The following is a 56,290-nucleotide window of genomic DNA, read 5'->3' on the forward strand; positions in this document are numbered from 1 at the left end:
TTATAGGTTCTTTGCTTCACACACTGGAAAGTCAGAACAGAACAACAGGAACCGATTCATGGACGTTCTACGACTCTACGTGTGGAGCAGGAAGCCTCCAGCTACCAAGAGTCGCTATCGAAGCGGGCAAAGGTCGCGAGAAAACCAGACTCATCAATCTCGAAATGAACGACATAGATCCATCAATGTGTTGTGCAGCAGCCCTGCAGTTCGTCGCAAGCATAGTGATTCATGAACAAGACCTTCATCAATTGCGAGTCACTTGCTCCAATGCGCTCACAGAAACGAAGCCTTACAGCAAATCCGTTATCGTCATCAAAACGCCAGAGAAGCTTTTTGAAAGAGTTCGATTAGCTCATGCGAATATTATATTCGAGAGCCAAAACCGAATCAGATGCTTTAATTCGCTAACAGCAAAGTTATTGTGTAAATAAGTGATTAATTTAGGCTAATCACTTGCAAAAAAAATAAAAATGTTAAGATGTTAAAAACTACATTAAATAACCATCATGAATCTATATGAAGAAATAACAAAACAAGGCTACAAAATTGAGGAAATGCGCTCTCATTCTAATAAGAACCGTGTGTACATCATCAATGAGAACAACGAACGAATTGGCTATTACAGCAAAATGGAAGGAACTAAAACAAAGATTATTTTGAAAAAGGATCCTTTATTTGAAGACTATTGCGCCGACACTGGATTACTTGAAAGCCTTCGTTTTCCAAGAAATACAAGCGGCAGTGCATACAAAGCGATAAACAATCTATGCAAGAAATTTGTTGATTGGAAAAAAACAGAAGAGGTGAATAAGGCTTTTGATGAAGCTCTAAAAGAATTAACAAGCAACGCAAAATATGTTTAAAATAAATGTGATTTTCTTTTGCTTATCACTTGTATTTTAAAAATAAATGGTATTATGTATATATGAGAAGCAATTAAACAACTCAAACAATAATAAGGGGCAACAACCATGAAAATAAAAATCGAACATTCAACTCAAGAAGACAAAGCAGTAGTCAAAGTTTATTGCCCTTACGACGATCAATTTATCAAAGGCGCTGGTAATTCAAGTGGAAAATTCAGCCATTCAGAAAACTGCTGGATATTTCCTGCTAGATCAGAAGCGAAAGCAAGAGCTTTATTAATCGATATATTTGGCACTGACGACACAGCAACAAGCCCTAAAGTTGACGTTCGTGTGACATTCCCACGCATGTATTACGCTAACAAAAATGCTATCAGATTAGCTGGTAGAATGGTTGCTAGAGCTACAAGCAGAGACAGCAAAGCGGTTCTTGGTGATGACGTTGAATTGGTAAATGGTTGGGTAGGTGGTGATGGAAGCGCGAAAAACTGGGAAACCAGAACAAGCGAAGGTTCTGTATACGAGATATTCGACTTTGAAGCGTCCAAGCTTGAAGAGTTACGCGCTTTGAGTTTCATTGAAGTAGAAGTGATTGGCGGCGAACCAGTGGCGCAAGAAATCACATTGAAAGAAATAGCTAATGAGACTCCAACAGTAAGCTCTACAGATTCAATCACTGTCTTGAAATTCTCAACGTTGACAGCGACATTGAACAGCGAAACTAAAACAGTGGATTTCACAGGTGCTGAATTATTATTAAGCAAAAGGGATTGGGAATCGGCATACGAAATATTCAACAAGTACACTCTTTCACAAGCAGCTTAACCCGTAAAAATTAAAACAGCCCAATAAGGGCTTTTTTTGCTTCCAAAAATAAATTATAAATAAATGTGATTTTCTTTTGCTTATCACTTTTATTTAAAAAATAAATGGCATTATGTATTTATGGAAAGCAATTAAACAACTCAAATAATAAAAATCGGAGAAATAGAATGAATACACCAACAAGAATTTATTTAAAGACCTTTCGACTTTAAAATATACTTATAATACACAAATTGAAGACTGGTCCATCTGGAATGATGAAGCAGGCGAATACGAAAACGAAACTTGGAATGAACAAAATTACGCAGGCGGATATGTTGAATTTATACACGGGTCAAGAAGAGACAATATTTACTTCACTATCAGATTTCAATGGATAGCGCACCGCGATGAAGAGACAGGTGAAATATTCGTCGCACCTGAAAATGGTACTTTAATGCACACAACATTTGAATACGACAGAGAGAAATTAGAAATATATAATGAAGAATTCAAATTAGACATAAGCGATTGCCTCGAAAACGTAGTTCTCTTTCTTAATACTACTCAGGTATCATCAATCCAAGAATTATTAAGCTTATCGTATTGGGAAGATGAAATAAAATCAGAATTGAAAGGACATGCTTGATCGTCCAAAATCTTGCATACAATAAAGATTTACCTAAATAGCCCATCAGGGCTTTTTTTGTGTCTTTTTAACGTCAAAAGACTCCTTAAGCTTTGCCCACCAACCTGACTTAGTTTTTTCCAATTTGGCTTTCAAGCTATCAACTTCATGGACCTTATTCGTGTATGCCTTTTTGCAGCTTCCAAGCTCGACTTTTAAATCCGCTACGATTTGAGTCAGCTCAGTGGTTGCAGCCTCAAGACCAGCCTTGTCTTTTTCTACCAGACTTTTCGCTTCGGCAAAGACATCTCGTTCCTTACCAAGATTCGCAGCAAGAGATTCAGCCTCACGAAGCTTATTAAAAAGAAATTTGGTTTCGCGCTTATTCTTCTCTACAAGCCCTTCTTTTTCCTTGTCAGCCTGCCGAACGTATTCCTCATGGAATTGGACGCTTACCGGGTCAGAGAGGACTTTGCAAAACAATTGGTTTGAAGCGATATCAGTGATTTTCTGATAGCCCCGCTCAATACTCCCTTCAATGTCATTTTTATCAATATATGTCTCAATATTGATGCTTCTGGCAATCTTGATTTCGATGATGGGGATTCCGTGGTCACGAAAATCGACAATCTTTTGCATACTGCATGGATTCGAATAGCAGACCTCAATTGCCAGCTTACCGCCCCACTTCTTGTAGTAAGGATTGTCGGATGTGAACTCGCCATACAGATCAGGGACGTAGCCTTTTCCATTACCGAATCGCAGTCGGGTTTCCTCAGCGACAAGGCGCGTGAACGTGAAGGGCACGACCTCATCACCGATCCTGAATTTGATCGTTTGAAGCTGTGAGAGGATGGCAATCAGGTAGGCGTGGGGAAGTGTCTCGCCGTCACTATCACCAGAGCGTGAAACCGGTTCGGCGCTTTTGTAGCGAAAATATCCGTTCTTCACAGCAAACATTTCCCGGCGCTTCTCTATGCGAGGGTGGGTACTGAAAAAGGTCAGAGCGCTGAACTCAGTGGGGTTTTCGCGCTTCATCTTGAGAATTTGCCAGATGAAGTACAGCTTGTACCTACCATCCTCCCTGTTGATGAAGCCGTTTACCCCTTTCGCACACGCCCAAATCTTCATGCCACTTCCTATTTAAAACCAAACCAACCTAAATATCTTTTGAAAGCTTTTTTTCTTCTCAATTCAATATGCGCGTCGAGCATACCGAGAATTTGAGCTAACAACTCTGGATCTTCACAACCGAATCGCTCTTCTACGAAACCTATATCGTAGTAAAAGAACAATTCATCAACCGAGTAATCCCCCTGAGCATGCTTACGAAGATATGATTTAATATCACTTCGTAATCCACAGACTTCGTAGTAAGACTTCTTGCCAGTCCAAAATTTAAGAAACTCTGTAAGCGACATAGGGCTGGTACGCTGATCTTCAGGAAGATAATCCTGAATAGCTGTACCAAGCTCAAGCAAAAATTTGATAAGGCTGTTATATTGTCTCATTTAGCCTCACGGAATGGGAAACGCAGTGACAATATAAGCAGGCATAAAGTTATATTCGCCGTATTGAATAACAACCCTCACCTTGCTCATGCTGACTAATTTGTCTGGAGCTGAACGCAGAACACCGCTGCCAATTGTTTTGTTTAGATCCATTACCAAAACAAGGCGCTGTTCTTTCAGTAAAAATTTTGCTTTTGACAACATTATAATCTTTAGTCTATTAGCTTTTAAGACCTGACTAACTGCCCATTCAGCGGATTCTATACTAGAAAATGAGGTCATTGCTTGAGCAGAGCGAAATCGCTTTAATCGCTTCTGTAGTGCCGGAAGATCCTTGTTTAAATGTTTACTTATCGTATGACCACCGGGGCTATCATTAGGGGCATGCATCCTTCTTTCGCTCGTCAGTACCGTCATCCTACCGGCACGTATTGATGAAACCCGAAATGCATTGTAAAGAGATGCAGTGGTCAAAGGGACCACAAACTCTGTAGCTAACCCTATTACCTGTCCAGTGCTGCGAGACGCCCCCAGCGCCTCTGCAGCACTAGCACCTGCTTTGAATGCGTAGGAGTTAGTCTCCTGACCAGTCACGATTTGGTTTGAAGCAGCCGCCAACTGGTCAGATGCGTGGACGCCCATAGCTACGCAACCGACTTTAGAAATCATCGTAGGCTCAGGCAAGGCACACAGCACGCCAGAGCCAGCCAGTTCGATAATTCCTCCTACCAGCCTCAAGCTACCAAATATACGATTTGACATGATCTCTGCAGGCGTAAGAGATTCATGCGTTAGCACCGCCGCCATTTGGGCAGTATTGAGGATAACGCGAAAGCTTCCATCATCAGACATAATGCGCTTCCTTACGCAAATGGCTTGTTAGCAGTCCTGTCCCAGCCACCAGATACGATTCCAGCGCTCCCACCATCGGCACGTCGCTGTTGAGAGTATTCGAATTTGATTCGACCGTAATTCAATGTCACTACTTCAACAGGAAAGCCAGATTGTTCTGCGCCCTGCCCGCTTACCAATGCAATCAATACCTCTTCAAGCACAATATCCAAATATTTGAATTTTTCAGCACCTGCACGATGGATTCGTATGGTCACGTTTTTGATATGTGATCCCCTGCAGCAAAGCTCGAATATCTTAGGTGTAGCTCTATCCACATATTTGCTGATCTGGAAATCACCAAGGGTGACGCCTCCAGCGCTAGCTCCACCACTGGAGCTTGCAGTTTGACTGATGGATTGCGCGGCGTCGTAATGATAGGACAGAAGCTCGATCCAGCCTTTGTGACCGTCGTCCAGCGACTCGCCCTCAACACCATCAACCTTCATGAACGCATCAAAAGACATAGAAGCTCCCTGCTTTTCAGTAAAATAAAAGAGAAAACAGTAACTGAAATTGCCCTCAAATTACCAGCCCAGCGTGTCCTTGGTCTGCTTGCAAGTCGCTAAGCGACCTCGAACCTGACCAGTGAGCATACGAGTCTGCATCGACTGGTAGGCTTGGGTAGTGCCGTACTGCTGCTTCACAGCTTCGAGCTTGTTCTTCGCCTCAGTCATCTGTGTCACGCAGTCATTGATATCCTGCTTGGACAAGGTTCTCGTACCGGCATCATTGGGCGTGCCCTGTGGACGAATCTCATACATCTTCTGGACTTCTGTGAGGCTTGCCAGCGCAGCGGCTTCATCCTCATTGCTTGCAGCCAGTACAGACCCGCACATCACCAATCCAACCATTCCTGCTACACACTGCTTGATCACTGGAACCGCCCTTGGTAATCGATGAGACTTTCTATCCTACCGGCAGTAGCCAGCTAAGTGCTACTAAAGCCTACCTCACGTAATGCAAGCCTTAAGCTACCATCAACGAACGCTGCGCCTGAAGGCACTCAACCCAACCCCGTTCAGCTTAAATACAAGGAATGTGTAATGAGCAAGGTTTACCCCATAGAAGCTTGCCAAGCCAACCACATCAGATAACAGGCGCCTGTCCACCGCAGCAAGTCGAACGCCGGTGCCCAACTCATTACCAGCGTGCCTAGACCTGCGCTAACCAAGACAGTCATCAGCATATCGGCGAGGGTTATTCCAAGTGCTGCCGCGAGGCCGGCTCGCCAGCCGTGAGCGACTGCGTGGCCGGTAACGATTGCCATGTTAGGGCCTGGCACAATAAGCAGCAGCAAAGAAGCAACAATGAATAGATGGAGATGAGCAGCGTCTGGCATAGCGCAATACTTCCTTGGATGAGGAGTAATGCTAACCGCCAATGGTCAGGCAGAAGCAGGTACAGCGGGGGAGTGTTTAGCCGCAACAGTCGGTTGGAGAGTGAATCGGTCCTGAATTCGTAAGCACCCTATTTTTGCTCCCTGGCCGGTAGCGATTCTGAGGGGAGCTGTGGGGACGTGATGTCTATCACACTAGCTGCCCCGGACGCTCTATATCAGATCCACACATCGTTTTTTGCCGTGCGTTCTCCACCCTCGTGTCCTGTATTCAAGACTCCACGGGGTTCGATCAGCAGTAGCTTTGCTTCGCCTTCAGCTGCTGTCCTGTGTTCGACGCCGCGAGGTACTACGTAAAGTTCACCGGGGCCCACGTACAGGCTGCCATGGCGAAAGTCGATGCGCAGGTTCCCTTCGATGACCAGAAAAGCCTCATCGGTTTCCAAGTGTGAATGCCAGATAAACTCCCCCTCGATGCGTACCACTTTGAATTGGTACTCGTTCATTTCTGCGACTACCCGTGGGCTCCACCGCTGATCGATGAGTGAAGCCTTCTGGGCGAGATTGATCGATTGCCGACTCGTTGGCGATTGGGCTTGAGGCATGAGGCATACTCCATAGGTAGGGGAGCCGCCACACTAACCAACAGGCGGTGGTATCAGCTTGTACGATCCTGCAACCTGACGTTCGCCTCGTATTCGCTCGAGCCAGCGCAGGGGGGAGACGCCGTAACAGCCCGTGAAGTGTCGAGTCATATGGCTTTGGTCGTGAAAGCCGGCGGCCAGCGCCGCGTCGACCAGGGTGAATCGAGCAAGGATCAGCACGCGGAAGAAGTCCAGGCGGCGCAAGGTCACGAAACGGTAAGGGCTGGTGCCGAACAAGGCGCGGAAGTCTCGCGACAGGCTCCAGCGTTCGCGGCCGCTAGCCTGCTCAAGCATTTCAAGCGTGATGCCGACCTGAAGGTTGGCCATGATGAATTCTCGGGCACGCAGGGCCGCCGGGTAGTCCACCTGCTTGCGCCCGCGAGGTTTGCCGGCGACGGCGCGCAGCGCCATGGCGAGGTCGAACAAGGCATCCTGCTCCTCCAACGCGTCGAGCGGATGCTCCATCGCCTGCACGAACGGCTGGGCTGCCCGGTATAAGCGTGGATCGTTGGACACTCCACCCGCCACATAGGGCAATGGTTCGCCACTCAATACTCGCTGAATGAGGGCAGGGTCCACATACGCCATCCGGTAACGGAAACCCGCCTGGGTGCCTGCCATGCCATCGTGCAGCTCGTCCGGATGCAACACCAGGGTATGCCCCGGTATCCCGTGACGCAGTGTGCCTCGGTAATGGAAGCTCTGCACGCCAGCCAAGGTGCGGCCAATGGAGTAGGTATCATGGCGGTGCGGATCGTAGCCATGCCCGCCGAACCATGCCTCGATTCGTTCTATTCGCCCCGGTTCGGCGCTGCGCAGTATCCAGTCCTTGGAGGGTGGAGGTTGTTGACGATCCATGAATAGCCTTCCGATGGTCCGGGGGCGCCCATCGCGTCCGGCGCACTGAGGCAGCACTATAGCTAGCGGGGCCCTCTTCTTCGAGTGGCATAGGGGCCGCTTCCATTTTTGATCGCAATGGACCGCCTCTGTCGGAATAGAATATGAAATTGCTCAGATTCTATTAGCCACGCAATAAATATTTAAAATAATATTTTTATAAGAGTTTTTTGACCATTTTATTAAGTCATTCTGCCGATATTTGCAATTATGTTTCTCGCCCATAAAGTATAGTTTTGCGCTCATAAGGCAGGGATTCAGACCGTGCCAGCCGCCTCAAGGAGAGAACCAGGAATGATGCTCAAAGACCCTTCCCGTAAATACCGTCACTTCACCACCGTGGAACTGTCCGATCGGCAATGGCCTTCAACGGTCCAGCGCGTCGCGCCGACGTGGTGCAGTGTGGACAGGCGAGATGGTAATCAGGCGTTAATCCAACCAATGAATGCAGAGCGACCCTCAGGGTATCTGGGACGTGCCCTATCTGCCGATAGATCCCGCTGTCCTCGGGCGGAGCTACGAAGCGGTAATCCGGGTGAACAGCCAGTCGGGCAAGGGTGGCGTGGCTTATTTGCTCGAGCAACACGGCATTGCCCTGCCACGTAGGCTTCAAATGGAGTTCAGTGGCCTGGTCCAGAAAATCGCTGACGAGACCGGCGTGGAAATCACCAGCGAAATGATATTCAGCAGCTTCAACGAGCACTATCTCAAGGCGGCAGCGCCTTTTGTTTTGAACCAAACAAGACGAGGCAGCGAAGGCTGCGACAACTTTTCTGGAAGCGCGTCTGCAAGTGGGAGACACCAACATTAAGCTCAACGGCGAGGGAAATGGGCCGTTGGCTGCGCTGGCCGATAGCCTGACTCAACATGGCGTGGCATTCGATATTGCCGACTACCATGAGCACTCGATTCGTCACGGAGCCCAAGCAGAGGCAATGGCCTATGTCGAGATTCGTGTTGGCGATCACATGCTGTTTGGTGCCGCGCGTGACCACAGCATCCTGGACGCGTCGCTAAAAGGTGTGACCGGCGCGCTCAATCGTGCCACCCAGTTGGGACTGCTGCCGATCATCGACCTGGCTGAGGTTCCTGGTTAGTTTTGGAGAGAGCAGCCATGTATGCATTGAAAGAAGACTATGGCCATGGCGAAGTGGTAGGGAGCCATTGCCACTCCGAAGGACAACTGGTCCACGCGACCTGTGGGGTGATGCAGGTCCGCACCGAACTGGGTGACTGGGTAATTCCCACGGGTCATGCGCTTTGGGTACCGGCCTATGTCGCACATGAGATACACATGAACGGTAGCGTCAACATGCGTACCTTATTAGCTCCACCGGGCTCGCAATTGGCTTTGCCTGACCGATGCCAAGTCATTGAGATAGGGACATTGCTGCGTGAGTTGATCGTGGCGGTTACTCAGACCACTCATGAACAGGATGCCGAGCGGGAACATCTTTTGGTTGCCTTAATCAATATCGAGCTGGGAGCAGCTCGGCAGGTCGATGCACTGATTCCCTTACCAGCCGATTCGCGTTTGCGTGCTTTCTGCGAGCAACAGATCGAAGCACCGGGTGTGGAACTGACTCTTGAAAAATGTGGGTTGCAGTTGCACATGAGCCCAAGAACCTTTGCGCGGCTCTTCCAGCGTGAGATAGGAATGTCCTTCACCGAGTGGCGAACACGCGCGCGAATGATTCTGAGCCAGCAATGTCTGGCCCGAGGTGCGGCAATTTGGGAGGTGGCGCTAGAGCATGGATACCAAAGTCCTAGCGCCTTCGCAGCGACGTTCAAACGCACCCTCGGTTATACACCCCGATATTATCAACTCAATGCGACGGCACCGGATTCAGCGCGTCCTATGGGTGCTTAGCCATTGTTTTTTTGCAACCTGTCCTTCTTGAAGGTCAGGTTGTCCGACGCGCGCGCGAATCGTGGATGTCTCGCGCGTTAGCCTGTTCAGCACCATCCCTCAGCTGAATTTCCCCCGATGCGTGCACCTTCGTTGTTTCTCCGAATACCGGCCGGGTTTGCCATGGCGTTGCTCTATGGCTGCCAAGGTTTGTTACCGCCGTCCGATAGCCTACCCAGCGTGATAGGAGATCCCTTCGGTACCCTGCCCGGTGGGGTGAGTACTGCGCCTGTGCCTACTCACTGGTGGGTGCTTTACCGTGACCCGGTGCTGGACCGGCTGGTAGATCATGCGCTGCATAATAATCAGGACTTAGCCAAGGCCGATGCTCATGTGCAGGCGTTGATTGCCGGTATTAGCGAGCAGCGCGCTGACCTTCGGCCACAAACGCAAGTGGAGCTGTCTGCGCTGTATGGCAAGACTGACGATGATCAGACCCTTGGCAAGGCGACTGACCGCCATACACCCTCTCAGTTGGAGTGGGGGCCAAGTCTTGGACTGGACTATCAACTGGATATAGGGGGGCAAGTGCATGCCGCGATTGCTCAGGCCGAGGCCAGCGCCTCGGCAGTCGAGGCCGCGCGTGACCAAGCGCGTCTAAATGTTGCCGTCCAAACTACCCGAGCTTATATAGATCTTTGTAGCTACGGCGCGCGACTCGATGTCAGTCGCCAGTCGCTAAGGCTTCTGAACGAAAGTCTTGCTCTAAGTGAGCGCCAGCGCGAGGGCGGAGTGGTTACCGAGCTGGATGTTTCGCGCCTTCGCAGTCTGGCATTCCAAACTCAGTCCGAGCTGCCTTGGTTGGAGGCCAGGCAACACATGGCGCGTTACGAATTGGCTTTGCTCATTGGTGAGGGGCCGGACGCTTCGGCTGGGAATATTCAGTGCCGGACTATCCCTCAATTAGCTGCGGATTTGCCCAGCGGCGACGCTTGGCAATTGCTGCATCGACGACCGGATATCCGTCAGGCCGAGCGTGAACTCCAAGCGTCGGAATGGGCAGTCAAGGTCGTGCATGCCGACCTGTACCCGAAAGTAATTCTGGGTGTTTCATTATCCTCTTCCAGCAACACCCTAGGTCATTTGGGCGAAAGTCACGCCGTGATGTTTGGCCTAGGTCCATTAATCAGTTGGCAGTTTCCCAACATGTCTGCCAACCGTGCGCGGATTTCCAAGGCCCAAGCCGATAGTCGTGGCGAGCTGGCCGCTTGGCGCGGCTCGGTTTTGGCGGCCATGAAGGACACGCGCCAAGCCCTCGCTGCGTTGGGCGGAGAGCGGCAACGCCGCCAAAACTTAGATGAGGCCCTAAAGGAAAGCACCAAGGCCTATGAGCTCGCCGAAAAAAACTACCAGGCTGGCGCCCTCGACGGGTTACAGCGTTTGGATGCCGAGCGTGACCTCATCACCGTCCAAGCCCGTCAGATCGAGGCGCGTCAACGCCAGGCCTACAGTGAAACCGCTGTGTTCAGGGCCCTCGGCGGTGGTTGGGAAACCCAGACTGCGGATACCGCGACAAGGAAATCACCATGAACATCGCTGTAGACGAACCATCCCGAGTGGAAGAGTTGCTGGCACTGAAGAACAAGGCCCGGCAACGCTGGGGCATGCTGGCTGCGGCGAGCGCTGCGGTGATCGGGCTGCTTGCCTACGGCAGCTATTGGTACGTGACCGGGCGCTTCATGGAAAGCACCGACGATGCCTATGTACGAGCCGATTGGGTTGGCGTTAGCGCGCGGATTCCAGGCTATGTCGCACAGGTTCTCGTGAGCGACGACGAAGCTGTCAAGGCGGGGCAGGTGCTGATCCGCTTACAAGACCGCGACTATTTGGCTCGCCGCGACCAGTCCCGAGCCGAGCGTGACAAGGCCGAAGCGGCCGTAGCGACCCATCGTGCCAGATTAATAGTGGCAACCAGCCAAGTTGAGCGGCAGCGTATCTCGATCATTGGCGCTAGAGCTGGCCTTGCGGCCGCTCAAGCTGAGCGGAGTCGCAGTAACCTAGATCTGCAACGATACCAAGGGTTAGCCGACGATCACGCGGCCACAACCCAGCGCCTGGAAACTGCCCAGGCCAGCTCACTGCAAGCGGGTGCTAAGGTACAGGCCGCACGTGCTTCACTAGCTGAACAGCAAAGCTTGCTGCAGATATCCAATGCTCAGGTGCAGGTAACAACTGCCCAGCTAGCCGGAGCCAGTGCGGAGCTGAGGGCTGCCGAAGCACGATTGACACTCGCCGACCAAGACCAAGGCGACACGCTGGTCCGCGCTCCGATTGATGGCGTGATCGGCCAGCGCAGGGTTCGCGCCGGCCAATATCTCGTGCCTGGGCAACCACTAATGGCGGTGGTGCCATTGAGGCAGATTTACGTGGTGGCTAATTTTAAGGAAACCCAACTAGGCCGGATGCGACCGGGTCAGCCAGTGGAAGTAGCGTTAGATAGCGATAGCAGCCAACGATTGCAGGGTACGGTGGCGAGCTTCTCGCCAGGGTCCGGGTCGGTGTTTGCTTTGCTGCCATCGGACAATGCCACCGGTAATTTCACCAAGATTGTGCAACGTTTCCCCGTGCGCATCTTGTTGAACCTTCGCGACTCGAACGTACGGATTTTGCCGGGTATGTCAGTCGTCGCTACGGTAGATACGCGAGTCTGCGAGGATCACCATGAACGCTGAAAAAGTCTCTGCACGAGCTTGGGTCGCCGTGCTAGGTGGTTTGTTTGGCTGCTTCATGGCTGGCATGAACGTGCATGTTACAAGTGCCGCTTTACCTGAGATAGAAGGGTCGCTGGGCGCCACCTTCGAAGAGGGCTCCTGGATCTCTACCGCTTATTTGGTAGCGGAAATCATCATGATTCCACTGACGGCCTGGCTTGTGGATATATTCTCCTTGCGTAAAGTGATGAGCGTTGGTTCGTTAATCTTCTTGATTGCCTCGGTGGCATGCTCATGGTCGCCGAACCTGGAAACCCTCATTACCATCCGAGTAATCCAGGGGGCCGCCGGCGCGGTCCTGATTCCCCTCTCATTTCAGCTGATTATTACTGAACTTCCACCCAGCCGTATGGCCATGGGGATGGCCTTATTTAGCCTGGCCAACAGCGTTGCCCAAGCGGTCGGTCCTTCAATTGGCGGTTGGCTCACAGATTCATGGTCCTGGCGATGGATCTTCTATGTGCAGTTGATCCCCGGAGTAGCACTGCTGGCAGCCATCGCTTGGTCGATCAAGCCCCAGCCCATGAACCTGGCCTTATTGCGCCGCGGTGACTGGCCAGGAATTACTGGGATGGTGGTAGGGCTTGGTGGCTTGCAGATAGTGCTTGAGGAGGGCGGCCGAAAAGATTGGTTCAGTTCTCCCTTCATTGTTTGGACGGCTTGGGCCGCCGGAATCGGCTTGCTGGTCTTCACTCTCTCGCAATTGTATGGCGCACGAGCATTCATCAACCTGCGACTACTGGGTCGCTACAACTTTGGTGTGGCGAGTGTGGCAATGTTCATTTTTGGGGGGGGGACCTTTGGGTTAGTGTTTTTGGTACCCAATTACCTGTCACAACTCCAGCATTATAGCGCCCGGCAGATCGGGGTGAGCCTAGTTGCTTACGGGCTAGTGCAACTGGTATTGGCGCCGTTCATGCCGCGTCTGATGAAGTGGAGCAGTCCCAAGATAATGGTCGCCAGCGGCTTTCTCATCATGGCTGCTGGATGCTGGCTAGGTAGCGGGTTGGATGCCGATAGCGCGGCTAACGTAATCATCCCCTCCACAGTAGTTCGCGGCATTGGCCAGCCTTTTGTCATGGTAGCCCTTTCGGTGCTTGCGGTGGCTGGGCTGGACAAGCGGGAGGCAGGGTCGGCATCGGCGGTATTTTCAATGCTGCGGAATCTGGGTGGCGCGGTGGGTACGGCGTTACTCGCGCAAATCGTGGCCAGTCGCGAGCGTTTTCACTCAGCCCGCATCATCGAACCTCTATCGCCATTCGATCCCTCTCTGCAAGAGCGATTGGGAGGGACCTTGCAGACCTGGTTACCCGCCAAACAAGAGCAGCTGGAATTATTGGCCCGTACGGTTCGTCGCGAGGCGTTCCTGATGGCATACAGCGATGCATTTTATCTTGCATGCATAGCGTTGATCGGTTGCGCGCTCGCCGCATTGTTGATGCGTCGGCAGATGGCGGATAAGGCGTAGAACCTAAACGATTGAATGGAATCAATAGCGATGAGTGGTGCAGCAGGGTATCCCAGTGCTGGCGCACGTCGTGGTGATGGAACGCCTCGAAGGCTTGGGCGGCGGATCCGGGCTGTCAGGCCGCACTGGCCATTACGCGGTCTGATCCAGGACATCGGCTGTCGTGACCACCTGCGCATAGTCCATCGCCAGATTACTCAGCGACAACGCGTGTACCTCCTCGGCGCCCCACAACCGGCCGGACAGGTCCTTCTGGTCAAAGGTATAACAGGCGTCCGCGACCACCCTCACCTCGAACCCACGGCAGCCCGCCGCGCGCGCCGTGGCTTCCACCGAGTTGTTGGTGATGACCCCGACCACCACCAACTGCCGGATCGCGCGCGCATGGAGCCAGCACTCCAGGCCGCTGGCAGCAAAGGCATCCGGGACATTTTTTTCCACCACATGCTCGTCAGGGTTCGGCTGCAATGCCGGCTGGAACTCACAGCCCGGCTGTCCTGGCCAGAACACCGACTCCGGCGAGCGCGAGATGTGCCGGACATGCACCACGGGGCGCCCGGTTTGTCGCCAGCCGGCGAGCAGGCTCTGGATATGTACTTCGGCATCCACATTGTTGCGGCGTCCCAGCTTCGGGTGGTTGATCCCTTCTTGCATATCGATGATCAACAAGGCGGCATTGGCATGCAGGCTGTCCATGGTGGGTCCGTTGTAGCCACGAGAGGGAAAGAGGCTACCCCGAAGCACAGCCTGCTGCCACCCTGCGATTTTCAGCAGCATTTGCCGAGCACCCCAGCCATCTCGGCATCCCGCGCCCTGCCCGTCTCCCTAGAATGAAGGCCATGCCCGTTGACCCTCAAGGCTGGACCCATGCTCAAAGATCTCCTGCGCGACCCTGCTCTGCTGGCCCACAAGGCGTACGCCAATGGCCAGTGGATCGACGCCGATGACCGTCAGACCCTGGCCGTCGTCAACCCTGCCACCGGCGAAGAGATCGGAAGGGTGCCGGCGCTGGGCGCCAGCGAAACTCGCCGTGCGGTAGCGGCCGCCCAGGACTGCTGGCATGCCTGGCGCGAGGTGCCGGCCGCCGACCGGGCGAAACTGCTGGAACGCTGGCACGGGCTGATGCTGGAGCATCAGGAAGACCTGGCGCAGATCATGACCGCCGAACAAGGCAAGCCCCTGGCCGAGTCCCGGGGCGAAATCGCCTACGGTGCCAGCTTCGTCAAATGGTTTGCCGAAGAAGGCCGCCGCAGCTACGGCGACACCATCCCTTCGCCGACAGCTGACCGGCGGATCCTGGTACTCAAGCAAGCCATTGGCGTGGTCGCGGCCATCACCCCATGGAACTTCCCCAACGCCATGATCACCCGCAAATGCGCACCGGCCCTCGCGGCCGGTTGCCCGGTGGTGGTCAAGCCCTCGGAGCTGACACCACTGTCGGCCTTGGCGCTGGCGGTGCTGGCCGAGCGCGCAGGTATCCCCGCCGGGGTGTTCAACGTGCTGACCGGATTGCCGGCCGGGATTGGCGGCGAGCTGACTGCCAACCCGCTGGTGCGCAAGCTGTCGTTCACCGGCTCGACCAAGATCGGCCAATTGCTCATGAGTCAGTGCGCGGCCACGGTCAAGCGCGTCAGCCTGGAGCTGGGCGGCAATGCGCCGTTCATCGTGTTCGACGATGCCGATCTTGAGCTGGCCATCACAGGCATTCTCCAGAGCAAATTTCGCAACGCCGGGCAGACCTGCGTCTGCGCCAACCGCATTCTGGTCCAGGACGGCATCTACGACCGCTTCAGCGCCCGCTTGGGTGAAGAAGTGGCCAAGCTCAAGGTCGGTAACGGTGTCGATGCCGGCGTGACCCTCGGCCCGCTGATCAATGCGGCCGCCGTGGCCAAGGTCGGCCGCCACATCCGCGACGCGCTGGACAAGGGCGCGCGTCTGCTGACCGGCGGCGTGCCCAGCGGCGACAGCCTGTTCGTACAGCCGACGGTGATCGACGGCGCCACCCCGGACATGCTCATGGCCAGCGAAGAAACCTTCGGCCCGGTGGCGCCACTGTTTCGCTTTACCGACGAAGCCCAGGCGCTGGAGATGGCCAACGCCACGCCCTATGGCCTGGGCGCCTATTACTTCACCCAGGACATGCGTCGCGCCTGGCGCGTCGGCGAGCGGCTGGAGTTCGGCATGGTCGGCCTCAACACCGGGGTGATCTCCATGGAGGTCGCGCCCTTTGGCGGCATGAAGCAATCAGGCACCGGCCGCGAAGGCTCCAAGTACGGCCTGGACGAATTTCTCGAGATCAAGGCCTGGCACATCGGCGGGCTGGCTTGAACCCCTTTTGGAGACGGACATGAACCAATCGACGCGCAACACTGATCGCCTGCTGGCCTTCCGTGAACAACATGTACCCCGTGGCATTGCCACTGCCCACCCGGTGGTGGCGGCGCGCGCCCTGGGCACCGAGCTGTGGGACGTGGATGGCAAGCGCTACCTGGATTTCGTCGGCGGCATCGGCGTGCTCAACACTGGCCACAGCCACCCGAAAGTGGTCGCCGCCGTGCAACGGCAGATGGGTGAAATTGCCCACGCCAGCTTCCAGGTGGCCGCTTATGAAAGCTACCTGGACGTCGCCGCTCGCCTTAACCGCCTGATTGGCGGCGACCAGCATTACAAAAGCCTGCTGCTGACTTCCGGCGCGGAAGCGGTGGAAAACGCCATCAAGATCGCCCGCGCCCACACCAACCGGCCGGCGGTGATTGCCTTTCGTGGTGGCTTTCATGGCCGCACCCTGCTGGGCGTGACCCTCACCGGCATGAGCCAGCCGTACAAACAGAACTTCGGCCCCTTCCCCGCCGACATCTTTCACAGCCCCTATCCCAACGCCTATCGAGGGGTCAGCAGTGACGACGCCCTGGCGGCGCTGCACGAACTGCTAGCCACCCAAGTGGCGGCGGATCGCGTCGCGGCCATTCTGATCGAGCCGGTGCAAGGCGACGGCGGCTTCCTGCCCGCACCGGTCGAGTTCCTCCAGGCCGTGCGCGCCCTGTGCACCCAGCACGGCATCGTCATGATCCTTGATGAAATCCAGGCCGGCTTTGGCCGCACCGGCAAGATGTTCGGTTTCCAGCACGCCGGCATCCAGCCCGACCTGGTCACCGTGGCCAAGAGCCTGGCCGGCGGCATGCCGCTGTCGGCGGTGACCGGCCGCGCCCACATCATGGACGCACCGACCCCGGGCGGGCTGGGGGGCACCTACGGGGGCAATGCGGTGGCGTGCGCAGCGGCGCTGGCGGTGATGGACCTGTTCGAGGAAGACGACCTGCTGGCCAAAGGCGAAGCCCTCGCCGTGCAATTGCGTGAAGGCCTGCAAGGCCTGGCCGCACGCTATTCGCGCATCGGCGAGGTGCGTGGGCTGGGCTTCATGCTGGCCATGGAGATGGTCAGCAGCACCGGCGCGGCGGATGCCGACCTGACCCAGCGAGTCATCGACCATGCCCGTGAAGCCGGACTGCTGGTGATCAAATGCGGCGTGTACCGCAACGTGGTGCGCTTCCTCGCGCCTCTGACCACTTCCCGCCAACAGATCGACGAAGCCTTGACCATGCTCGACATCGCCTTGGCCAAGGCCGGCGCCTGAGCAGGATAAGGGCACCGCTGTCCACGGCGCCCTGAAAAGACGCAGTGGACGTGGGGGCATACCGCCTGTTCACCCGCCAGCAAGCGCAATGACGGCACTGGCTCGGGAGTTGCAGAGACAAGCTATTCGCAAGCATCTCGAGGGTTTATCGATGGACGCCACCGCCAAACTGGATCGGATCGACATCAACATTCTGGTGCAATTGCAAAAAGACGGGCGCATGACCAACGTCAGCCTTGCCGAAGCCGTTGGCCTGTCCCCCAGCCCCTGCCTGCAACGGGTCAAGCGCCTGGAAGCGGCGGGCTACATCAGCGGCTACGAGGCCCACGTGGACCTGGCCAAGTTTGCCAACTCCGTGACGGTGTTCACCGAGGTCACGCTGTCGGACCACAAGCGCGCCGACTTCGTGAAGTTCGAGAACTACATCCGCGGCATCGACGAGGTGCTCGAATGCCACTTGATCAGCGGCGGCTATGACTACCTGGTGCGCTTTCTGGCCAGCAGCATCCAGCACTATCAGGAGTTGATGGAAAGCATTCTGGACCGCAACATCGGCATCGAAAAATATTTCAGCTACATCGTGATCAAATCGCCGGTGATGAAAAACACCGTGCCGTTGCGCAGCCTGCTCAAGGCTGTCTGACCCTCAAGGAAAGCCGTTCATGACCCTGCTCTACAAGGCCGACACCTCGCGAGGCTTGGCCTGGCAGGCGTTGTTTGCGCAACACGCCCCGGACATCGAAGTGCGCCTGTGGCCCGACGTCGGTGACCCGGCCGACATTCGCTACCTGTTCGCCTGGCAACCGCCAGAGCAACTGCAGGACTATCTGCCCAGCCTCGAAGTGGTGTTTGCCACTTCGGCCGGCATCGACCAATTCGACCTCGCCGCCTTGCCGCCACAGATCCCGGTGGTGCGCATGCTCGACCCCGGCATCCCCCGAGCCATCGTCGAATACACCACGTTTGCCGTACTCGCACTGCACCGGGATATGCCGTTGTTCCTGCATCAACAACAGCGTCGCTTGTGGCAGACCACCCCATCCAGGCCGGCCACCGAGCGCCGGGTGGGCGTAATGGGGTTGGGCAACCTGGGCCGCGCCGTGCTGGAGCATTTGCAACCGTACGACTTTACGCTGCGTGGCTGGGCGCGCTCGGCGCAAACCATCCCCGGCGTCGAATGCTTTGCCGGTGCCGAGCAGTTGCACGAGTTCCTCGGCGGCTGCGACATCCTGATCTGCCTGCTGCCTCTCACCGCCGACACCCGGCATATCCTCGCTGGCGAAGCCTTCGCGGCCTTGCCCGAGGGCGCCGCCTTGATCAACCTGGGCCGTGGTGGCCACGTCAACGAAACCGACCTGCTGTCCGCCCTGGACAGCGGCCACCTGCGCCACGCCGTGCTGGATGTACTGGAACAGGAACCGCCACCGCCAGCGCATCCGTTCTGGCAACACCCGAAGGTCTGGCTGACCCCTCATTGCGGCGCGGTGACGTTGCCGCAGACTGCCTTCACCGTGTTGTTGGAGAATATCCGGCGGTTCCAGCGCGGCGAGGCCATGGTTGGCCTGGTGGATCGAATCCGGGGCTACTGAAGAGCGGCGCTGAAAAAGCATATCCGGCTTTTTTCTCCGGCAATTCAGCATCATTGGCGCAGGCCGCTGTGATCAGATAACAGCTGGATCAGATAGCAGCTACCTGAGCTTCAGTGGACTGACGAGACTCTCGAGCGCCGATGAAAATCAATCAGTATCGAGCCCTGGGCTTTTCCTGCTACGGCACCTTGATGGACCGCCAGCGTGGGGTGCTCTATGAAGACGTGCCGGGCGCCATGCAGTACCTGAGCAAGTTCTACCGACTGGTGGTACTGCTGCCCGCCGATGCCGACAGCAGCGAGGCCCTGACCGCGCAGTTGCCGGTGGCGTTCGACGCCCAGGTCACCTACCACCACGAAGACCGCCGCGCGGCCCTGCGCGACACGCTGGAGGCCGTCGGCCTGCGCCGCGAGGAACTGTTGCCAGTGCGCAGCACCGACATGGATGACCCCTGGGGAGAGCTGGTGGATTTTCCGATTTGCACCTTGCGCCGCGATCAGTCACGGCCCAGGCAACGGCCGGAGCCTCCGAGCAAGGGGGGACGGTGCGAGTATGCGAGCCTGGCGGACCTGGTGTTGGCGCATCAGGATGCATTGCGGGCGGTATGAAACGTTGCGCGGCAATGCCACAGGTTGACCTTGACTGCGCATCACCGCGAAGGACCGTCGAACCGAGTGGCCTGCATCGCTGGCAAGCCCTGCTCCCACGGGGTGCAGGGCCAGCCGAGGCTCTTGCAGGCAACCCTGGAATCGCCCACAAGCCGCAAACGCGTTTACCCCAAGGCCTGCGTCACCACCCCGAACTGCTTGACTCCAACCGTTCCTGCCGGCGCTCGCCCGCGGGCCATCTGCACCGGTTCACCCACATTGACCAGCCCCAACGCAGACAGCCACGGGCTCAAGCCACTGTCCAGGGTCACGTCCAGCCGCACAAAACGTCCGGCGCAGTACCCCAGCAGGCTTTCGATCAAGTCATGGGCGTGGGCAGGGTCCCGGGCAATCACCGGTCCGATCATCATCCCGCGGCCGAAGGAACGCAAAATAGCCAATCCAGTCAGCTCGCCCTCGGCTTCAGTGACATGCACCCGCTCGCTGATCGCCAGTAACTCGGCCAGCACCGCGTCACGCTTGAAGCCACTGGCCGTTTCGGCCAGCGCCACGGCGGCATCGATTTCATCATCGCGCAGCCCACGAACGTACGGGTGAGCCGGCGCCTCATAGTCGCCAGCGAGCACCGCATGATGCTGCACCAACTGCCCGCACGCCACGAACCCCAACTTCTCGTACAGCGGCGCGCCCTCCGCGGTGGCGGTCAAGGTTGCAACGGCGTCGCCACTCAAGGCCAGCGCCGCATTCATCAGCTGACGCCCCAGCCCACGCCCTTGATACTCATCGGCGATGATGACCAGGCCGATGGTGCTCCAACCTCCCTGCACGCAGCAGAACGCGGTGCCGATCACCCGCCCGCCCTCCTCGAAAACCACCCCGTGGGAAAGCCGCAGCATCATCTGCCAGTCCTCCAGCCGGTGCGGCCAGGAAAGCTTTTGCGAGAGCGCATAAGCCTCGGGCAGATCGGCTTCGGTCATGGGTCGCAGCAGCAGCGATTCGGCGGCAATCGGGGTAGCCATTGGGTCGTCTCCGAGAGGATTTGACGCCTACTCTGGCATTCTCGGGCAGGGATCGCCAGCACCGTAGCCAGCCACTTGAGCCGATCAATCCGGCGGCAAACCGGCGTTTTGCACCCTTTCAGCAGATAGCACCGAGGCCACCGCCAAAAGCGAATTTTGTGCCTTGCACAGAGCCCGGACTCAGCAGCACATGCCGCAAAAATATTTCTAGCATGGTGCCTGATATTTTTTCCGGGAGCCTTCCATGACTTCGTTCGACCCCCAGAGCGTGCCGGTGCGTTGCGCGCACTTCATCGGCGGCCAGTACCGCGACGGCGCCCCACGCCTGGACATCACCCGCCCCTCCGACGGCCAGGTCTACGCCGGCCTGCCGGTGGCCGACGCCGACCTGGTGGACGAGATCGTCGAGAACGCCTGGAACGCCTTCAAGACCAGTGACTGGCGCAGCCGCCCACCCCGCGAACGCGCGCGGGTCATGCGCCGCTGGGCCGACCTGATCGAGGCCGACACAGCCATTCTCGCGCCCCTGGAAGCGGTGGGCTCGACCCGCCCCATTGGCGAATGCCTGAGCTTTGACGTGCCCTTCGCTGCCGAGGGCGTGCGCTTTTTCGCCGAGTTCGCCGACAAGGTCGGTGGTGAAGTGGCGAGCACCGCCAGCGATCACCTGGGCATGCAGATCAGCGAACCCTACGGCGTGATCGCCGCCATCGCGCCGTGGAATTTCCCGCTGAACATGGCCTGCTGGAAGATCGCCCCGGCCCTGGCAGCCGGCAATGCGGTGGTGCTCAAACCGTCGGAAATGACCCCGTTTTCCTGCCTGCGCATGGCTGAACTGGCGGTGCAGGCCGGCCTGCCGCCAGGCATCTTCAACGTTGTGCAAGGGGACGGACGCACCACCGGCGACGCCCTGTGCCGCCATCCGAAGGTGGCCAAGGTGACCTTTACCGGCTCCACCGCGACCGGCGCCTCGATCATGTCCGCCTGCGCCCTTACCGGCCCCAAACCGGTGACCCTGGAACTGGGCGGAAAAAGCCCGCAACTGGTGTTCGCCGACGCCCCGGACCTGATCCGCACCGCCCGCAGCATCGCCCGCGCCATCACCGGCAACGCCGGCCAGGTCTGCGTCAGCGGTTCGCGGTTGATCGTCCAGCGCGCGGCCTATGAGCCGCTGGTGGCCGAGATCCAGCGCGCCTTCGCACTGTTGCAGCCAGGTCGCACCTGGGACAGCCACACCAGCCTCGCTCCGATCATCAGCGCCACCCAATTGCAGCGCATCGGCGGCATCGTCGAGCGCGCCCAGGCGGCTGGCGCCGAGGTGCTCTGCGGTGGCGGCACCGACCCTCGGCTGGAGGGCGGCTGCTTCTATCAGCCGACCCTGCTGGGCAACGTCGATGCCCGCAACCCCGCCGTGCTGGAAGAGATCTTCGGCCCGGTGCTGACCGTGCAGGTGTTCGACGACGAGGAAGAAGGCCTGGCCCTGGCCGACCACCCGGTCTACGGCCTGGCCGCCGGTGTGCACACCGCCGACCTGGGCCGTGCCCTGCGTGCCGTGCGCCGGCTGGAAGCCGGCACCGTGTGGGTCAACCGTTACGGGCGCAGCGCCGACTGGATCATCCCCACCGGCGGCTACAAGCGCTCCGGCATCGGCAAGGACCTGGGCCGCGCGGCCTATGAAGCCAATCTGCGCTTCAAGAGCGTGCTGATCGACATCGGCCAGCACTGAACATCATTCGAGGAGTTGAACCATGGCACTGCGCATAGGCGTGGACATCGGCGGGTCGTTCACCGACTTCGCCGTGCTGGACGATGAACGAGGCACGCTGCGCACCCTCAAGGTGTTCTCGCGCCCGGACAGCCCCGGCAGTGAAGTACTACAAGGCATGCAAGGGCTGGCCGAGCGCTACGGCATCGACCCCCGCGAGGTGGTGCACTTCACCCACGGCACCACCGTGGGGGTCAATGCGGTGGTACAGATGAAGGGCGTGCGCCTGGGCCTGATCACCACCCGTCATTTTGAAGACGTGCTGGACATCGCCCGCCTGAAAATGCCCGACATGTACCACCTGATGTCGCGCCGCGCGCCGGCCCTGGTGCCCAGGGACCGGGTGTTCGGCGTTGACGGTCGTCTCGATGCCGAGGGCCAGGAACTGACCGCCATCGACGCCTCCAGCGTGCTCGACGCGGTCGCGGGCCTGCGCGCCAGCGGCTGCGAGGGGGTGGTGATTTCCCTGCTGCACAGCTACCGCAACCCGGCCCACGAGCATCAGGTCAAGGCGCTGATCGAGCACGCCATGCCGGGCTTCTTCGTCTCCTGTTCGGCGGATGTGTGGCCGATCATCCGCGAGTACGAACGCACCCTCACCGCCGTCATCAGCGGCTACGTGCAGCCCAAGGTGGCCCATTACCTGGGCTCCCTGCAAGAGGCGCTGCGCGAAGCCGGGGTGCCGGCCGAGCTCAAGGTGACCAAGTCCAATGGCGGCATCATGAGTGCCGAAGCGGGCAAGTCCGAGTGCGTGCAGATGATCCTCTCCGGCACCGCCTCGGGGGTGATCGGTGCGGCTTACATCGCGCAGCTGTGCAACCTGCGCAACTGCATGAGCCTGGACATCGGCGGCACCACCGCCGACGTCGCCCTGATCGTCGATGGCCAGCCGCAATACGCCACCGGCGAGTACATCGGTGAATACCAGATCCACATCCCTTCGGTGTCGGTGTCCTCCATCGGTGACGGCGGCGGCTCGATCGCCTGGGTGGATGATTTCGGTGTGCTCAAGGTCGGGCCGATGAGCGCCGGCTCCACTCCTGGGCCGGTATGCTATGGCCGCGGTGGCACCCAGCCGACCATCACTGATGCCTTCGCCGCCCTCGGCGTGCTGGGTCAGGCCGAATTGGGCTACAACGCGGTCACCGTGGACGTGGCCGCTGCCTGCGCGGCCATCGAACCCTTGGCCAAGGCCTTGGGCAGCGACGTACTGCGCACTGCCGAAGCCATCATCCATGTCTCGGTTTCCGGCATGTACAGCGGCGTCAGCCGCATCGTCTCGCGTTTTGGCATCGACCCGCGCACCTTTGCCCTGCTGCCCTTCGGCGGTGCCGGCCCCATGCTGGCCTGCCACCTGGCCCGGGCCTTGAACATGCATGAAGTGGTGGTGCCGACCACACCCGGCGTGCTCAGCGCCCTGGGTGGCTTGATCGCCGACACCCGCAATGACTTCGTCAAGACCACCTACTATGACCTTGGCCCGGCCAACCTCAGCCGCCTGGGCGCCGACCTCGAACAGCTGGAAAGCCAGGCGCGCAGCTGGATCATCAACGAGACCGGCGACGCCGACAGCGCCCGGGTGCAGGTGTCCGCCGAAATGCGCTACAAGGGCCAGTCGTTCGAGATCGACACCCCGGTGGACCCCGCGGCCCTGCGGCGCGGCGACCTGGTGGCCTTTGCCGCCGCCTTCCATCAGGAACACACGCGCCTCTACGGCCACAGCGACCCCGCCGCCGCCGTGCAAGTGGTGTCCCTGCGCCTGGTGATCAGTGCCGACACCCCCAAGCCGCGCCTGCAAACCATCGCCGTGGGCGAAGGTGAACCGGCAATCACCCGGCACATCCGCGTCTGGCTCGACGCCGCCTGGCACGACGCACCGCTGTACCGCCGTCAGGACCTGCTGGCCGGCCATCGCTTCCAAGGCCCGGCGGTGATTGCCCAGGACGACACCACCACCTGCGTGCTCCCCGGCTTCAGCGGCCGCGTGGACGAATACGGCACCCTTATCCTCAGCCACTTGCCCCAGGAGGCCTGAGCCATGGCCATCGACAAGACCACCTTGCAGATCTTCGCCAATTATTGCAGCGCCGCCGCCGAAAGCATGGCCTACACCCTGGTGCGCACTGCCCATTCGACCTTCGTCAAGGAGACTGAAGATTTCTCCTGCGCCATCCTCACCCCGGACGGCCAGACCTTCGCCTCGCCCAAGACCCTGGGTGCGACCTGGTACACGGGGCTGGACTACAAAGGCGTGCTGGAGCTGATCGACGACTATCAGCCCGGCGACATCTGCATGACCAACGATCCCTACAGCGGTTACGTGGCCACTCACTCGCCGGACATCGTCATGTGGATGCCGCTGTTCGAGGACGGCCGGCTGATCTGTTTCGTCGCCGGGCACATCCACAACACCGACATGGGCGGCGCCGTACCGGCCTCGCTGTCGCGCACCCTGACCGAGATCCATCAGGAAGGCATCCGCTTCCCGCCGTGCAAGCTGGTCAGCCAGGGCACGCTCGACGAAAGCCTGCTGCACCTGATGGCCATCAACGTCCGTGCCCCCGAGCAGAACCGTGGCGACATCCAGGCGCAGATCGGCATGCTGATGACCGGCGAGCGGCGGGTGCGAGAGATGATCGCGCATTTCGGTTTGGCCACCTTCGAATCGGGCATGCATGCCCTGCTCGACTACGCTGAGCAACAGGCACGCACGCTGGTCCGGGCCATGCCCGACGGCGAGTATTTCTTTGCCGAATACGCCGATGAAGACAGCGTCAACGGCAAGCCCCTGAGGGTGGCGCTGAACCTGTGCATCCAGGGTGATTCGCTGGTGCTCGACTACACCGGCAGCGACCCGCAACTGGCGTCGTCCTTGAACATTCCCACCGGCGGCCACGAGCGCCATGCGCTGATGCTGGTGGGGCTCAATTACGTGCTGTACACCCTGTCCCCCGACATTCTGCTCAACGCCGGGGTGTACCGCATGGTGCGCTGCATCCTGCCGCCGGGCAGCGTGGTCAATGCCCAGGCACCGGCCGCCGTGGGCATGCGCAGCCTGACCTGCAAGCTGACCCACATGCTCACCTTCGGCGCCTTTTCCCAGGCCCTGCCCGACCGTCTGCCAGCCTGCTCGGCCGGCGGCCTGGCGATCATGAACGTCAAGACCCTGGGCCGTGACGGCCGCCAGATCATGGCCTCCATCGGCCCGGTGGGCGGTGGCGCCGGCGGCATGGCCGACAGCGACGGCACTGATGCATCGGGGGCCAACAATGCCTTCCTGCGCAACACCCCGGTAGAAATCAACGAAGCCGAAGTGCCGATCCTGATCCGCCGCTACTGCCTGGCGCCGGGTTCGGGCGGCGCCGGTAAATACCGCGGTGGCCTGGGGCTGGTGATGGAGTTCCAAGTGTTCTCGCCGGGCTCCCTGGTGACCGCGCGCAACCGTGACCGCAGCCGCTTCGCCTCTTGGGGCGTGCTGGGCGGCAACGCCGGGGCCAATGCGCTGTTCACCCGCAACCCGGACACGGACAAGGCCGAAGTGCTGGGCAACACCGATCTGGTGAACTGCGCACCCGGGGATGTGATTCGTCTGGTGGGGGCAGGTGCCGGGGGCTACGGCGACCCGTTCGAGCGTGCCCCGGAGCGGGTGCTGCGCGACGTGCGCTGCGGCTATGTTTCACTGCCCCAGGCCCGGGAAGATTACGGCGTGGCCATCGTCGACGGGCAAGTGGATGTGCCCGCCACCGCGACCCTGCGCGAGGTGCCCCGTGCGTTGGCGTCCGGGCACTTCAACTATGGGCCTTACCGCACCGCCTTTGAGTTGGTCTGGACGCGGGAGCGCTACGCTGCGTTGACCGAATGCCTGGCCAGCGTGCCGGTGAACTGGCGGTTTTTTCTCAAGCATCGGATGTTCGAGGCGCTGCAGGCAAGGTTACTGGAGGCGCCGGCAGAAAATGCCGGGCGGACGTTGATCAAGGGATTGTTTGCCCGCGAGTGTGCGGCGTTTCCGGAGTTGGTGGGAGGGTAGATTTTTCGCAGTAAAGGCGCATGGCGGGGTTCCGCATTCTGGCCGTCATGCGCATGGCGGCCACATCGAACCCACAAAAAGGACCCTGTCCTCCCCCACCGCAAACAATGCCGCCGCCCCCCCTCAAAACAGCGCTTTATGTTTCCCAACCCGCCCTTTAAACGCCATCTGCCAAGGCACCGGTGGTGTAATCATCTCAAGCCCTTGAGTGCCTGCATCACCTCTTTGACAGTGACTATGGAACAGGAAACCGCTATGACCATCGTGCGTCCCAAATACATCACCTTCGACTGCTACGGCACGCTGACCAATTTTCAGATGGGCCCGATCGCCCGCAAGATGTTTGCCGATCGTGTGCCGGCCGAGTTGATGGATCAGTTCGTCAAGGACTTCAACGGCTACCGCTTCGACGAAGTGCTGGGTGCCTGGCAGCCTTATGACCAGGTCATCAAGTCGGCGCTGGAACGCACCTGCAAGCGCTGGGGCATTGCCTACAACGATGCCGAAGGCCAGGTCTATTACGACGCTGTGCCGACCTGGGGGCCCCATGCCGACGTGACCGCCGGCCTGGCCAAGATCGCCGACAAGATCCCGCTGGTGATCTACTCCAACGCCTCCGACAGCCAGATCATGTCCAACGTCGACAAGCTGGGCGTGCCGTTCCACAAAGTCTTCACCGCCGAACAGGGTCAGGCCTACAAACCGCGCCTGGCGGCTTTCGAATACATGCTCGACAACCTCGGCTGCGGCCCGGAAGACGTGCTGCATGTGTCCTCCAGCTTTCGCTACGACCTGATCCCGGCCGACTACATGAACATCACCCACAAGGTGTTCGTCAACCGCGGTCACGAGCCGAGCACGCCGCATTACAAGAACACCGAAATCAAAGACATCGGCGGCCTCGCCGCAGTGGTCGGTCTCTAAGTCCCGCAGCCCTTCGAGGAACACGCCATGGCATCCGAATCCTTCTGGCTGGACACCGCTCCGCCCTTTACCGGCGCCGCGCAAGGCCCGGTCCAGGGGTTGGTGGATGTGGTGGTGGTCGGCGCCGGGTTCACCGGGTTGTCGGCGGCCTTGAGCCTGGCCCAACGCAACGCCGAGGTGGTGGTGCTCGAAGCCGGCCGGATTGTCGGCGAAGCGTCCGGGCGCAACGGTGGGCACTGCAACACCGGGGTGGCCCACGACTACGCCGGGCTGGTGAAGACCCAGGGTCGCGAGGCGGCGCGGGGTTTCTATCAGGCCTACGCCCAGGCGGTGCAGACCGTGCAGACCGTGATCAGCGAGCAGGCCATCGATTGCGATTTTCGCCAGACCGGCAAGCTGAAGCTGGCCGCCAAGGCCATGCACTATGAAGGCCTGGCGCGCTCCTGCGAACTGATTGCCCGGGACGTGGACCCCGACGTGCGCCTGATCGACGCCAAGGACATCGGCGGCGAAATCGGCGCCGAGGGTTTTTTCGGCGGCATGCTCTCGCAACAGGGCGCCCAGATGCACATGGGCAAGTTTGGCGTGGGCCTGGGCCAAGCGGCGGTGCGCGCCGGCGCCCAGGTCTACGAGCAGGCGGCAGTGACCGCCATCACTCGCCTGCCCAGCGGCAACTACCTGATCACCTGCGCCCGTGGCGTGATCGAAGCGCGGCAGGTGCTGCTGGCCTCGGGCGGTTCGATGAAAGGGCCGTTTCCGTGGTTCCGTCGACGCATCGCGCCGGTGGGTAGCTTCATCATTGCCACCGAGCCGCTGGAGACCCACGTGCTCGATGCGCTGTTGCCAAACCGCCGCACCTACGTGACCAGTCGCATCGTCGGCAACTACTTCCGCACCACGGTGGACAATCGCCTGGTGTTCGGCGGCCGGGCGCGTTTTGCCATGTCCAACCCGCGCTCGGACGCCAAGAGCGGCGAGGTGCTGCGCGCGTCCCTGCACAGTATGTTCCCGACCTTGCGCGGCGCGAAGATCGATTACTGCTGGGGCGGCATCGTCGACATGACCGCCGACCGCCTGCCCCGTGCGGGGGAGCAGGACGGGGTGTTCTACGCCATGGGCTACAGCGGCCATGGCGTACAGATGGCCGTGCACATGGGTCGCGTCATGGCCGATGTGATGGCCGGCAAGGCAGAGGCCAATCCCTGGCGCGCGCTGGATTGGCCGGCGATTCCCGGGCACTTCGGCAAGCCTTGGTTCTTGCCCGTGGTGGGCGCCTGGTACAAGTGGCAGGACCGCCGGGCCTGAGTTGCAACACCAGGCCCGGCAAAAAAAATAACCCTTCGGCAAGCGGTTCAACCTACTTCGAGAGTGTGGAAATGAGCGATAGCAAAGACAGTTCATTGATCGGTGCCGAACAGAGTGCAGGGGTCTTCGAGGCGCTCAACCGGGGTATGTCCCGCCGTGATGCGATGCGCCTTTTGGGCGGCGCCGGCCTGATGGCCTCGGGTGTCGGCAGCCTGCTGGGCAGCGCAGGCTCGGTGTTCGCCGCCGATGCGCCCGCGGCCGCAACGCCCAAGCGCGGTGGCAAGATCCGGGTGGCGTCCACCTCCACCTCCACCGCCGACACCCTCGACCCGGCCCGTGGCGCCCATTCCACCGACTACGCTCGCCACAATATTTTCTACAACGGCCTCACTGCGTTCGACACCAAGCTGATCCCGCAGATGGCCCTGGCGCTGTCCTTCGACACTAACGACGCCCAGGTGTGGACGGTAAAACTGCGCAAGGACGTGACCTTCCACGACGGCAAGCCGTTCACCTCCGCCGACGTGGTCTATTCGCTGCTGCGCCACAAGGACCCGATCACCGGCTCCAAGGTCAAGCCGCTGGCCGACCAGTTCGCCGAGGTCAAGGCCACCGCGCCGAACGAAGTGCAGATCAGCCTGACCTCACCCAACACCGAGTTGCCGGCGGTACTGGCGATCTCGCATTTCCTGATCATTCCCGACGGCACCAAGGCGTTCGACACCGCCAACGGCACCGGCCCGTTCAAGTGCGCCGAGTTCAAACCCGGCGTGCGCACTCTGGCCGTGCGCAATGACCACTACTTCAAGCCCGGCAAGCCGTACCTGGACGAGATCGAGCTGATCGGCATCGGCGACGAGCCGTCGCGGGTCAACGCACTGCTGGCCGGCGACGTGCAGCTGATCAACTCGGTCAACCCGCGCTCGGCCAAGCAGGTCGAGGCCAGCAGCGTGGCGAAAATCCAGTCGACCAACACCGGCACCTACACCAACCTGATCATGCGGTTGCCCCAGGCGCCATTCAACGACCCCAATGTGGTCGAGGCCATGAAGCTGCTGTTCGACCGCGAACAGATCCTCAAGTCGGTGTTTCTCGGCTACGGCGTGATCGGCAACGACCAACCGATCATGCCCGGTAGCCCCTACTACTTCGAGGGCCTGCCGCAACGAGCCTACGACCCGGAAAAGGCCAAGTTCCTGCTGGCCAAGGCCGGACTTGCCGGAGCCCGCCTGCCCATCGTCACCTCCTCGTCGCCCGACGGCGCCAACGAGATGGCCGTGGTGGTGCAACAGGCTGCCAAGCTGGCCGGCCTGAATCTGAACGTCAACCGGGTCTCGGCGGACGGCTACTGGGACACCCACTGGATGAAAGACCCGCTGGGTTTTGGCAGCGTCAACGCCCGGCCTACGGCCAACATCCTGCTGTCGCAGTTCTTCAAGTCGGATGCGGCGTGGAACGAATCGGGCTGGAAGAACGATCAGTTCGACCAGCTGCTGGTGCAATCGCGAGCCGAGCGGGACGAGGCCAAGCGCAAGCAGATGTACGCCGACATGCAGACCTTGATCCACGACCACAGCGGCATCAGCCTGCCGATGTTCGTCAGCACCATTGATGGGTACTCGAGCAAGTTGATGGGCTATGAGTCGATCCCTATTGGCGGCTTCATGGGGTATTCGTTTGCCGAATATGTGTGGCTCGACGCTTGAGGACGCCATCGCGGGCAACCGCTACGGCCGCCGTAGCGGTTGCCCGCGATGAGGCCGCCTGCCTGACCACACATCAACTAGAGGACCACGCATGAACGCCAGGACTCTATCCTTTATCGCCCAGCGCATCGGCGGCATCGCGCTGACGCTGCTGATCGTGTCGCTGATGGTGTTTTTCGTCACCGCCCTGCTCCCTGGTGACGCCGCGCAGCAATCGCTCGGCCAGTTCGCCACCCCCGAGCAACTGACCGCCCTGCGTGAGCAGATGGGCCTGAATCGCCCAGCCCTGGTGCGCTACCTGAGCTGGCTGAGCGGCTTGCTCCATGGCGACATGGGCCTGTCCCTGTCCAGCCAGACCCCCATCACCCAACTGATCAGTGGCCGGCTGGCCAGCTCCATGACGCTGGGCGCGGTCACCGCAGCCATCTCCGTTCCCCTGGCCTTGATCATCGGCATCGTCTCGGCCATGTACCGGGGCAGCGCCCTGGACCGGGGCCTCAATGTAGTGACCATGACGACTGTGGCGATCCCCGAGTTTCTCATCGCCACCCTGGCCGTGCTGATCTTTGCGGTCAAACTCAAATGGGTGCCGGCGCTGATCTTCGCCCATGACGTCTCCACGCCCTGGCAGTTCATCCGCGCCTACACCTTGCCGGTGGCCACCCTGTGCTGCGTGATCACCGCGCAGATGGCGCGCATGACCCGCGCCGCGCTGGTGGACCAGCTGGGCAAGCCCTACATCGAAATGGCCCGCCTCAAGGGCGTGCGCCCGGTGCGGCTAGTGCTGACCCACGCACTGCCCAACACCGTCGGCCCCATCGCCAACGCCATCGCCGTCAGCGTCTCCTACCTGGTAGGCGGCGCGGTGATCGTCGAAACCATCTTCAACTACCCCGGCCTGGCCCAGTTGATGGTGGACGGCGTGGCCAACCGCGACATGCCGCTGATCCAGGCGTGCTCGATGCTGTTCTGCACCGCCTACCTGATCCTGCTGATCATCGCCGACGTCTGCGGCGTTCTGTCCAATCCGAAACTGAGAACCCAATGAGCAAATTACTGGCTACTCAGCAACGTCCCGAACCGCCTGCGACGCTGCACCCCAGTGCCGTGCAGGCACCTGAAGCGAGCCTCGAAGCAGTGCCGCCGCCGGCCCTGAAAAAGCGCCCGCGACGCATGTGGAGCGCACTGATCGGCGGTACTCTGGTGCTGTTCTGGTTGTTCATCGCGATATTCGGCAGCTGGATTTCGCCCTACGACCCCAGCGCCATGATTTCCCCGGACATCTTCGCCCCACCCAGCGCCAAATTCTGGCTGGGTACCGACTACCTGGGCCGCGACATGCTCAGCCGCATCCTCGACGGCGCGCGCTACTCGGTGGGCCTGGCGCTGGCCTCGACGGTGTTCTCCTGCCTGTTCGGCATCGCCCTGGCCTTGCTGGCGGTGTTGTCCAACCGCTGGATCGAGGAAGCCCTGAGCCGGGTGATCGACGCGCTGATCTCCATGCCCAGCAAGATGCTGGCGCTGGTGATGGTCTCGGTGTTCGGCTCTTCGGTACCGCTGCTGATCACCATGGCAGTCATCGCCTACACCCCCGGCTGCTACCGTATCGCCCGCAGCCTGGCGCTGAACATCGCGCAGATGGAATACGTGCAAGTGGCGCGCAGCCGTGGCGAAGGTCGCTGGTACATCGCCACGGTGGAGATGCTGCCGAACATGGTCGGGCCGTTGCTGACCGACTTCGGCATGCGTTTCGTGTTTTGCGTGCTGCTGCTCAGTGGCATGAGCTTCCTGGGCCTGGGCGTGCAATTGCCCGCCGCCGACCTCGGTTCGCTGGTACGCGAGAACATCTCGGCCTTGAGCCAGGGCTCGCTGGCGATCATCGTCCCGGCCGTGGCCATCGGCACCCTGACCATCGGTGTGAACGTGCTGATCGACAGCTTTTCCGCCCGTAGACGCGCAGGTTTCTGAATGAACGCACTGGTTGAAGTCAAAGGCCTGCGGGTGGTCGCCAAGGCGGCCGACGGCGGCGAAAACGAAATCGTCAAGGGCGTGGATTTCAGCCTCGGCCAAGGCGAAGTCCTGGCGCTGATCGGTGAGTCCGGCTCGGGCAAGACCACCATTGCCCTTTCCTTGCTGGGCTATGCCCGGGAAGGCTGTCGCCTGAGCGGTGGTTCAGTGCGTGTGGGGCAGACGCAGGTGCTGGGCCTGAGCGCCCAGCAGTTGCACCGCTTTCGCGGGCGCCATGTTGCCTACATCGCCCAAAGCGCGGCGGCGGCGTTCAACCCGTCCAAGCGCCTGATGGACCAAGTGATCGAGCCGGCCCTGATACATGGCCTGCTCAGTCGCCGCGAAGCGCAGCAACGTGCCGTGGAACTGTTCGTCGCCCTGGCCCTGCCCGACCCCGAGCGCATCGGTCGGCGTTACCCCCATCAGGTCTCCGGCGGGCAATTGCAGCGGGTGATGGCGGCCATGGCGCTGATCACCGACCCGCAGCTGGTGATCCTCGACGAGCCCACCACGGCCCTCGACGTCACCACCCAGATCGAAGTACTGCGCACCTTCAAGCAGGTGATGAAGGAACGCGGCATCAGCGCCGTGTATGTCTCCCACGACCTGGCAGTGGTGGCGCAGATGGCCGACCACATCCTCGTGCTCAAGGCCGGCGCCGTGCGCGAGCACCGCAGTACCGAGGCGCTGCTGATCGCTCCCAGCGACAGCTACACCCGCCAGCTGCTGCAGGCGGCACGCCCCGACATGCCGGACCTGACCCCCTTCGTCACCCCGCCTCGGCCGGCCCTCTTGCAGGTGCGCAACCTGGTGGCCGGCTACGGCGCGCCGGACCACCTGGGCCTGCCGTCAATCCGGGTGCTGGACGACATCAACATCAACCTCTACACCGGGCAGTCCATCGGCATCATCGGCGAATCCGGCTCGGGCAAATCGACCCTGGCCCGGGCCATCGCCGGCCTGCTGTCGCCAGCACGGGGCAAGCTGGTGTTCGACGGCGCGACCTTGCCGGGGGCCATGGCCGACCGCACGCCGGAACAGTTTCGGCGCATCCAGCTGGTGCACCAAAACGCCGACACGGCGCTGAACCCGGCCCACAGCGTGGCGCAGATACTCTGCCGGCCATTGAAGATCTACCACGGCATGAACCGCGCGCAGCAGCAGCAACGGCTCGCGCAACTGCTGGACCTGGTGCAATTGCCCCAGGCCTTGGCCCAGCGTTACCCCAGCGAGCTCTCGGGTGGGCAGAAGCAACGGGTCAACCTCGCCCGCGCGCTGGCCGCCGACCCGGCCGTGGTGCTCTGCGACGAGGTGACCTCGGCCCTGGACACCGTGGTCGGGGCCGCCATCATTGAGTTGCTCAAGCAATTGCGTCGGGAACTGGGACTGTCATACCTGTTCATCAGCCACGATATTTCCACAGTCAAGGCGCTGTGCGATGAAGTGGTGGTGCTGTACGCCGGGCATCAGGTGGAGACCGGCAACCGTCAGACCCTCAGCCAGCAGCCGCTGCACCCCTACACCGACCTGCTGACCCGCTCCGTACCGCAGCTGCGCCGTCATTGGCTGGAAGAACAACCGCCCGCGGGCTCGGCCCTTGCGCCCATCGCCAACCTCGACCGCCACCCGGAGCTGTGCACTTTCCTGAGCCGCTGCCCGGTGCGCATCGCCGGGGTCTGCGATGCCACGGCGCCGTCGCTCAAGCGCCTGGCCCAGGGCAATGAAATCCTCTGCCACCACCGCGCCGAAGACCTGATCCGCCTGCAATCCATCCCCCACGCCATGCCTTGTGGAGAAGCCGTATGACCCCCCGTTTCCAGCGCCTGGACGAGACTGAGCGTGCGCCTGTGCGCCTCAAGGTCGATGGCCAGGCCATTGATGCACTCGACGGTGACACCTTGATGGTTGCCTTGCTGACAAACACCCGCAGCCTGCGCCAGTCGGAGTTCGACGACAGCAGCCGGGCCGGTTTCTGCCTGATGGGCGCCTGCCAGGATTGCTGGGTATGGACCGCCGACGGCGAACGCCTGCGCGCCTGTGGTACGCCGGTCAGCGAAGGCCTGAATGTGCTGACCCGTCCTCCGGAGGCGCCATGGAACCTGTGACGCGAGACTCGAACACACCGCGCATTGTCATTGTCGGCGCCGGCCCTGCGGGCACCCGCTGCGCCGAGGTGCTGGTGGCTCAGGGGCACAGGCCTATCCTGCTGGATGAAAACAGCCGTGACGGCGGGCAGATCTACCGGCGCCAACCGGTAGGTTTCAGGCGCTCTTACGCCACGCTGTACGGCACCGAAGCGGCCAAGGCCCAGGCCTTGCATCAGACCTTCGACCGCTTGCGCGGGCAGCTGGACTACCGCCCGGACACCCTGGTCTGGGGCATGGATCAGCACGTCTTGTTCACCCAGCGCCACGGCGAGCAGCGCGAAGTGCCGTTCGATCGCCTGATCCTGTGCACCGGCGCGACCGACCGGCTGTTGCCGGTCGAGGGCTGGCAGTGGGCCGGGACCTACTCCTTGGGCGGCGCGCAAATCGCCCTCAAGGCCCAGTCGGTGGCCATCGGCCGGCGCGTGGTGTTCATGGGCACCGGCCCGCTGCTTTATCTGGTGGCCGCGCAGTATGTCAAAGCCGGGGCGCAGGTGGCGGCGGTGCTCGACACCTCGACCCTGAGCCAGCGCTTCGCCGCGCTGCCGAAAATGCTCGCCCGGCCGGGTGTGCTGTTCAACGGGCTGGGGCTGATGAACGCACTGCGTCGAGCGAAGGTCGCGGTGCACACCGGTGTACGCCCGCTGGAAATCCATGGCAACGCGACTGACGGTGTACAGGGCGTGTCCTTTTCCGACAGCAGTGGCCAGACCCGGCGGCTGGAATGCGACGCCGTGGCCCTGGGGTATCACCTGCGTCCGGAAACCCAGCTGGCGGACCTGGCCCGCTGCGCCTTCGAATTCGAATCCGCCAGCGGCCAGTTCGTGCTGCAACTGGACGCCGATGGCCGTACCTCCAGCCGGGGCGTCTATGCCGCTGGAGACAGCGCCCGTACCCGTGGCGCCGATGCCGCCGAAGCGGCCGGGCGACTGGTGGCGGCGACGGTGCTGCATGATGTGGGACAACCCCTGAGCGGCGATTTTGCCGAGCAGCAGCGCACGGCCCTGGCCACCCTTGAACGCTTTCGCCTGGGTCTGGCCCAGGCCTTTCCCTGGCCGGCCGAACACGCCGCCCAGCTGGACGACAGCACCATCATCTGTCGCTGCGAAGCCATCACCGCCGGCGAGTTGCGCGAGGTGGTGCGGGTCAAAAGCGCCTGCGAAGCCAATCGCGCCAAAGCCTTCAGCCGCGTGGGCATGGGCCGCTGCCAGGGACGTTATTGCGCCCAGGCCGGCGCCCAGATCATCGCCAGCGAGGCCGGCATCGCCGTGCAGGAGGTCGGCCGCCTGCGCGGCCAGGCGCCGGTACGCCCGCTGACCATTGCCTTGCGCGCCCTTCCCGACGAGGCACTGTCATGAGCCCGGACATTATCATCATCGGCGGCGGCATCATGGGCACCGCCAGTGCGTTCTTTCTCAACCAGCGCGGCCAGCGAGTGCTGCTGCTCGAGCGCGGCCTGGTGGGCCAGCACGCCAGCGGCACCAACTTCGGCAACGTACGCCGCCAGGGCCGCTACCTGCCGCAACTGGCCTTGGCCAACCGCTCGCGGGCCTTGTGGGGTCGCTTGCCGGAACTGATCGGCGATGACCTGGAATTTTTGCCCACCGGGCACATCCGTGTGTGCTATCGCCCCGAGGAGCTGCAAGGATTACAGGACTATGCCAACGCGCCCGAGGCGCGCGAGCTGGGTTTGCGCATCTATCAAGGCACGGGCATGCGCCGGCGTTATCCGTGGCTGGGGCCCGAGGTGCTGGCGGCCTCTCACGCGCCATTCGATGGCCACGCCAATCCCCGCCTGGCCGCACCGGCCTTTGCCCGCGCCGCCCGGCGCAACGGCGTGGACCTGCGCGAGAACGTGGAAATCACCCGCATCGACAAGGTCGGCAGCGGGTTCGAAGTGCACAGCACCGCCGGCGAAGTGTTCACCGCTCCCCAGGTATTGGTCACCGCCGGGGCCTGGGGCGGCAAGCTCTCCAGCCAGTTCGGCGAGCCGGTGCCGATGCTCACCCGTGGCCCGCAGATGGCCGTGACCGAGCCGTTGCCCTACGTGTTCAAGGAAGTGGTGGGGGTGTCGTCGAAAGTCAACGACGAGGTGATCTATTTCCGCCAGATTCCCCGGGGCAACGTGATCTTCGGTGGCTGCTACCGCACCCTGCCGGACTTGGACAGCCTGCGCTCGGCCGCCGCGCCCCAGGCACTGCCCTTGCAGATGGAGCGCCTGCGCCGCCTGGCCCCGGCGCTGGCGCGGGCCCATGTGATCCGCACCTGGAGCGGTGTGGAAGGTTATGTGGAAGATGACCGCCCGATCATGGGCCGCAGCAGTCAAGTGGAGGGCTTGTTCTATGCGTTCGGCTTCAGCGGACACGGCTTTCAGCTGGGGCCGGGGGTGGGGGATGTGATGGCCGAACTGATCGCCACGGGGGCGACCGGCACGCCTATCGAGCCGTTTGATATCGGACGGTTTCAGACGGTATCGGTCGGGCGAGCCAGCGAAGCGGCAGGCCAATGAACCCATCCTTGCAGGACCGAGCTGGCTCGGGAACCCGACACCGCGCTGCGACAGGCAGTTAGCGGTACCCGAGCGAGCTCGGCCCTACAGGGTCTGCGGATCGCTCTACTTCCCGGCGGTATAGTCCGCCGAATACTTCTGCATCAGCTTCAGGGTCACGGCATTGGTCCAGCCAAAGCCATCCTGCAGCTCGTACTCACCGCCGCCACCGCCCTGCCCCTTGCCGGACAGGTCATATTTTTCCACCAGCTTGGACTGCTGGTTGTACAAGGTTTCGACCTGAGTCAAGAAGCGCGTGCCGATCTGCGCCGCCAGGCCGTTCTCGCCGTAACGGCTCAAGCCCTGTACCGCGACCCATTGCAGCGGTGCCCAACCGTTGGGTTGGTCCCATTGCTGGCCGTTTTCCACCTGGGTGGTGGCCAGGCCGCCCGGTTCCAGCAGGCCGGTGCGCACCGCCTGGGCCGTGGCCGTGGCATGAGCGGCGGAGGCTTCCCCGGTGTACAGCGGGAACAACGCCGCTGCAGTCAACGCCGGACGCTGCTGGTTCAGGCGCCAGTCGTAATCGACGTAGTGACCGTCGGCGGCATCCCACAGGTGGGTTTCGATCGCCAGTTGGCGCTGATCCGCGCGCTGCCCGTAACTCTGGCTGCATTGCGCATGGCCGGTGGTCTGGCAGGCCTTGGCGATGGTTTTTTCCAGGTGGAACATCAGGCTGTTGAGGTCCACTGGCGCGATGGCCGTGGTGCGGATGCTGGCCAGATTGTGCGGGTCGCCCATCCAGCGCGAACTGAAGTCCCAGCCGCTTTCGCCACCAGCGCGCAGGTCACGCCAGACTTCCTCTTTGGGCCGGTTCGGCGCCTGCTTGGCGGTGTTGACGTCCTGCAGCCAGGACTCTTCGCGCGGCGTGGCGCTGGCGTCCCAATAGCGGTTCAAGACACTGCCGTCAGGCAAGCGCACCACGTGCTTGACCGCGTCGCCGGGCTTGAGGGTGTTGACCCCGTCCATCCAGTACGCGTACTCCTTCTGCAACTCGGGCAGGTAGCGGCCGTAGGCCTGGTCGCCCTCGATGCGCGCTTCCAGGTCCACCATGTAGGCGAAGAACGGCGGCTGCGAGCGGCTCAGGTAATAGGTGCGGTTGCCGTTGGGGATGTGCCCGTAGGTGTCGATCATGTAGGCGAAGTTGTCGACCATTTGCCGCACCTGGACCTTGTCGCCGCTCTGCTCCAGGCCCAGCATGGTGAAGTACGAGTCCCAGTAGTACATTTCCCGGAAACGCCCGCCCGGCACCACATAGGGATTGGGCAAGGGCAGCATGCTGCTGTATTGCGGCACTGAGGGATAACTGCGGCTGAGTACCGGCCAGAGTTTGTCGATGTGTTCCTTGATCGGCGCACCCGCTTGCGGTGCAGGAGTTTCGGCTTCGCCGGAGCCGATGAAATTGGCGGCGACGAAGGCCTTCAGGTCAAAGCCGGGGCGGTCGCGCTGGGTGATGTAATCGGCGCGGATCATGGCCGGATCACGCTTGGGCAAGGCGTCGACGAAGTGCTTCTGGTCGGTGAAAACCTGGCCGCTCTGCACGGCTTCGAACAGCTCCGGGTAAGCCTCGGCAGGCGCCAGGGCCTGGCGTCCGGCGACGCCGCTGGTCCCCCACATGGCTTTGGGTTGGCTGGAACACGCGGCTACCAACAGGGCAGCGCAGGTCAGGCTGGTCAAGTGCAAAGCGCGCATAGGGCGGCCTCCTGGTCGGTTCAATGGCAACCTCCAAGTGACTGCCCTGCGCGCGCACCGGTTCAGTTGCACTGCCCCGTCGTGCCCAGGTTTCATGAAACGTCACGAACCTGAAGATAATCGTTCAGGCGGTCACTCCGGCCTGCGCCCGCGCCCGCTCCTCCTCGGCGCTGAGCACCGCCCCCGAGCCCACCGCGTCGGCCAGATCGGTAAGACTGCGGCCACGGGTTTCCACCGACAGCAGCGTGCCGATCAAGGTCAAGGTCGCCAGCACCATGGTGTACAGCCCCAGTACCCAGAACGCGCCACCGGTGATGCCCACGAGGAAGATCCCCAACACCGGCGCCAGCCCGCCGGAGAGCATCGCCCCGACTTCCCGGGACAAAGCCACCCCCGAGTAGCGATAGCGGTTGCCGTAGAGTTCGGAGAAGTGCGCGCATTGCGAGCCCAGCATGCTGTTGGCGCCGATGGCGAAGCCGCCAAAGATCGCCAGCGACACCAGCCACGGGTTACCGTTGTCGATCATCCACCAGGCCGGCAGCGCCCAGAGCAAGGTGAAGATGGCGCCAGCGCGGTACACCACCAGCCGCCCGACCCGATCTGACAAGGCGCCGAACAGCGGTGTGGTCAGCACACTGGCGACGCTGGCGAGCAACACCGCATTGGTGCCGATGGTGCCAAAATTGGCCCCACTGGCCGCGCCCTGCTTTACAGCAAAGCCGGTCAGAAAGGCGATCGCCACGTTGGTGTAGAGGGTTGAGCAGCCCTGCTCGGCCAGGCGCATCAAGCAGGTCGCCAACAGTGGCCGACGGGCATTGCGCAGCACCGCGCGCATGGGCCTCTGGATGACGTGCCTGGATTCGGCCAACTGCTTGAAGACCGGGCTTTCCTTGAGGTTCAGGCGCATCCACAAGGCCATGACGATCAGCACGATGCTGCCCAGAAACGGCAGTCGCCAGCCCCAGGCGAGAATCTCCTCCTGAGTCAGCAGCGCCTGCATGACGCGAAACGTCACGGTGGCCAGGGCCAGCCCGGTGAAGATGCCAACAAAGGGCAGTGCCGCGTAGAAACCCCGGCGCTTGGGTGGCGCCAGCTCGGCCATCAAGGTCGCCGCCCCGGTTTGTTCGGCGCCGGCGCCGAAACCTTGCAGCAGCCGCAGCAGCACCAGCAACACCGCGCCGACGCCGCCGGTGGGCAGCAACCCGATCAGGGTCGTGGCCAGGCCCATCAGGCCGACGGTCAGCAGGAGCACCAGCTTGCGCCCCTTGCGATCTCCCAGCGAGCCGAAGAACAGTCCGCCAAAGGGCCGCGCGAGAAAGCCCGCGCCGTAGGTGGCGAAGCTGGCCAGCAACGCCCCGGTGGTGCCAAGAGTGGGGAAGAACAGCTTGCCGAAGACCAGCGCCGAGGCCAGTCCATAGAGGGCGAAATCGTAGTATTCCAAGGCGCTGCCGACCGCGCCGGTGAAAATGGCACGGCGCAACTGCTTCGGATCCGGCGCCAATGCGGCCGTCTCTCCGGTGTTCGGATTCATGAGGAGCCTCGCTATTATTTTTATAGGGCGGTGTGGCGGAAAAGCCTTCTCACGCTAGAACGGGAGGACGATAAGCGCCAATGAAGAATTGGCAGGGTTTGATAACCAGGGGTTATCAGGGATTGGCGCGCGAGTCATCGCGGTTTGCGCGCGCTCCTACCGCGGTCCGGTGGGAGTCGCAGGAGCCTGCGAGATCTTCGCCCACGTCAGCCGAAACCATCACCGCGCATCTGTTGTTTCATGACAGGCCCTGATGGAGGTCCCTGTCAGGCCGTTGAAAACAAAGTGAATTATTTTTTTCCGAGGTTATCTGTAACCTCAATCAGGATTTCGAGACCGTTGCAAATGAACAGCCTGCTCTACACCATTGACTACATCCTCCACGGCGAAGCCCGCAGCTTCGTGATCCGCGCCGACAAGATGGACACTGCCCAGGCCTGGCACTGGGCGAGTTGCGATGCGGGGTTTGGGCATATCCCACGCAGCCCGCGGGACCAGACACGCCGCACGACCCGGCCGGTGGCCGAGCGGTTCGGGATTTCCGAGGTAAAGTGGCGCAGTGTCGATGCGCCCGAGGCGGGAGCCCCGGGCTTTTAAAGCGGTTCTGCGAACGTGTCGGGTCGAGGATATTGCCGCGGCAACTCGACCCAGTTGCGGGTACAGCGAACCAGCTCGTTGTTGCGAAGTTGCCACAGCGGGCCGGAGAACACCCCGGCGTTGACCATATCCCTGAGCCTTTCCTGGGCATAGAGGTAGTCGAGCCGTGCTTGCCGACTCCTGGCATGGAATGCCGCCATTTCTTCCACATCGGGCTCCGGGGCGATCCGCCTGGATGGCGGATGATCAGCCTTTATACGCTATCGCGATCAGACCTGCTTCAGGCTGCGCATGATGCCGGCCGCCTGCAATCCTTGCTTGAGGATTGGCAGCCGGCGCCGCAGGATGTCTACTTGAGCGATGTCCCCAGCCTTCAGATGAGCACCCAGGTCAGGGTGTTTGCCGCGTGGGTGACCGAGCTGTTTTCACGCTTGTAACCAGAGAGAGATGCCGATGAAAAGCACCACCGCGACCTTCGATGTCGACCCCCAAAAAGGCTTCACTCCCCTGTGCCCCGACGAGCTGCCCGTGACCGGCGGCGAGACACTCGCGCCCGTGCTCAACGCCATGGCGGCGCTGGGACGCTTTCGGGTCGGCTCCAAGGATGCCCATTCGACGTCCGCTGCCTGGGTCAACCCGGACCGCAGCCAGATGGCGGCGCCCACCGGGCTGACCGAAGCGCCCTTGCACTGGCCGAGCCACTGCGTCATCGGCACGCCGGGCTTCGAGCTGCTCGATGATCTGCCCCACCCGCAGGACTATGACTTCTTCGTCTGGAAAGGCGTGGAGTCGGATCTGCACCCCTTCGGCGCCTGCTATCACGACGTGTCCGAGCGGCGCACCACCGGGGTGATCGAAGTGCTCAAGGGCCAAGGCATCGACCGGGTCATCGTTGGCGGCCTGGCGTTCGACTTCTGCGTCAAGGACACCGCGCTGCAACTGGCCAGGGCCGGGTTTGAAGTGATCGTGGTCAAGGAGGCCTGCAAGGCGATTTCCGAGGAGACGGCGGCGGCGGCCATTCAGGCGATGGAGGCCGCCGGGGTGGCGATTGTCGAGACGCTCGGGCAGGTGGCCGGATAACGGACCGTGATCCAGGCCTCATGACGGCGTTAATGATTGGCGACGACGAACCGGTAACGCTTATCATCGCGACCACCCTCCCCGAGCCCTGTTCGCCATGACCGACGCCACCCTTGATACGCTGGACGTTCCGTCCAGGGTGTACCAGACCCTGCTGGAATCGACCAAGGCCATACCCTGGCACATCGACTGGGCGACCATGACGTTCACCTACATCGGCCCGCAGATCGAGGCATTGCTGGGCTGGCCCCAGGACAGCTGGCAGAGTGTCAACGACTGGGTCGAGCGCATGCATCCCGAGGACCGCGACTACGTTGTAGACTTCTGCGTGTCGCAGTCCAAGGCCGGCGTCGATCACGAAGCCGACTACCGCGCCCTGACCCGCGACGGCCATTACGTGTGGATCCGCGACGTGGTCCACGTGGTCCGCCAGGAGGGTGAAGTCCAAGCCCTGATCGGCTTCATGTTCGACATCAGCGAGCGCAAGAAACAGGAAGAGCAACTGGCTCACTTGCATCGTGAACTTGAAGCACTGTCCTACCAGGATGGCCTGACCGGCATCGCCAACCGCCGCCGCTTCGACAACACCCTGGCCAAGGAGTGGAGCGAGGCGCAGCGTAGCGGCCAGCCGCTGTCGCTGATCCTGATGGATATCGACTGCTTCAAGCAGTACAACGACCAGTATGGCCATCTGCGCGGCGACGAATGCCTCAAGCGCGTCGGCCAGCTCTTGAGCCTGGCCGCGCAACGACCCCGCGATCTCGTGGCGCGCTTTGGCGGTGAAGAGTTCGTCTGGCTGCTGCCCGACACTGATGCCGAGGCGGCCCGCGAGCTGGCCGAGAAATGCCGGGTGCTGGTGCGCCAGCAACGCATCGCCCACGAGCTGTCTCCCGTAGCACCGGTGGTGACCCTGAGTCTGGGGGTAGGCACCGTGATGCCATCCCCTGAGCAATCCAGCACGAGCTTTGTCGAGCAAGTAGATCGGGCGCTGTATCAGGCCAAGCGCGAAGGGCGTGATCGGGTGGTGTGAATCCGACGGGGCAGATTGCCCCTCAAGAATCCGCTGCCAGCGCCGATATCAACGTGCAATCTCACTGGATGGCTGGCGACTGACCCACTGGGCCGAGCCAAGACCCAGCCTTGTCTCATCAGCCCGAGCAGTACGGTTATGCGCAGCAAGACAATAAGACATTTGACGGTGGCCGCTGCCGTGCTGGTCTTCGTCACGGCCGTCGGCACATTCGCGTATCTGGCAGTGCTCAGTGGCCGTGAATCGGCGCGAATCTGGCTGAGCGGCATCGCTTCGGATGTCAGCCACCGCTCTGCCTTGACGGCGGCGCAGGTCAATGACCTGGTCAGCGCGCAACGCAACGCCGGTCTTCGGCCGTGCTCGCCCGATCACCTGGCGCTGATGCAACAGCTGCTGCTCAAAGCCCATTACCTTCAGGGGCTGGCGTACATTCAGGGGAACGAGCTGCTGTGTTCGACCCTGCCTGCCGCTGATACGCGGCTCGACCTTGGCCCGGCCCAGCACATCACGCCCCGTGCCGGCCGCCGCTGGGGCGCGGTGGTGTTGCCCGGTTTGCCTGGCGCCACTTTCACCATCAGCGAAAGAGACGGCGGGTACGCCGCGATCATTGCGCCGCATCTGGTGCTGGATATCTCCAATGATCAGACCGACATTTCCATCACGCACTTTCGCGACCTCAACGGTGGGGTGGTTCGCTCCAAGGGTCCATTCGACCCGGCCTGGCTGGCTCGCTACCACGGGTCACCGCTGAGCTTTTCCGACGCGGGCCTGTTCGTCTATATCCAGCCCTCCACTGACCAGGACACCTCGATGTTGGTGGCCGTGCCGGACGCACGGGTGACCCATTTGATCCGCGCTGTGCTGCCCGGCTATCTGGGGGTCGGCATCGTTCTGGGGCTGGGCCTGGCCGCGTTGCTGTTTGCGGTGATGCGTTACCGGCTGTCGTTCAAATCCCGATTGCTGCGCGCGCTCAAACGTCGCGAGTTTTTTTTGCTTTACCAGCCGGTGATGGACCTGCGCACCGGAGAGTGCGCCGGCGCCGAAGCATTGATTCGCTGGAAGCCGCCTGAAGAAGCGATGATCAGCCCGGTGGTGTTCATCCCGGCCGCCGAGGCCAGCGGGCTGATCCGCCGGGTCACCGCGCAGGTGATGGAAATGGTCGCACAGGATATCGGCGCGCTGATCAAGGAGTGCCCCGAGACGCACATCGGCATCAACCTTTCTGCCGAAGACCTGCACAGCGAGCAGACTGAACAGCAGCTGCTGGCACTGATCCGCAAGGCTGGCGGCACGCCGGACAACGTGATGATCGAGGTCACCGAACGCGGCCTGATGGAGCCGGAGAAGGCCCAAGAGGTGTTGGTGTCAATCCGCGCCCATGGCTTCAAGGTGGCCATTGATGATTTCGGTACCGGCAATTCGAGCCTGTCCTACTTGTCCACCTACACCTTGGATTACCTGAAGATCGACAAGGCTTTTGTCGATCAGATCGGTGATCAGCGCTCCAGCAGCCCGCTGCTGTTTCACATCATCGAAATCGCGCGGTCGCTGGGGCTGAAAATGATTGCCGAGGGCGTCGAGACCGAGCACCAGCGCAACGTGCTCAGGGACGCGGGGGTGCACCTGGCACAAGGTTGGTATTTCGCCAGGCCCATGCCCATCGACGAGTTGGGGGCGTTCATTCGCCATTGCCGCGCGGTCGAGGCAGCGGGGGCGTAGGCCTTCAGACCTTCAGGTTCGACACCAGCTGCGACACCACCGCCTGCAAGCGCGCTTCGTCGCGCTTGTAGTAGGTCCATTTGCCCACCTTGGTCGCGATCACCCAGCCTTGATCTCCCAAGGCCTTCAAGGACTGCGAGGTCGCGGGCTGCGACAGCCCGGCCTTGTCTTGAATGAGGCTGGCGCACACACCGTACACGGAAAAGTCATACAGCTGCGTGTAGGCCTGAAAGCTGTCCTCGGGTCGCGCCAGCCAGCCCAGAATCAGTCGGCGGGTGGGATGGGAAAGCACCTTGAGTGCGTCGTTCAAATCCGTCATGGGAGCCATTTTGCGGCAGGCGGGGACGACCCCCGCCGTGGGTCGACGATTTTATGCCTTGCTGGCGGGATAGTCGATGTAGCCATGCGGACCACCGCCGTACAAGGACGCCGCGTCCACCGGGTTGAGCGCCAGCCCCTGACGCAGGCGATGGGGCAGGTCCGGGTTGGCGATGAAAGCGCGACCGAAGCCGAACAGATCACCCCAGCCGCTGGCGAGTACTTCGCGGGCCTTGGCTTGGGTATAGCGACCGGAATACATGATCACGCCCGAATACACCTCGCGCAGCGCCTGGCGAAAAGTTTGCGGCAGGTCGGGGCTGTTGTCCCAGTCGGCTTCGGCAATGGAGAGATAACCGACCTTCAGGCTTTCCAGCAGCGCGCAGGCCTGGACGTAGGTGGCGTGGGGATCGCGTTCTACCAGCCCGAGATAGACTCGTTCTTCATCGGTGGTCTCGAACAGCGGCGCAAAACGCACCCCCACCCGCTCGGCGCCGAACACGCCGATGACCGCCTCGCAGACCTCGCGCAGAAACCGCAGACGGTTATCCAGGGAACCACCGTACTGATCCGTGCGCTGATTGCTGTGCTCGGAAATGAACTGGTTGATCAGGTAGCCATTGGCACAATGCAGCTCGACACCGTCGAAGCCGGCGGACTTGGCATTGATCGCCGCGAGCCGGTACAGCTCGACCAGCTCGCCGACCTGCGCGGTGGTCAAGGCCACCGGCTCGCTGGGGTCGGCCAGCATGCCGCTGTCCGGGCCGGTTTCGACGAACACCTTGACCGCCGTCGCCCGAATCGCCGAGGGTGCCACGGGCGGCTGCCGATCAGGTTGCAGGCTGGTGTGGGAGACCCGACCGACATGCCAGAGCTGGCAGAAAATCACCCCGCCTTCGGCGTGCACGGCGTCGGTGACCTTGCGCCAGCCTTCGACCTGAGCCTGGGTGTGGATGCCGGGTGTCCAGGCGTAGCCTTGGCCGCGAGGTTCGATCTGGGTGCCCTCGGTGACCATGAAGCCAGCGCTGGCCCGTTGACGGTAGTAAGTGGCCATGAGGTCGTTGGGAATGTTGCCGGGCTGGCTGCTGCGCGAGCGGGTCAGGGGTGGCAGGGCGATACGGTTTCTGAGGGTGAAGAGACCGAGTTGCAGGGGTTGGAACAGGTTGCAGGCAGGCATTTGAATGAGGTCCGTAATGAGGAAAGCCAACACATTAAAACATAATGATGTTTTAATGTGTTGGCCATTTTCAGGGTTGATCAAACGAGTACAGAGCACCTGCCGGAGACAATCCCCGGCCGACGTTCCACTCAGCTGGTGGGCTTGGTCTTGCCGACGTTGCTGCTGAGATGGTCGATGACGATGGGCAGCACCGTGGTGTTGTCCACACCGTTCACCGGGCCGATGGAGGTGTTGGAGGTGAAGTTGTCACCGGCGGCCCAATAGGTGCCGTTGAAGCTGTACTGATCGAACAGCCACATGACATTGTCGAAGTCGGTGCGGTAGTTCACCGAGCTGGTGCTCGAGTCGCTGGGCACACCGTACTCGCCCATGAACACGGTGACGCCCTTGTCCGCCGCCCACTCCCCCACCTGCTCGATCTGCGCGGTGAAGCGATCGCGGGTCGCCTCGGTCCAGTCAGACGTGTACGTGCCGCTGTAGTCCGGGTCGAGGTAGTAGTGGAACGACATCTGGGTGAGGTTGAGCGAGTCGACCCAGGGCACGTCAGGGTAATACCCATAGTTGTCGCCGAACACCGCCACGCCATTGGAGCGATCACTCTCCCAGACCACCCAGCCGGTGTAACCCGCCGCGCGGACGGCCGCGATGGCCGCGTTCTGCATCGTGCAAACAGTGGCCAGGGTGCCGCCGTCGGAACTCCAGGGCACGAAGTTCTCCAAGGTGCTCTCGTTGAGGTTCCAGTCTTCGTAGGTGCCGGTGCCGATCACCCCCTGGATGTTCATGTCCCAATAGATCAGGGTCTGATCGGCCCCGGTGGTGAAGGACACGTCGACCCGGGTGCGGGTGGCCGCATCGGCGATCACCTGCGTGGCCAGGGCCACTGCGCCAGTGTCGCCACTGTTGGCCACGGCGTTGATCGTCAAGGTGTTGGTGCCTTGGGTGGTGGACTGGGTCACGTAGAAGCTCATGACATAGGTCGTGTTCGCTTGCACCGCATAGCCCGTGTCGTGGCCATTGTTCCAGTGACGGATGACCTTGTACTGCGCTGTGGTCGCATCGAGGATCAACTGGCCGCCACCGGTGGTGCCACCCGTGGCGCTGATGCTGAAAGGTGCAGTGACGAACCAGTTGGCGCCGGTGTCCGGGTTGCGAAACTGCGGGTCGGTCATCAGCTGTTTATAGGCCCGGGTGATGTAGTTGAACTCGCTGGTCTCGACGCTGAGCCCGGCCGGCTCGTTGACCAGGTCGATGCCCCAGAAGGCGGTCTTGCCTTCGATGTACGTGGCGATATTGGCCCAATCGCTGGTCCAGGCGCTGATCGGGTAGGCGTCCGAGCCCAGTTGAGCGAGGGCGCCGTCGACATAGCGCGTGGCGAAATCATGACCGTCGAGCAGCACCTTGATGCCAGCGGTGTCGGCGTACCCCTGAATCGTGTCCAGCTGGGAGGTGCCGGTGGCATTCAGCGCCGCGCCAGGGGTGTCGAACCATCTGCCCAGCTGCACGGGCAGGCGAATGATGTTCATGCCTTTGCCAACCCAGTATTGAAAGTTGGCCAGGGTCGGCAAAAAATAATCGGTACCGGGCGTTCCGGGGAGCACGTCCTCCGAGTACTCCATGCCACTGAGGCTGATGCCGCGACGCGGGTCGGTGTTGGTAGTGGTGGTCATTGGGTGTGTTCCTTCAGGTTTGGGGGATGAGACAGAACGCGATGAACAACTCAGGACGCGCTGGCGGTGGCACTGGCAAGAGCGGCTTGACTGGCCGCAATCACCGTCTCGGCTTCGGTCAGTTTGTGCGCCAGGTCACTGCTGTCGGTGACGCCAAGGGCCGTTTTGATCCGTTCGGCGAACTCGACAACGGTGTTCAGGACGGTCAGGGCTTCGCTGATTTTGCTGATGATGGACATAGGGGTATTGCTCCTGTTGAGGTGAGGTGCAGCGGGTAAAAAGGGTCGGGGGTCACGCCACGTCCTTGAAGAACAGCTGGCGGCCGATGCAAGCCGTTTCCATGGCATCGGCGGCCCAGCCGGGACGATGGGGCAATGCAAGCGAGTAGTAGTGGGTGGCGCCATGGGTGGGGTCCGCGACGCTGGCATCCATCACCCGCCGCGCCGCCGTCTGGGCCTGGGCAAGCTCGGTGGGTAAAATCGGCTGGGCGCCGCTCACCCAGGGGTAGTTCGGGTCATCACGGTTCCAGCAACTGAACTGGTACGGGGCCTGGCAGACGCCCGCCCAGCCCTCGCCCCACCAGGAGTCGGCGATGCCATCAAACACCCGGTTACGCACCACCCAGGCGACGGCGATCATGCCGGGCAGGCCTGCACCGCGCGCCTCTCCCCAGAGTGTCCGAGCGAGAATGTCGAGGTCGTTTGCTGCGTTCGTCATGCTGAACTCCAGGCATAAAAAAACCCGCTCAAGGCGGGTTTGGAGGATGTGTGGCGCAGTCACGACTCAAGCGTGCCTTGGACAGTTTGCTGCAGGCGCGCGACCTGCTGACGCAATTGGTCGTTTTGCTCGGCGAGGTGCTTCATTTGCTCCTCGAGCCGAGCATTGGTGGCGTTTTGATCAGAAAAAGTCTGGACCAGGTCATTGATGCGGTCACTGAGCGAACGATTCTCGGCATCGGCTTCCTTGCGCAAGGTGCGCTCTTCGGCCAAGGCTTTCTCAAGGCGGTGGATTTCCTTGTTATCGGCGCGGCGCTCGGACAGGTACTTGCTCAAGTACACGGAGACACCGAACAGCACGCACAACCCCCAACTGACCCAACCAGCGAGGGTCGTCGGCGCCTGGCTGATCAGTTCTGATGGATCCATGGATCGAGACCACGCAATGACAAAGCCCCGGCAGATTGCTCTGTCGGGGCTGTTGAAAATCAGTTTTTTTCAGATGTTTGCCTTAAGGCAAAACTCTAAATGTGGCCAAATCATGTCATTCGCCGAGCGGGAAGTCAAGGCCTCGTTTGAAGAAAGCTCAAGCCGCCTTTTTCATCTGGGCGATCACGGCGGCAATCGGGCTCAATGCCATGCCGTCCATCTCCTCGCAGCACTCGAACGTACGCTGGACAAAGCCTTCCCATTCCCGCGCCCAACGAACCGACGCCAGGCGCACATCGAATTCGTTCAGCAACCAGGCACGAAATCTTTCCGGGCTGGCCAACGGGTCCTGATTGGCCGACTGACCGCCCTGATGCATGTAGCGGTAGCGGCGCATCACACCCTTGACCACGTACTCCAGCTTGTCGCGCTTGGCGGCGGTCATGCGCGGCGATCTGGCGAGGACCCTGGCAAAGATCAGCTCCTCGGCCGCCTCGCGAATGTCGTCGGCATCCCGAGCGCTGGTCTGCGGCGCATACATGAAATCGCCGAACACCCGTAGCCGGGGGTCAAGCGTGGCGATGGCCGACCCGATCCTGGCCGCCAACGTGAAGTGGGCGGCGGCATTCGCGGTCACGCCCTTGTCTGTGGTCTGCACCGCCGCACCCAGCAGGCGGCGCTGGTCGAGCCCGGCCAGGCCATTGCGTGTCTGGTGGTAAGTGCAGTCGTGCCACGCCTGGCGTGGGCAATGGATCTTCATGGGGCTTACCTCGTGGTCTCGACAAATCAGCGCTCGGCGGCGAGTTTTTTTCGTTCGATGGGTTGGACGCCGCATGGCGCACCCTTTCGATCGCATTGATAATAAGCAGGCTTATAACCTAGGCAAAAGCAAACTTATTTGCAATGCAATAAGTGTGCTTATATTGTATGGTCATGAACACACTTGCCGAACGCATCAAGATCGCCCGCCAGCACGCAGCACTCACCCAGAAGGCTCTGGCCAGACAGGTTGGCGTCGAACAGCCGGTCATCTCTCAGCTGGAGACCGGCAAGAACCTGCAAAGCGCTCATCTGCCCATGATTGCCCATGTGTGCGGCATCAGCGCCATTTGGCTATCCGACAACATCGGCATGATGGTGCCTAGGCGGGAGGGTCATGGCGATCGCAATGTCGGCATGATCGGCCAGCCCGACCTGACCTTTCGCTACCCGGTGATCTCGTGGGTGGCTGCCGGTGCCTGGTCCGAGGCGATCGAACCTTTCCCGCCCGGCTTTTCCGACCGTTACGAGATGTCCGAGTACGACTCCAAGGGACCCGCCTTCTGGCTTGAAGTCAAAGGCGATTCGATGACGGCACCCAGCGGCCAGAGCATTGCCGAGGGCACCTTCATTCTGGTCGACACCGAGGCAGACGTTAAGCCCGGCAAGCTGGTCATCGCCAAGCTCGCGGACAGCAACGAGGCAACGTTCAAGAAGCTGGTGGAAGACGGCGGCCATAAGTACTTGAAGCCGTTGAACCCGGCCTACCCGACCGAACTCTGTGCGCACGACTGCCGGATCGTCGGTGTGGTGGTGCGGGCATTGATGAAGCTGTAAAGACCCTGTCTGAGCGAGCCCGCTGTCCAGCGGGCTTTTTAATGCCTGGATGAAACTTTCGGCAGCCGAAGGGCTGAATCTTGAGCAGCACTTGCGAATTGACGGCCCGGCAAATACTGTTCATGCATACAGTATAACCCAGGAGATTCGCCATGTTTGCACCCACCGCCTTTACCCGCAGCGAGCCCGGCTACGAGGACATTGGCCACCGCGTACAGCGCATCATCACTGACCCTAAAGTGCAGAAGGTCCAGTCCGTCACCGTCACTCGCCTGCCCGATGAACGCCCCGAGGACTGGCGACGCCTGATGGAGGAGATTTCTGAAACCGCAGGCATCCAGGTGGAACCCCTGGGCGGTGACAGCATCAAGATTGGCTGGCGGGGTTATTGCGAGGTGTGAACGTTGCCGGTTCTTCCCAGGCGTGTGCGGGGTCGTTACTGCCTATGTAATGTTCGTGGTCAGGCCGACGCCTGATCAATGCCTGCTGCACAATAAAGAAAATGGAAAAGGAGGCAGTCGTGCAGCTGGAAAAACGAAGTATCGAGTTTGTCCCTCACGCCGAGCGCTATGGCACACCAGGACGATTGTTCACGATCTGGTTCAGCTCCAACTTTCAAATTACCGCGCTGATGGTGGGTACTTTGGGGATTGTTTCGGGACTGAGTTTCGCCTGGACCCTGTTCGCCCTGCTGATCGGCAATCTCGTCGGCACCGTGTTCATGGCCGCACACTCCGCTCAGGGGCCCCATCTGGGCGTGCCCCAGATGATTCAGAGCCGGGCTCAATTCGGTGTCTACGGTGCAGCGATTCCGTTGCTGGTGATGGTCGTTTCAGCGGTGCTGTTCCTGGCGGCCAGCGGTGTCTTGATGCGCGATGCACTCAAAGCCCTGCTACCGGTCAGCAATAACCAGGCGATCGTGATCGTCGGTGTACTGACCTTCATCATCGGCTTCGTCGGCTACGAGCTGATTCACCGCCTGGGTGCCTGGATGAGCCTCATCTCCAGCCTGATCTTTGGCGGTGCGCTGGTCCTGATTCTGCTGCACCACCACGACCCGATATCGGCCACCGCGACCGGCAAGCTTTTCTCGTTCACGGCGTTCAACCTGGTCGTCGCCCAAGCGGCCTCCTGGACGCTGGGCTATGGCCCCTACGTCGCCGACTATTCGCGTTACCTGCCGGCCGACGTCGACACCCGTACCACCTTCTGGACCACCTACTCCGGCTGCGCCCTGGGCTCGTTCTCGATGATGGCCCTGGGCGCGCTGCTGGCCGTCATGATCCCGGCCGCCCTGGGCCAGGACCCTGCCACCGCCATTGCCATGCTGTTCGGCCCGTGGGCGCCGCTGGCGCTGGCCGTGATCGCACTGGGCGTCATTCAATACAACGTGCTCTGCCTGTACAGCGCCTATATGTCTTCGGTAACGATCACGGGCGCCTTCGGCAAACTGCGACAGGTCACCCCCTCGGCAAAAGCCTGGGTGATGGCCGCGCTGGTGGTGGCGGCGACCTTGATCGCCATCGCCACCCAGTACCGCTTCGACACCTTCTTTGCCGACATTTTGATTGGCCAGCTCTACCTGCTGATTCCCTGGAGTGCCATCAACCTGGCTGACTATTACGTCGTGACCCGCGGTCACTACGACGTCAGTGAGTTGTACGATCCAAAAGGCAAGTACGGAGGGTTCAACTGCCGTACGCTGGCGGTGTATGCGGTTTCGATCATCGGCACGATTCCGTTCATGAAGTTCTCGTTCTACACCGGATTCGTGGCGAGTTGGTTGGGCGCAGACATCAGCTGGGTGGTAGGCCTGGTGCTCGCGGCGGTGTTGTATTGCATGGTGAGCCGGCAACCATCGGTCAGACCCCGTGATCTGCGCTCGGTCAATGCGGACTAAGGGTCAGCGGTCTGTGGCGGCAGGCGGCTGACCCAGATCGACAACCGGTCGCCCCTGCGTGCGCTATTACCGGCGCGGCGTCACGGCACTGCTATGCTGTCTCCAGCTTTTTTCGCTTTCGCGTGTTTGCAACGTTCCCGAACGTTGCCAATCGCGTGCATTGATTCAAGGAATGTCGTCGTCCGGGAAGCAATTTCGCGCCTTCCCTCCTCGTGTTGTCTGTGCCGCCCTTGTCCGCAGGAAGATAGCCCCACACCTAATAACAAGGGAGCTAAACACCATGGCCGTGACATTGAATACCTCGATTCACTGGACGTCAGCCAGCGCGGACGATCTGTTGATGCTGGAGAATCTGCAACCCAACATCCTCAAAGAACACACCCGTGACTGCTCTACCCTGCTGTTCTTGAAATTTGCGCAGCCCGATGAGGGCAAAGCGTTTCTGCGCAGCCTTGTGCCCCATCTGAAATCCACCATCGATCACCTGCAGGAAATTCGTGCCTTCAAGAGCACCAAGGTGCCCGGCACGCCTTATGTCGGCGTGGGCCTGACTGCCACTGGCTATGCTGCGCTTGCGATCGACAACGTGCCAAGCGACGCGGCGTTCCAGCATGGCATGCAAGGCAATGCCGACTTGCATGACCCCGACGTGGCCACCTGGGACGTGCCCTTTCGCAACCCCGCGCAGCTGCATGGGGTCATTATCATCGGCGACTCCAAACTGGCGCCGATGTCCAAAAAGCTTGCTCAGATACAGGCTCTGATCACCGCCCACCCTGGCGTGACCGTGCTCGGTTCCCAGGACGGGCGCGCCCTGCACAACAGCAACGGTGACGGCATCGAGCATTTTGGCTATGTGGATGGCCGCAGTCAGCCGCTGTTCTTTGACGAAGACATCACCGCCCAGCGGCTACTCACCGACGGCGCTCAGGTGTGGAACCCGGCCTTTGCTTTGCAGCAGGCCATCGTCAGCGACCCGGCAGCCCCCGAACCCGATAAACACTTCGGCAGCTACTTCATCTTTCGCAAGCTTGAACAAAACGTGAAGAGATTCAAGGAACACGAGCTGACCTTTGCCAACACCCTGGGCCTTGATGACAAAGAACGCGCTGGCGCCATGCTGCTGGGCCGCTTCGAAGACGGCACGCCGGTCACCGCCCAGTTTGCCGATGGCAACCACAACCCGGTGCCTAACAACTTCAACTATGGGAGCGATGCCGAGGGCTCGAAATGCCCATTTCTGGGCCATATTCGAAAAACCAATCCGCGCGGCAGCGGTGGCTTCGGGCAGTCAGAAGAGGCCGAGCGCGCGCACCTGATGCCCCGTCGAGGCTTGACTTATGGCCTCAGGACCGACAATCCCAACGACGGCAATATCCAGAACAAGCCGGAGAAAGACGTGGGCCTGCTGTTCATGGCTTTCAACAGTAACATCGGCAATCAATTCGAGTTCACCCAGGTCAGCTGGGCCAACAACCCGAAGTTTCCCGAGGTGGTCGCGGGGCCGTTTCCGGGTGTCGACCCGGTTATCGGTCAACTGCCCAAGGGCACGCCACGGGCCACGGTTCACTGCCCGGTTGAATGGGGCAATCCGGACACTGTGAAAACCGTGGCGAGCGTGCCGCAGGCAGTCACGATGAAAGGCGGTGCGTATTTCTTCATGCCGTCGCTGGCGTTTTTTCACGCGTTGTGAAGAGGCTGTAGCACCCTCATGACATCTCGTGGCTGATCCAATCAGTCACTGAGGTCCGAACCGGCTTGCACCCCGACAGCGTGCGTGCATTGTCACCTGCGCGCACCAGGCCAGTGGCAATCGAACCGCCGGTAAAGCCGGCGGCACCGGGCCCATTCAATTTTGCGCTGGGGGAACGAATCCCACGTAGCACCTTGCATCAACGGATCATTTGGCCGGCGTGGGCATTGGCACTGGCGAGTAGTAACCTTCGAGGCATTTTTTCTGAAGCTCGTAGGTTTGATCGTTTACGGGCTCTTTGGCGATGTACCAGGAAGAGCAATGCTGGTTGCTGGGTGAGTATTCGCTGGTCGTGCAGCCGCCCAGCAAGAGCGCTGGCATGATCAGAGTGACCGTGAGCAGAAGCCGGAACATGAGGTGGATCCTTAGGATGGGCACCCAGTGTTTCGGCCTGCTGAATCGTTTCTTTAAACTAAGCGACGGCGTGGTGTCACAGAGCTCGGGCTTCGGCAGTGCGGCCTCGATAGGAACCGGAGCACTGGTGGCTGGTGACGACACAACCGTCACCCGGCAAGCCGGACAGCGTCTGTACTTCAATCGCATGGGCCCGCCGCTGATTCGCCAGGATAACCGCCGACACAGCCGATTCGCGGTGGTCTTGACTCACCGTGATGGCTCAGCGTCAAGGGTGGTGAACGCTCGCAGTTTCGATAAGGCCAAGCAGTTCGCGGATGCGCTGGAGACCCTCAGGATTGCGGCGCCCGAGAACTAGGCTCGGTGCAAATGCCCCCCGTGTCGAGTACTCAGGGCGAGCAAGGTCCATGGCGACGCCCCATTTTGAGCTCCGGCCGGGTATCCCACTCGATGGAACCCCAGGCCAAGGCGCGCCGCCTTGCACCGGCATCACGGGAACTGGATGGCTGCCACGGCCAGCGGTACCTCGAAGCGGGCGCAGACCATCCAGCGGTGCTCAATCAAAAAACGTGTCACGGCAACGAGCGATCCGCTAAAGTACTGTCTATAGATACAGTATCAAAGCAATGGAAATGGCAAATGTTCGTGCAGACGATCGGCACCGGATCATGGAAGAGCTGGCCGACACCGATAACGTCACGCTTGCCCATTGCGACGATGGCCACGTCCAGGTGTTCTGGACCGTACCCCAAGAAGACTGAACAAGAACCCTTTTTGCCCGTATCCGGGCGGTTTTTAACACGTTGATGGTGACACCCATGTCGTACTCGATCATAGGCCCCTTGCAGGAACAAGGCGTGCCCCTCCCGCTTTACTCCCACCTGGTACCCGCAGGTTTCCCTTCGCCGGCAGCCGATCACCTGGAAAAGCACATTTCCCTGGACGAGCTGTTCGAGATTCGAGCCCCGCATGTGTACCTGGTGAAGATCGAGGGCGACAGCATGATGGGCGCCGGCATCTATTCCGGCGACCTGGTGATCGTGGATCGGGGCCGTGAAGCTCAGCACGGCGACATCGTGATTGCAGCGCTCAACACCGAGCCGCTGTGCAAGCGGCTGCACAAGAGCGGCGGCAAAGTCATTCTGATGTCGGAGAACAAAGGCTACCCGCCGCGCTACATCCTGGAAGGTGACGAGCTGGCCATCTGGGGAGTGGTTCGCTACAGCGTGCGCGATCATGCCTACGCATGATCCTGTCTTTGCGCTGATCGACTGCAATTCGTTCTACGCAAGCTGCGAGCGCGTGTTCCGGCCCGACTTGGCCAAGACACCGATCGTTGTCCTTTCCAACAACGATCTGAGGGGTGGAAGTGTTAGTAGTTCGTGTACAGCCCCCGTAACTCGTGACGTACCCGGAGCCCCCATTTCCGATCCTACGAAAACCCACGCAAGATAACGAACCGAGAAACGTAAAATTTTTGCTTCTAGGTCTTTATTTGGAAATGTTTATTTCCTATACTGTCCCCATGGTCACCAAATCTGAAATTTCTGCCCGCCCCGGCCGGCCACGCGAGTTCGACACCCAAGCGGCCCTGGACAAGGCGATCACGCATTTCAGTGAATATGGATTCCACGGCACCTCGATCTCGGACTTGAATGCGTGTCTGGGGCTCACTTCGGGCAGCATCTACAAAGCCTGGGGCGACAAGCGTGGCCTGTTCCTGGCAGCGCTTGATCGGTATATCGCGCTCCGTGCAGAAGCTATTGCTGCTTGCCTGGCGAGCGCAC

Annotated in this window: 59 protein-coding genes and 1 pseudogene (1 of these 60 cut by a window edge); 40 read left to right on the forward strand and 20 right to left on the reverse strand. The window is 60.6% G+C overall.

What is annotated here, in order from left to right; all coding sequences use genetic code 11:
• The 3 genes from HB675_RS23940 to HB675_RS23950 form a co-directional block, all read left to right on the forward strand.
• Positions 1–434 (forward strand): hypothetical protein (locus tag HB675_RS23940; RefSeq protein ID WP_213881642.1); only part of this gene is annotated, 434 nt, incomplete at its 5' end.
• Positions 435–509: 75 nt separating this feature from the next.
• Complete coding sequence (locus HB675_RS23945) at positions 510–866, forward strand: hypothetical protein (protein WP_213881643.1); 357 nt, start codon at positions 510–512, stop codon at positions 864–866.
• Between the two features lie 108 nt (positions 867–974).
• Positions 975–1,694, forward strand: coding sequence for a hypothetical protein (locus tag HB675_RS23950; protein ID WP_213881644.1), 720 nt, complete (start codon positions 975–977; stop codon positions 1,692–1,694).
• Positions 1,695–2,367: 673 nt separating this feature from the next.
• Here the strand turns inward: HB675_RS23950 and HB675_RS23955 are convergent.
• The 8 genes and pseudogenes from HB675_RS23955 to HB675_RS23990 all read right to left on the reverse strand — a co-directional run bounded on the left by HB675_RS23955 (position 2,368) and on the right by HB675_RS23990 (position 7,544).
• Complete coding sequence (locus HB675_RS23955) at positions 2,368–3,432, reverse strand: hypothetical protein (protein WP_054082573.1); 1,065 nt, start codon at positions 3,430–3,432, stop codon at positions 2,368–2,370.
• 8 nt (positions 3,433–3,440) lie between these two features.
• Positions 3,441–3,812, reverse strand: coding sequence for a hypothetical protein (locus HB675_RS23960; protein ID WP_054082572.1), 372 nt, complete (start codon positions 3,810–3,812; stop codon positions 3,441–3,443).
• 6 nt (positions 3,813–3,818) lie between these two features.
• On the reverse strand, positions 3,819–4,664 hold the full coding sequence (locus HB675_RS23965) for an RNase A-like domain-containing protein (RefSeq protein ID WP_054082571.1): 846 nt from the start codon (positions 4,662–4,664) through the stop codon (positions 3,819–3,821).
• Between the two features lie 11 nt (positions 4,665–4,675).
• Positions 4,676–5,170: a type VI secretion system tube protein Hcp gene (locus HB675_RS23970; RefSeq protein ID WP_044294903.1), complete on the reverse strand. Its 495-nt coding sequence runs from the start codon at positions 5,168–5,170 to the stop codon at positions 4,676–4,678.
• 60 nt (positions 5,171–5,230) lie between these two features.
• On the reverse strand, positions 5,231–5,581 hold the full coding sequence (locus HB675_RS23975) for a hypothetical protein (RefSeq protein ID WP_213881645.1): 351 nt from the start codon (positions 5,579–5,581) through the stop codon (positions 5,231–5,233).
• A gap of 191 nt (positions 5,582–5,772) precedes the next feature.
• Positions 5,773–6,045: pseudogene (locus tag HB675_RS23980) on the reverse strand (LysE family transporter); the annotation flags it as partial.
• A 215-nt stretch (positions 6,046–6,260) separates the two neighbouring features.
• Complete coding sequence (locus HB675_RS23985; RefSeq protein ID WP_213881646.1) at positions 6,261–6,647, reverse strand: cupin domain-containing protein; 387 nt, start codon at positions 6,645–6,647, stop codon at positions 6,261–6,263.
• A gap of 33 nt (positions 6,648–6,680) precedes the next feature.
• Positions 6,681–7,544 carry an AraC family transcriptional regulator gene (locus HB675_RS23990; protein WP_213881647.1) on the reverse strand — a complete coding sequence of 288 codons (864 nt, stop codon included), beginning with the start codon at positions 7,542–7,544 and terminating at the stop codon, positions 6,681–6,683.
• A gap of 514 nt (positions 7,545–8,058) precedes the next feature.
• Between HB675_RS23990 and HB675_RS26130 the strand changes: the two genes are divergently transcribed.
• The 6 genes from HB675_RS26130 to HB675_RS24020 all read left to right on the forward strand — a co-directional run bounded on the left by HB675_RS26130 (position 8,059) and on the right by HB675_RS24020 (position 13,671).
• Positions 8,059–8,394, forward strand: a complete 336-nt coding sequence (locus HB675_RS26130; protein WP_213881648.1) for a hypothetical protein — start codon at positions 8,059–8,061, stop codon at positions 8,392–8,394.
• 25 nt (positions 8,395–8,419) lie between these two features.
• Complete coding sequence (locus HB675_RS26135; RefSeq protein WP_345945796.1) at positions 8,420–8,680, forward strand: alpha-isopropylmalate synthase regulatory domain-containing protein; 261 nt, start codon at positions 8,420–8,422, stop codon at positions 8,678–8,680.
• A gap of 17 nt (positions 8,681–8,697) precedes the next feature.
• Positions 8,698–9,453, forward strand: a complete 756-nt coding sequence (locus tag HB675_RS24005; protein WP_213881650.1) for a helix-turn-helix transcriptional regulator — start codon at positions 8,698–8,700, stop codon at positions 9,451–9,453.
• A gap of 162 nt (positions 9,454–9,615) precedes the next feature.
• Positions 9,616–11,022 carry a TolC family protein gene (locus HB675_RS24010; protein ID WP_213881651.1) on the forward strand — a complete coding sequence of 469 codons (1,407 nt, stop codon included), beginning with the start codon at positions 9,616–9,618 and terminating at the stop codon, positions 11,020–11,022.
• On the forward strand, positions 11,019–12,164 hold the full coding sequence (locus HB675_RS24015) for an HlyD family secretion protein (RefSeq protein WP_213881652.1): 1,146 nt from the start codon (positions 11,019–11,021) through the stop codon (positions 12,162–12,164). The genes HB675_RS24010 and HB675_RS24015 overlap by 4 nt, the downstream gene beginning before the upstream one ends.
• Positions 12,154–13,671, forward strand: coding sequence for an MDR family MFS transporter (locus HB675_RS24020; protein WP_213881653.1), 1,518 nt, complete (start codon positions 12,154–12,156; stop codon positions 13,669–13,671). The genes HB675_RS24015 and HB675_RS24020 overlap by 11 nt, the downstream gene beginning before the upstream one ends.
• 132 nt (positions 13,672–13,803) lie before the next feature.
• On the opposite strand, the gene HB675_RS24025 is transcribed toward HB675_RS24020, so the two are convergent.
• Positions 13,804–14,367, reverse strand: coding sequence for a cysteine hydrolase family protein (locus HB675_RS24025; RefSeq protein ID WP_213881654.1), 564 nt, complete (start codon positions 14,365–14,367; stop codon positions 13,804–13,806).
• A gap of 171 nt (positions 14,368–14,538) precedes the next feature.
• Here HB675_RS24025 and HB675_RS24030 point away from each other — a divergent pair, with 171 nt between their 5' ends.
• The 5 genes from HB675_RS24030 (at position 14,539) to HB675_RS24050 (ending at position 19,502) form a co-directional block, all read left to right on the forward strand.
• Complete coding sequence (locus HB675_RS24030; protein WP_213881655.1) at positions 14,539–15,999, forward strand: NAD-dependent succinate-semialdehyde dehydrogenase; 1,461 nt, start codon at positions 14,539–14,541, stop codon at positions 15,997–15,999.
• 19 nt (positions 16,000–16,018) lie between these two features.
• Positions 16,019–17,305 (forward strand): 4-aminobutyrate--2-oxoglutarate transaminase, encoded by a 1,287-nt coding sequence (gabT, locus tag HB675_RS24035; protein ID WP_213881656.1) that lies wholly within the window; start codon positions 16,019–16,021, stop codon positions 17,303–17,305.
• A gap of 151 nt (positions 17,306–17,456) precedes the next feature.
• On the forward strand, positions 17,457–17,948 hold the full coding sequence (locus HB675_RS24040; protein WP_213881657.1) for an Lrp/AsnC family transcriptional regulator: 492 nt from the start codon (positions 17,457–17,459) through the stop codon (positions 17,946–17,948).
• A 19-nt stretch (positions 17,949–17,967) separates the two neighbouring features.
• A complete protein-coding gene (locus tag HB675_RS24045) occupies positions 17,968–18,894 on the forward strand; it encodes a glyoxylate/hydroxypyruvate reductase A (RefSeq protein WP_213881658.1) in 927 nt (308 codons plus the stop codon).
• 140 nt (positions 18,895–19,034) lie between these two features.
• A complete protein-coding gene (locus tag HB675_RS24050) occupies positions 19,035–19,502 on the forward strand; it encodes a hypothetical protein (protein ID WP_213881659.1) in 468 nt (155 codons plus the stop codon).
• Positions 19,503–19,666: 164 nt separating this feature from the next.
• Here the strand turns inward: HB675_RS24050 and HB675_RS24055 are convergent, their stop codons facing one another.
• Positions 19,667–20,521, reverse strand: a complete 855-nt coding sequence (locus tag HB675_RS24055; RefSeq protein ID WP_213881660.1) for a GNAT family N-acetyltransferase — start codon at positions 20,519–20,521, stop codon at positions 19,667–19,669.
• Positions 20,522–20,765: 244 nt separating this feature from the next.
• Between HB675_RS24055 and HB675_RS24060 the strand changes: the two genes are divergently transcribed.
• From HB675_RS24060 to HB675_RS24115, 12 genes are all read left to right on the forward strand, one after another.
• Positions 20,766–22,244, forward strand: a complete 1,479-nt coding sequence (locus HB675_RS24060; protein WP_213881661.1) for an aldehyde dehydrogenase family protein — start codon at positions 20,766–20,768, stop codon at positions 22,242–22,244.
• A 22-nt stretch (positions 22,245–22,266) separates the two neighbouring features.
• Positions 22,267–24,318: a hydantoinase/oxoprolinase family protein gene (locus HB675_RS24065; protein WP_213881662.1), complete on the forward strand. Its 2,052-nt coding sequence runs from the start codon at positions 22,267–22,269 to the stop codon at positions 24,316–24,318.
• 3 nt (positions 24,319–24,321) lie between these two features.
• Positions 24,322–26,310, forward strand: a complete 1,989-nt coding sequence (locus tag HB675_RS24070; RefSeq protein ID WP_213881663.1) for a hydantoinase B/oxoprolinase family protein — start codon at positions 24,322–24,324, stop codon at positions 26,308–26,310.
• A 255-nt stretch (positions 26,311–26,565) separates the two neighbouring features.
• Positions 26,566–27,234 carry a haloacid dehalogenase type II gene (locus tag HB675_RS24075; protein WP_213881664.1) on the forward strand — a complete coding sequence of 223 codons (669 nt, stop codon included), beginning with the start codon at positions 26,566–26,568 and terminating at the stop codon, positions 27,232–27,234.
• Positions 27,235–27,261: 27 nt separating this feature from the next.
• Positions 27,262–28,539, forward strand: a complete 1,278-nt coding sequence (locus HB675_RS24080; protein ID WP_213881665.1) for an FAD-binding oxidoreductase — start codon at positions 27,262–27,264, stop codon at positions 28,537–28,539.
• A gap of 71 nt (positions 28,540–28,610) precedes the next feature.
• Positions 28,611–30,245, forward strand: a complete 1,635-nt coding sequence (locus HB675_RS24085) for an ABC transporter substrate-binding protein (RefSeq protein WP_213881666.1) — start codon at positions 28,611–28,613, stop codon at positions 30,243–30,245.
• A gap of 91 nt (positions 30,246–30,336) precedes the next feature.
• On the forward strand, positions 30,337–31,293 hold the full coding sequence (locus tag HB675_RS24090; RefSeq protein WP_213881667.1) for an ABC transporter permease: 957 nt from the start codon (positions 30,337–30,339) through the stop codon (positions 31,291–31,293).
• Positions 31,294–31,418: 125 nt separating this feature from the next.
• Positions 31,419–32,213, forward strand: coding sequence for an ABC transporter permease (locus HB675_RS24095; protein ID WP_213881699.1), 795 nt, complete (start codon positions 31,419–31,421; stop codon positions 32,211–32,213).
• Positions 32,214–34,058 (forward strand): ABC transporter ATP-binding protein, encoded by a 1,845-nt coding sequence (locus HB675_RS24100; protein ID WP_213881668.1) that lies wholly within the window; start codon positions 32,214–32,216, stop codon positions 34,056–34,058. It begins immediately after the preceding gene.
• A complete protein-coding gene (locus HB675_RS24105) occupies positions 34,055–34,357 on the forward strand; it encodes a (2Fe-2S)-binding protein (protein WP_213881669.1) in 303 nt (100 codons plus the stop codon). Before HB675_RS24100 ends, HB675_RS24105 begins: the two co-directional genes overlap by 4 nt.
• A complete protein-coding gene (locus HB675_RS24110; RefSeq protein ID WP_213881670.1) occupies positions 34,345–35,754 on the forward strand; it encodes an FAD/NAD(P)-binding oxidoreductase in 1,410 nt (469 codons plus the stop codon). Before HB675_RS24105 ends, HB675_RS24110 begins: the two co-directional genes overlap by 13 nt.
• A complete protein-coding gene (locus HB675_RS24115; protein WP_213881671.1) occupies positions 35,751–36,905 on the forward strand; it encodes an FAD-binding oxidoreductase in 1,155 nt (384 codons plus the stop codon). The genes HB675_RS24110 and HB675_RS24115 overlap by 4 nt, the downstream gene beginning before the upstream one ends.
• A gap of 105 nt (positions 36,906–37,010) precedes the next feature.
• On the opposite strand, the gene treA is transcribed toward HB675_RS24115, so the two are convergent.
• Both treA and HB675_RS24125 read right to left on the reverse strand, forming a co-directional pair.
• On the reverse strand, positions 37,011–38,633 hold the full coding sequence (gene treA / locus HB675_RS24120; protein ID WP_213881672.1) for an alpha,alpha-trehalase TreA: 1,623 nt from the start codon (positions 38,631–38,633) through the stop codon (positions 37,011–37,013).
• Between the two features lie 124 nt (positions 38,634–38,757).
• Positions 38,758–40,164, reverse strand: a complete 1,407-nt coding sequence (locus HB675_RS24125) for an MFS transporter (RefSeq protein WP_213881673.1) — start codon at positions 40,162–40,164, stop codon at positions 38,758–38,760.
• Between the two features lie 345 nt (positions 40,165–40,509).
• On the opposite strand from HB675_RS24125, the gene HB675_RS24130 reads away from it, so the two are divergent.
• Positions 40,510–40,761, forward strand: a complete 252-nt coding sequence (locus HB675_RS24130) for a DUF6555 family protein (RefSeq protein WP_213881674.1) — start codon at positions 40,510–40,512, stop codon at positions 40,759–40,761.
• Here the strand turns inward: HB675_RS24130 and HB675_RS24135 are convergent.
• Positions 40,758–40,970, reverse strand: a complete 213-nt coding sequence (locus tag HB675_RS24135; protein ID WP_213881675.1) for a hypothetical protein — start codon at positions 40,968–40,970, stop codon at positions 40,758–40,760. The genes HB675_RS24130 and HB675_RS24135 overlap by 4 nt on opposite strands.
• 33 nt (positions 40,971–41,003) lie before the next feature.
• On the opposite strand from HB675_RS24135, the gene HB675_RS24140 reads away from it, so the two are divergent.
• From HB675_RS24140 to HB675_RS24155, 4 genes are all read left to right on the forward strand, one after another.
• Entirely contained in the window at positions 41,004–41,198 is a 195-nt protein-coding gene (locus tag HB675_RS24140; protein WP_213881676.1) for a hypothetical protein, read from the forward strand.
• Between the two features lie 16 nt (positions 41,199–41,214).
• A complete protein-coding gene (locus tag HB675_RS24145) occupies positions 41,215–41,841 on the forward strand; it encodes an isochorismatase family protein (protein ID WP_213881677.1) in 627 nt (208 codons plus the stop codon).
• A 97-nt stretch (positions 41,842–41,938) separates the two neighbouring features.
• Complete coding sequence (locus tag HB675_RS24150; RefSeq protein ID WP_213881678.1) at positions 41,939–42,871, forward strand: sensor domain-containing diguanylate cyclase; 933 nt, start codon at positions 41,939–41,941, stop codon at positions 42,869–42,871.
• Between the two features lie 138 nt (positions 42,872–43,009).
• Entirely contained in the window at positions 43,010–44,590 is a 1,581-nt protein-coding gene (locus HB675_RS24155) for an EAL domain-containing protein (RefSeq protein ID WP_213881679.1), read from the forward strand.
• Positions 44,591–44,594: 4 nt separating this feature from the next.
• Here the strand turns inward: HB675_RS24155 and HB675_RS24160 are convergent, their stop codons facing one another.
• The 7 genes from HB675_RS24160 to HB675_RS24190 form a co-directional block, all read right to left on the reverse strand.
• Positions 44,595–44,909, reverse strand: coding sequence for an ArsR family transcriptional regulator (locus HB675_RS24160; RefSeq protein WP_213881680.1), 315 nt, complete (start codon positions 44,907–44,909; stop codon positions 44,595–44,597).
• Between the two features lie 51 nt (positions 44,910–44,960).
• The gene (locus HB675_RS24165; protein WP_213881681.1) at positions 44,961–46,085 is read right to left on the reverse strand and encodes an alkene reductase; all 1,125 of its coding nucleotides are present in this window, start codon (positions 46,083–46,085) and stop codon (positions 44,961–44,963) included.
• Positions 46,086–46,216: 131 nt separating this feature from the next.
• Positions 46,217–47,755 (reverse strand): cellulase family glycosylhydrolase, encoded by a 1,539-nt coding sequence (locus tag HB675_RS24170; RefSeq protein ID WP_213881682.1) that lies wholly within the window; start codon positions 47,753–47,755, stop codon positions 46,217–46,219.
• A gap of 50 nt (positions 47,756–47,805) precedes the next feature.
• Complete coding sequence (locus tag HB675_RS24175; RefSeq protein ID WP_213881683.1) at positions 47,806–47,994, reverse strand: hypothetical protein; 189 nt, start codon at positions 47,992–47,994, stop codon at positions 47,806–47,808.
• A 52-nt stretch (positions 47,995–48,046) separates the two neighbouring features.
• Positions 48,047–48,472: a cell wall hydrolase gene (locus HB675_RS24180; RefSeq protein WP_213881684.1), complete on the reverse strand. Its 426-nt coding sequence runs from the start codon at positions 48,470–48,472 to the stop codon at positions 48,047–48,049.
• Positions 48,473–48,531: 59 nt separating this feature from the next.
• Positions 48,532–48,900, reverse strand: coding sequence for a hypothetical protein (locus tag HB675_RS24185; RefSeq protein ID WP_213881685.1), 369 nt, complete (start codon positions 48,898–48,900; stop codon positions 48,532–48,534).
• 157 nt (positions 48,901–49,057) lie between these two features.
• Complete coding sequence (locus HB675_RS24190) at positions 49,058–49,660, reverse strand: hypothetical protein (protein ID WP_213881686.1); 603 nt, start codon at positions 49,658–49,660, stop codon at positions 49,058–49,060.
• Between the two features lie 167 nt (positions 49,661–49,827).
• On the opposite strand from HB675_RS24190, the gene HB675_RS24195 reads away from it, so the two are divergent.
• The 9 genes from HB675_RS24195 to HB675_RS24235 all read left to right on the forward strand — a co-directional run.
• Positions 49,828–50,496 carry an XRE family transcriptional regulator gene (locus tag HB675_RS24195; RefSeq protein ID WP_213881687.1) on the forward strand — a complete coding sequence of 223 codons (669 nt, stop codon included), beginning with the start codon at positions 49,828–49,830 and terminating at the stop codon, positions 50,494–50,496.
• A 152-nt stretch (positions 50,497–50,648) separates the two neighbouring features.
• The gene (locus HB675_RS24200; protein ID WP_213881688.1) at positions 50,649–50,897 is read left to right on the forward strand and encodes a DUF1654 domain-containing protein; all 249 of its coding nucleotides are present in this window, start codon (positions 50,649–50,651) and stop codon (positions 50,895–50,897) included.
• 119 nt (positions 50,898–51,016) lie between these two features.
• Positions 51,017–52,396, forward strand: coding sequence for a cytosine permease (locus tag HB675_RS24205; RefSeq protein WP_213881689.1), 1,380 nt, complete (start codon positions 51,017–51,019; stop codon positions 52,394–52,396).
• Between the two features lie 58 nt (positions 52,397–52,454).
• Positions 52,455–54,089, forward strand: coding sequence for a hypothetical protein (locus tag HB675_RS24210; protein ID WP_213881690.1), 1,635 nt, complete (start codon positions 52,455–52,457; stop codon positions 54,087–54,089).
• A gap of 304 nt (positions 54,090–54,393) precedes the next feature.
• Positions 54,394–54,861: a hypothetical protein gene (locus HB675_RS24215; RefSeq protein ID WP_213881691.1), complete on the forward strand. Its 468-nt coding sequence runs from the start codon at positions 54,394–54,396 to the stop codon at positions 54,859–54,861.
• 268 nt (positions 54,862–55,129) lie between these two features.
• On the forward strand, positions 55,130–55,264 hold the full coding sequence (locus HB675_RS24220; protein WP_213881692.1) for a DUF1654 domain-containing protein: 135 nt from the start codon (positions 55,130–55,132) through the stop codon (positions 55,262–55,264).
• Positions 55,265–55,321: 57 nt separating this feature from the next.
• On the forward strand, positions 55,322–55,753 hold the full coding sequence (gene umuD, locus HB675_RS24225; RefSeq protein WP_213881693.1) for a translesion error-prone DNA polymerase V autoproteolytic subunit: 432 nt from the start codon (positions 55,322–55,324) through the stop codon (positions 55,751–55,753).
• Positions 55,740–55,958, forward strand: a complete 219-nt coding sequence (locus HB675_RS26050) for a hypothetical protein (protein ID WP_256737667.1) — start codon at positions 55,740–55,742, stop codon at positions 55,956–55,958. The genes umuD and HB675_RS26050 overlap by 14 nt, the downstream gene beginning before the upstream one ends.
• Before the next feature lie 46 nt (positions 55,959–56,004).
• Positions 56,005–56,290, forward strand: the 5' portion of a protein-coding gene (locus tag HB675_RS24235; protein WP_213881694.1) for a TetR/AcrR family transcriptional regulator. It continues 347 nt past the right edge of the window; only the first 286 of its 633 coding nucleotides appear in the window; the start codon lies at positions 56,005–56,007; its stop codon lies off the right edge, out of view.

This window comes from Pseudomonas sp. dw_358 (assembly GCF_018449655.1).
Taxonomy (GTDB): domain Bacteria; phylum Pseudomonadota; class Gammaproteobacteria; order Pseudomonadales; family Pseudomonadaceae; genus Aquipseudomonas.

Bases quoted from the DNA above. Each gene is read 5' to 3' on its own strand.
- HB675_RS23945 (WP_213881643.1), top strand. From the start codon at position 510: ATGAATCTATATGAAGAAATAACAAAACAAGGCTACAAAATTGAGGAA.
- HB675_RS23950 (WP_213881644.1), top strand. From the start codon at position 975: ATGAAAATAAAAATCGAACATTCAACTCAAGAAGACAAAGCAGTAGTC.
- HB675_RS23955 (WP_054082573.1), bottom strand. From the start codon at position 3,432: ATGAAGATTTGGGCGTGTGCGAAAGGGGTAAACGGCTTCATCAACAGG.
- HB675_RS23960 (WP_054082572.1), bottom strand. From the start codon at position 3,812: ATGAGACAATATAACAGCCTTATCAAATTTTTGCTTGAGCTTGGTACA.
- HB675_RS23965 (WP_054082571.1), bottom strand. From the start codon at position 4,664: ATGTCTGATGATGGAAGCTTTCGCGTTATCCTCAATACTGCCCAAATG.
- HB675_RS23970 (WP_044294903.1), bottom strand. From the start codon at position 5,170: ATGTCTTTTGATGCGTTCATGAAGGTTGATGGTGTTGAGGGCGAGTCG.
- HB675_RS23985 (WP_213881646.1), bottom strand. From the start codon at position 6,647: ATGCCTCAAGCCCAATCGCCAACGAGTCGGCAATCGATCAATCTCGCC.
- HB675_RS23990 (WP_213881647.1), bottom strand. From the start codon at position 7,544: ATGGATCGTCAACAACCTCCACCCTCCAAGGACTGGATACTGCGCAGC.
- HB675_RS24005 (WP_213881650.1), top strand. From the start codon at position 8,698: ATGTATGCATTGAAAGAAGACTATGGCCATGGCGAAGTGGTAGGGAGC.
- HB675_RS24010 (WP_213881651.1), top strand. From the start codon at position 9,616: ATGGCGTTGCTCTATGGCTGCCAAGGTTTGTTACCGCCGTCCGATAGC.
- HB675_RS24015 (WP_213881652.1), top strand. From the start codon at position 11,019: ATGAACATCGCTGTAGACGAACCATCCCGAGTGGAAGAGTTGCTGGCA.
- HB675_RS24020 (WP_213881653.1), top strand. From the start codon at position 12,154: ATGAACGCTGAAAAAGTCTCTGCACGAGCTTGGGTCGCCGTGCTAGGT.
- HB675_RS24025 (WP_213881654.1), bottom strand. From the start codon at position 14,367: ATGGACAGCCTGCATGCCAATGCCGCCTTGTTGATCATCGATATGCAA.
- HB675_RS24030 (WP_213881655.1), top strand. From the start codon at position 14,539: ATGCTCAAAGATCTCCTGCGCGACCCTGCTCTGCTGGCCCACAAGGCG.
- gabT (WP_213881656.1), top strand. From the start codon at position 16,019: ATGAACCAATCGACGCGCAACACTGATCGCCTGCTGGCCTTCCGTGAA.
- HB675_RS24040 (WP_213881657.1), top strand. From the start codon at position 17,457: ATGGACGCCACCGCCAAACTGGATCGGATCGACATCAACATTCTGGTG.
- HB675_RS24045 (WP_213881658.1), top strand. From the start codon at position 17,968: ATGACCCTGCTCTACAAGGCCGACACCTCGCGAGGCTTGGCCTGGCAG.
- HB675_RS24050 (WP_213881659.1), top strand. From the start codon at position 19,035: ATGAAAATCAATCAGTATCGAGCCCTGGGCTTTTCCTGCTACGGCACC.
- HB675_RS24055 (WP_213881660.1), bottom strand. From the start codon at position 20,521: ATGGCTACCCCGATTGCCGCCGAATCGCTGCTGCTGCGACCCATGACC.
- HB675_RS24060 (WP_213881661.1), top strand. From the start codon at position 20,766: ATGACTTCGTTCGACCCCCAGAGCGTGCCGGTGCGTTGCGCGCACTTC.
- HB675_RS24065 (WP_213881662.1), top strand. From the start codon at position 22,267: ATGGCACTGCGCATAGGCGTGGACATCGGCGGGTCGTTCACCGACTTC.
- HB675_RS24070 (WP_213881663.1), top strand. From the start codon at position 24,322: ATGGCCATCGACAAGACCACCTTGCAGATCTTCGCCAATTATTGCAGC.
- HB675_RS24075 (WP_213881664.1), top strand. From the start codon at position 26,566: ATGACCATCGTGCGTCCCAAATACATCACCTTCGACTGCTACGGCACG.
- HB675_RS24080 (WP_213881665.1), top strand. From the start codon at position 27,262: ATGGCATCCGAATCCTTCTGGCTGGACACCGCTCCGCCCTTTACCGGC.
- HB675_RS24085 (WP_213881666.1), top strand. From the start codon at position 28,611: ATGAGCGATAGCAAAGACAGTTCATTGATCGGTGCCGAACAGAGTGCA.
- HB675_RS24090 (WP_213881667.1), top strand. From the start codon at position 30,337: ATGAACGCCAGGACTCTATCCTTTATCGCCCAGCGCATCGGCGGCATC.
- HB675_RS24095 (WP_213881699.1), top strand. From the start codon at position 31,419: ATGTGGAGCGCACTGATCGGCGGTACTCTGGTGCTGTTCTGGTTGTTC.
- HB675_RS24100 (WP_213881668.1), top strand. From the start codon at position 32,214: ATGAACGCACTGGTTGAAGTCAAAGGCCTGCGGGTGGTCGCCAAGGCG.
- HB675_RS24105 (WP_213881669.1), top strand. From the start codon at position 34,055: ATGACCCCCCGTTTCCAGCGCCTGGACGAGACTGAGCGTGCGCCTGTG.
- HB675_RS24110 (WP_213881670.1), top strand. From the start codon at position 34,345: ATGGAACCTGTGACGCGAGACTCGAACACACCGCGCATTGTCATTGTC.
- HB675_RS24115 (WP_213881671.1), top strand. From the start codon at position 35,751: ATGAGCCCGGACATTATCATCATCGGCGGCGGCATCATGGGCACCGCC.
- treA (WP_213881672.1), bottom strand. From the start codon at position 38,633: ATGCGCGCTTTGCACTTGACCAGCCTGACCTGCGCTGCCCTGTTGGTA.
- HB675_RS24125 (WP_213881673.1), bottom strand. From the start codon at position 40,164: ATGAATCCGAACACCGGAGAGACGGCCGCATTGGCGCCGGATCCGAAG.
- HB675_RS24130 (WP_213881674.1), top strand. From the start codon at position 40,510: ATGAACAGCCTGCTCTACACCATTGACTACATCCTCCACGGCGAAGCC.
- HB675_RS24140 (WP_213881676.1), top strand. From the start codon at position 41,004: ATGATCAGCCTTTATACGCTATCGCGATCAGACCTGCTTCAGGCTGCG.
- HB675_RS24145 (WP_213881677.1), top strand. From the start codon at position 41,215: ATGAAAAGCACCACCGCGACCTTCGATGTCGACCCCCAAAAAGGCTTC.
- HB675_RS24150 (WP_213881678.1), top strand. From the start codon at position 41,939: ATGACCGACGCCACCCTTGATACGCTGGACGTTCCGTCCAGGGTGTAC.
- HB675_RS24155 (WP_213881679.1), top strand. From the start codon at position 43,010: ATGCGCAGCAAGACAATAAGACATTTGACGGTGGCCGCTGCCGTGCTG.
- HB675_RS24160 (WP_213881680.1), bottom strand. From the start codon at position 44,909: ATGACGGATTTGAACGACGCACTCAAGGTGCTTTCCCATCCCACCCGC.
- HB675_RS24165 (WP_213881681.1), bottom strand. From the start codon at position 46,085: ATGCCTGCCTGCAACCTGTTCCAACCCCTGCAACTCGGTCTCTTCACC.
- HB675_RS24170 (WP_213881682.1), bottom strand. From the start codon at position 47,755: ATGACCACCACTACCAACACCGACCCGCGTCGCGGCATCAGCCTCAGT.
- HB675_RS24175 (WP_213881683.1), bottom strand. From the start codon at position 47,994: ATGTCCATCATCAGCAAAATCAGCGAAGCCCTGACCGTCCTGAACACC.
- HB675_RS24180 (WP_213881684.1), bottom strand. From the start codon at position 48,472: ATGACGAACGCAGCAAACGACCTCGACATTCTCGCTCGGACACTCTGG.
- HB675_RS24185 (WP_213881685.1), bottom strand. From the start codon at position 48,900: ATGGATCCATCAGAACTGATCAGCCAGGCGCCGACGACCCTCGCTGGT.
- HB675_RS24190 (WP_213881686.1), bottom strand. From the start codon at position 49,660: ATGAAGATCCATTGCCCACGCCAGGCGTGGCACGACTGCACTTACCAC.
- HB675_RS24195 (WP_213881687.1), top strand. From the start codon at position 49,828: ATGGTCATGAACACACTTGCCGAACGCATCAAGATCGCCCGCCAGCAC.
- HB675_RS24200 (WP_213881688.1), top strand. From the start codon at position 50,649: ATGTTTGCACCCACCGCCTTTACCCGCAGCGAGCCCGGCTACGAGGAC.
- HB675_RS24215 (WP_213881691.1), top strand. From the start codon at position 54,394: ATGTACCAGGAAGAGCAATGCTGGTTGCTGGGTGAGTATTCGCTGGTC.
- HB675_RS24220 (WP_213881692.1), top strand. From the start codon at position 55,130: ATGGAAATGGCAAATGTTCGTGCAGACGATCGGCACCGGATCATGGAA.
- umuD (WP_213881693.1), top strand. From the start codon at position 55,322: ATGTCGTACTCGATCATAGGCCCCTTGCAGGAACAAGGCGTGCCCCTC.
- HB675_RS26050 (WP_256737667.1), top strand. From the start codon at position 55,740: ATGCCTACGCATGATCCTGTCTTTGCGCTGATCGACTGCAATTCGTTC.